Annotated in this window: 51 protein-coding genes and 1 riboswitch (2 of these 52 cut by a window edge); of the genes, 30 read left to right on the top strand and 21 right to left on the bottom strand. The window is 55.2% G+C overall.

Going from position 1 to position 57,671, the window contains the following annotated elements; translation table 11 throughout:
• The 3 genes in view from ACFFLD_RS13265 to ptsP are tightly spaced (each overlapping or abutting the next) and all read right to left on the bottom strand, a layout consistent with a single transcriptional unit that may run on beyond the window.
• Positions 1–53: the 5' portion of a PTS fructose-like transporter subunit IIB gene (locus ACFFLD_RS13265; protein ID WP_386041400.1), read on the bottom strand. Its footprint begins 1,681 nt before the window's first position; 53 of the gene's 1,734 nt are visible here — the first part of the coding sequence; it begins with the start codon at positions 51–53; its stop codon lies beyond the left edge, outside the window.
• The gene (gene pfkB / locus ACFFLD_RS13260; protein ID WP_386041398.1) at positions 50–1,033 is read right to left on the bottom strand and encodes a 1-phosphofructokinase; all 984 of its coding nucleotides are present in this window, start codon (positions 1,031–1,033) and stop codon (positions 50–52) included. Before pfkB ends, ACFFLD_RS13265 begins: the two co-directional genes overlap by 4 nt.
• On the bottom strand, positions 1,033–3,927 hold the full coding sequence (gene ptsP / locus ACFFLD_RS13255) for a phosphoenolpyruvate--protein phosphotransferase (protein ID WP_386041396.1): 2,895 nt from the start codon (positions 3,925–3,927) through the stop codon (positions 1,033–1,035). Before ptsP ends, pfkB begins: the two co-directional genes overlap by 1 nt.
• A 260-nt stretch (positions 3,928–4,187) precedes the next feature.
• Here ptsP and cra point away from each other — a divergent pair, with 260 nt between their 5' ends.
• Positions 4,188–5,174, top strand: coding sequence for a catabolite repressor/activator (cra, locus tag ACFFLD_RS13250; RefSeq protein WP_386041394.1), 987 nt, complete (start codon positions 4,188–4,190; stop codon positions 5,172–5,174).
• On the opposite strand, the gene ACFFLD_RS13245 is transcribed toward cra, so the two are convergent.
• On the bottom strand, positions 5,171–5,647 hold the full coding sequence (locus ACFFLD_RS13245; RefSeq protein WP_386041392.1) for a methylglyoxal synthase: 477 nt from the start codon (positions 5,645–5,647) through the stop codon (positions 5,171–5,173). The genes cra and ACFFLD_RS13245 overlap by 4 nt on opposite strands.
• A gap of 52 nt (positions 5,648–5,699) precedes the next feature.
• Positions 5,700–7,220, bottom strand: coding sequence for a pyruvate kinase (gene pyk / locus ACFFLD_RS13240; protein WP_386041390.1), 1,521 nt, complete (start codon positions 7,218–7,220; stop codon positions 5,700–5,702).
• 226 nt (positions 7,221–7,446) lie between these two features.
• On the opposite strand from pyk, the gene gap reads away from it, so the two are divergent.
• The 11 genes from gap to ACFFLD_RS13185 all read left to right on the top strand — a co-directional run bounded on the left by gap (position 7,447) and on the right by ACFFLD_RS13185 (position 20,969).
• Complete coding sequence (gene gap, locus ACFFLD_RS13235; RefSeq protein WP_386041388.1) at positions 7,447–8,451, top strand: type I glyceraldehyde-3-phosphate dehydrogenase; 1,005 nt, start codon at positions 7,447–7,449, stop codon at positions 8,449–8,451.
• A gap of 429 nt (positions 8,452–8,880) precedes the next feature.
• Positions 8,881–10,419, top strand: a complete 1,539-nt coding sequence (locus ACFFLD_RS13230) for a carbohydrate porin (RefSeq protein WP_386041386.1) — start codon at positions 8,881–8,883, stop codon at positions 10,417–10,419.
• A gap of 214 nt (positions 10,420–10,633) precedes the next feature.
• The gene (locus ACFFLD_RS13225) at positions 10,634–11,158 is read left to right on the top strand and encodes a DUF3455 domain-containing protein (protein WP_386041383.1); all 525 of its coding nucleotides are present in this window, start codon (positions 10,634–10,636) and stop codon (positions 11,156–11,158) included.
• A 98-nt stretch (positions 11,159–11,256) separates the two neighbouring features.
• Positions 11,257–11,820: a sigma-70 family RNA polymerase sigma factor gene (locus ACFFLD_RS13220; RefSeq protein WP_386041381.1), complete on the top strand. Its 564-nt coding sequence runs from the start codon at positions 11,257–11,259 to the stop codon at positions 11,818–11,820.
• Positions 11,817–12,557 (top strand): anti-sigma factor, encoded by a 741-nt coding sequence (locus ACFFLD_RS13215; protein WP_386041379.1) that lies wholly within the window; start codon positions 11,817–11,819, stop codon positions 12,555–12,557. Before ACFFLD_RS13220 ends, ACFFLD_RS13215 begins: the two co-directional genes overlap by 4 nt.
• A gap of 443 nt (positions 12,558–13,000) precedes the next feature.
• A complete protein-coding gene (kdpF, locus tag ACFFLD_RS13210) occupies positions 13,001–13,081 on the top strand; it encodes a K(+)-transporting ATPase subunit F (RefSeq protein ID WP_386041564.1) in 81 nt (26 codons plus the stop codon).
• A 9-nt stretch (positions 13,082–13,090) separates the two neighbouring features.
• A complete protein-coding gene (kdpA, locus tag ACFFLD_RS13205; RefSeq protein ID WP_386041377.1) occupies positions 13,091–14,782 on the top strand; it encodes a potassium-transporting ATPase subunit KdpA in 1,692 nt (563 codons plus the stop codon).
• 10 nt (positions 14,783–14,792) lie between these two features.
• Positions 14,793–16,829 carry a potassium-transporting ATPase subunit KdpB gene (gene kdpB, locus ACFFLD_RS13200; protein ID WP_386041375.1) on the top strand — a complete coding sequence of 679 codons (2,037 nt, stop codon included), beginning with the start codon at positions 14,793–14,795 and terminating at the stop codon, positions 16,827–16,829.
• A 10-nt stretch (positions 16,830–16,839) separates the two neighbouring features.
• A complete protein-coding gene (gene kdpC, locus ACFFLD_RS13195; protein ID WP_386041373.1) occupies positions 16,840–17,505 on the top strand; it encodes a potassium-transporting ATPase subunit KdpC in 666 nt (221 codons plus the stop codon).
• A gap of 4 nt (positions 17,506–17,509) precedes the next feature.
• A complete protein-coding gene (locus ACFFLD_RS13190) occupies positions 17,510–20,194 on the top strand; it encodes an ATP-binding protein (protein WP_386041371.1) in 2,685 nt (894 codons plus the stop codon).
• Positions 20,184–20,969 (top strand): response regulator, encoded by a 786-nt coding sequence (locus tag ACFFLD_RS13185; protein ID WP_386041369.1) that lies wholly within the window; start codon positions 20,184–20,186, stop codon positions 20,967–20,969. The genes ACFFLD_RS13190 and ACFFLD_RS13185 overlap by 11 nt, the downstream gene beginning before the upstream one ends.
• A gap of 54 nt (positions 20,970–21,023) precedes the next feature.
• Here ACFFLD_RS13185 and ACFFLD_RS13180 read toward each other — a convergent pair whose 3' ends face one another.
• From ACFFLD_RS13180 to ACFFLD_RS13170, 3 genes are all read right to left on the bottom strand, one after another.
• On the bottom strand, positions 21,024–22,511 hold the full coding sequence (locus ACFFLD_RS13180) for a TrkH family potassium uptake protein (RefSeq protein ID WP_386041367.1): 1,488 nt from the start codon (positions 22,509–22,511) through the stop codon (positions 21,024–21,026).
• A gap of 174 nt (positions 22,512–22,685) precedes the next feature.
• Positions 22,686–24,056: a TrkH family potassium uptake protein gene (locus tag ACFFLD_RS13175; protein ID WP_386041365.1), complete on the bottom strand. Its 1,371-nt coding sequence runs from the start codon at positions 24,054–24,056 to the stop codon at positions 22,686–22,688.
• The gene (locus ACFFLD_RS13170; protein WP_386041363.1) at positions 24,053–24,706 is read right to left on the bottom strand and encodes a potassium channel family protein; all 654 of its coding nucleotides are present in this window, start codon (positions 24,704–24,706) and stop codon (positions 24,053–24,055) included. Before ACFFLD_RS13170 ends, ACFFLD_RS13175 begins: the two co-directional genes overlap by 4 nt.
• Positions 24,707–24,899: 193 nt before the next feature.
• Here ACFFLD_RS13170 and ACFFLD_RS13165 point away from each other — a divergent pair, with 193 nt between their 5' ends.
• From ACFFLD_RS13165 to ACFFLD_RS13145, 5 genes are all read left to right on the top strand, one after another.
• Complete coding sequence (locus ACFFLD_RS13165; RefSeq protein ID WP_386041361.1) at positions 24,900–25,235, top strand: hypothetical protein; 336 nt, start codon at positions 24,900–24,902, stop codon at positions 25,233–25,235.
• A gap of 458 nt (positions 25,236–25,693) precedes the next feature.
• The gene (zwf, locus tag ACFFLD_RS13160; RefSeq protein ID WP_386041359.1) at positions 25,694–27,199 is read left to right on the top strand and encodes a glucose-6-phosphate dehydrogenase; all 1,506 of its coding nucleotides are present in this window, start codon (positions 25,694–25,696) and stop codon (positions 27,197–27,199) included.
• Between the two features lies 1 nt (position 27,200).
• Entirely contained in the window at positions 27,201–27,866 is a 666-nt protein-coding gene (gene pgl / locus ACFFLD_RS13155) for a 6-phosphogluconolactonase (RefSeq protein WP_386041357.1), read from the top strand.
• Between the two features lie 83 nt (positions 27,867–27,949).
• Complete coding sequence (locus tag ACFFLD_RS13150) at positions 27,950–28,612, top strand: bifunctional 4-hydroxy-2-oxoglutarate aldolase/2-dehydro-3-deoxy-phosphogluconate aldolase (RefSeq protein ID WP_386041355.1); 663 nt, start codon at positions 27,950–27,952, stop codon at positions 28,610–28,612.
• 247 nt (positions 28,613–28,859) lie between these two features.
• Positions 28,860–30,455 (top strand): solute:sodium symporter family transporter, encoded by a 1,596-nt coding sequence (locus ACFFLD_RS13145; RefSeq protein ID WP_386041353.1) that lies wholly within the window; start codon positions 28,860–28,862, stop codon positions 30,453–30,455.
• 144 nt (positions 30,456–30,599) lie between these two features.
• Here ACFFLD_RS13145 and ACFFLD_RS13140 read toward each other — a convergent pair whose 3' ends face one another.
• The 9 genes from ACFFLD_RS13140 to edd form a co-directional block, all read right to left on the bottom strand.
• Positions 30,600–31,496, bottom strand: a complete 897-nt coding sequence (locus ACFFLD_RS13140; RefSeq protein WP_386041351.1) for an SMP-30/gluconolactonase/LRE family protein — start codon at positions 31,494–31,496, stop codon at positions 30,600–30,602.
• A 14-nt stretch (positions 31,497–31,510) separates the two neighbouring features.
• Complete coding sequence (locus tag ACFFLD_RS13135) at positions 31,511–32,116, bottom strand: 2-dehydro-3-deoxy-6-phosphogalactonate aldolase (RefSeq protein WP_386041349.1); 606 nt, start codon at positions 32,114–32,116, stop codon at positions 31,511–31,513.
• Between the two features lie 46 nt (positions 32,117–32,162).
• Positions 32,163–33,131, bottom strand: coding sequence for a 2-dehydro-3-deoxygalactonokinase (locus tag ACFFLD_RS13130; protein ID WP_386041347.1), 969 nt, complete (start codon positions 33,129–33,131; stop codon positions 32,163–32,165).
• A 29-nt stretch (positions 33,132–33,160) separates the two neighbouring features.
• Positions 33,161–34,309, bottom strand: a complete 1,149-nt coding sequence (dgoD, locus tag ACFFLD_RS13125; protein WP_386041345.1) for a galactonate dehydratase — start codon at positions 34,307–34,309, stop codon at positions 33,161–33,163.
• 81 nt (positions 34,310–34,390) lie between these two features.
• Positions 34,391–35,110 carry a FadR/GntR family transcriptional regulator gene (locus ACFFLD_RS13120; RefSeq protein WP_386041343.1) on the bottom strand — a complete coding sequence of 240 codons (720 nt, stop codon included), beginning with the start codon at positions 35,108–35,110 and terminating at the stop codon, positions 34,391–34,393.
• Between the two features lie 206 nt (positions 35,111–35,316).
• Complete coding sequence (locus ACFFLD_RS13115) at positions 35,317–36,264, bottom strand: carbohydrate kinase family protein (RefSeq protein ID WP_386041341.1); 948 nt, start codon at positions 36,262–36,264, stop codon at positions 35,317–35,319.
• 193 nt (positions 36,265–36,457) lie between these two features.
• On the bottom strand, positions 36,458–37,327 hold the full coding sequence (locus ACFFLD_RS13110) for an aldo/keto reductase (protein ID WP_386041339.1): 870 nt from the start codon (positions 37,325–37,327) through the stop codon (positions 36,458–36,460).
• A 38-nt stretch (positions 37,328–37,365) separates the two neighbouring features.
• On the bottom strand, positions 37,366–38,334 hold the full coding sequence (glk, locus tag ACFFLD_RS13105; protein ID WP_386041337.1) for a glucokinase: 969 nt from the start codon (positions 38,332–38,334) through the stop codon (positions 37,366–37,368).
• On the bottom strand, positions 38,331–40,223 hold the full coding sequence (edd, locus tag ACFFLD_RS13100; protein ID WP_386041335.1) for a phosphogluconate dehydratase: 1,893 nt from the start codon (positions 40,221–40,223) through the stop codon (positions 38,331–38,333). The genes glk and edd overlap by 4 nt, the downstream gene beginning before the upstream one ends.
• Before the next feature lie 308 nt (positions 40,224–40,531).
• On the opposite strand from edd, the gene cobT reads away from it, so the two are divergent.
• From cobT to ACFFLD_RS13040, 12 genes are all read left to right on the top strand, one after another.
• Positions 40,532–41,584 (top strand): nicotinate-nucleotide--dimethylbenzimidazole phosphoribosyltransferase, encoded by a 1,053-nt coding sequence (cobT, locus tag ACFFLD_RS13095; RefSeq protein ID WP_386041333.1) that lies wholly within the window; start codon positions 40,532–40,534, stop codon positions 41,582–41,584.
• Complete coding sequence (gene cbiB / locus ACFFLD_RS13090; protein ID WP_386041331.1) at positions 41,577–42,593, top strand: adenosylcobinamide-phosphate synthase CbiB; 1,017 nt, start codon at positions 41,577–41,579, stop codon at positions 42,591–42,593. The genes cobT and cbiB overlap by 8 nt, the downstream gene beginning before the upstream one ends.
• The gene (gene cobD / locus ACFFLD_RS13085) at positions 42,590–43,684 is read left to right on the top strand and encodes a threonine-phosphate decarboxylase CobD (protein ID WP_386041329.1); all 1,095 of its coding nucleotides are present in this window, start codon (positions 42,590–42,592) and stop codon (positions 43,682–43,684) included. Before cbiB ends, cobD begins: the two co-directional genes overlap by 4 nt.
• Positions 43,668–44,219 carry a bifunctional adenosylcobinamide kinase/adenosylcobinamide-phosphate guanylyltransferase gene (locus tag ACFFLD_RS13080; protein ID WP_386041327.1) on the top strand — a complete coding sequence of 184 codons (552 nt, stop codon included), beginning with the start codon at positions 43,668–43,670 and terminating at the stop codon, positions 44,217–44,219. The genes cobD and ACFFLD_RS13080 overlap by 17 nt, the downstream gene beginning before the upstream one ends.
• Positions 44,220–44,277: 58 nt before the next feature.
• The gene (gene cobS, locus ACFFLD_RS13075; RefSeq protein ID WP_386041325.1) at positions 44,278–45,054 is read left to right on the top strand and encodes an adenosylcobinamide-GDP ribazoletransferase; all 777 of its coding nucleotides are present in this window, start codon (positions 44,278–44,280) and stop codon (positions 45,052–45,054) included.
• Positions 44,991–45,644, top strand: coding sequence for a histidine phosphatase family protein (locus ACFFLD_RS13070; protein ID WP_386041323.1), 654 nt, complete (start codon positions 44,991–44,993; stop codon positions 45,642–45,644). Before cobS ends, ACFFLD_RS13070 begins: the two co-directional genes overlap by 64 nt.
• The gene (locus ACFFLD_RS13065) at positions 45,596–46,021 is read left to right on the top strand and encodes a bifunctional adenosylcobinamide kinase/adenosylcobinamide-phosphate guanylyltransferase (RefSeq protein WP_386041321.1); all 426 of its coding nucleotides are present in this window, start codon (positions 45,596–45,598) and stop codon (positions 46,019–46,021) included. The genes ACFFLD_RS13070 and ACFFLD_RS13065 overlap by 49 nt, the downstream gene beginning before the upstream one ends.
• 164 nt (positions 46,022–46,185) lie before the next feature.
• Positions 46,186–46,415: riboswitch (cobalamin riboswitch) on the top strand.
• A gap of 143 nt (positions 46,416–46,558) precedes the next feature.
• The gene (locus ACFFLD_RS13060) at positions 46,559–48,385 is read left to right on the top strand and encodes a TonB-dependent receptor domain-containing protein (RefSeq protein ID WP_386041319.1); all 1,827 of its coding nucleotides are present in this window, start codon (positions 46,559–46,561) and stop codon (positions 48,383–48,385) included.
• Positions 48,386–48,395: 10 nt separating this feature from the next.
• A complete protein-coding gene (locus tag ACFFLD_RS13055) occupies positions 48,396–49,289 on the top strand; it encodes a cobalamin-binding protein (protein ID WP_386041317.1) in 894 nt (297 codons plus the stop codon).
• Positions 49,290–50,276: a FecCD family ABC transporter permease gene (locus ACFFLD_RS13050; protein WP_386041314.1), complete on the top strand. Its 987-nt coding sequence runs from the start codon at positions 49,290–49,292 to the stop codon at positions 50,274–50,276. It begins immediately after the preceding gene.
• Positions 50,276–51,049, top strand: coding sequence for an ABC transporter ATP-binding protein (locus ACFFLD_RS13045; RefSeq protein ID WP_386041312.1), 774 nt, complete (start codon positions 50,276–50,278; stop codon positions 51,047–51,049). Before ACFFLD_RS13050 ends, ACFFLD_RS13045 begins: the two co-directional genes overlap by 1 nt.
• 173 nt (positions 51,050–51,222) lie before the next feature.
• Positions 51,223–51,834 (top strand): Yip1 family protein, encoded by a 612-nt coding sequence (locus tag ACFFLD_RS13040; protein WP_386041310.1) that lies wholly within the window; start codon positions 51,223–51,225, stop codon positions 51,832–51,834.
• A 101-nt stretch (positions 51,835–51,935) separates the two neighbouring features.
• On the opposite strand, the gene ACFFLD_RS13035 is transcribed toward ACFFLD_RS13040, so the two are convergent.
• From ACFFLD_RS13035 to ACFFLD_RS13020, 4 genes are read right to left on the bottom strand one after another with little or no spacing between them, the layout of a single operon-like run.
• A complete protein-coding gene (locus ACFFLD_RS13035) occupies positions 51,936–52,820 on the bottom strand; it encodes an NAD-dependent epimerase/dehydratase family protein (RefSeq protein ID WP_386041307.1) in 885 nt (294 codons plus the stop codon).
• 32 nt (positions 52,821–52,852) lie between these two features.
• Positions 52,853–53,668, bottom strand: coding sequence for an ABC transporter ATP-binding protein (locus ACFFLD_RS13030; RefSeq protein WP_386041305.1), 816 nt, complete (start codon positions 53,666–53,668; stop codon positions 52,853–52,855).
• On the bottom strand, positions 53,668–54,732 hold the full coding sequence (locus ACFFLD_RS13025) for a FecCD family ABC transporter permease (RefSeq protein WP_386041303.1): 1,065 nt from the start codon (positions 54,730–54,732) through the stop codon (positions 53,668–53,670). Before ACFFLD_RS13025 ends, ACFFLD_RS13030 begins: the two co-directional genes overlap by 1 nt.
• A 12-nt stretch (positions 54,733–54,744) precedes the next feature.
• Positions 54,745–55,704 carry an ABC transporter substrate-binding protein gene (locus tag ACFFLD_RS13020; protein WP_386041562.1) on the bottom strand — a complete coding sequence of 320 codons (960 nt, stop codon included), beginning with the start codon at positions 55,702–55,704 and terminating at the stop codon, positions 54,745–54,747.
• Between the two features lie 432 nt (positions 55,705–56,136).
• On the opposite strand from ACFFLD_RS13020, the gene ACFFLD_RS13015 reads away from it, so the two are divergent.
• Positions 56,137–57,671 carry the 5' portion of an AAA family ATPase gene (locus tag ACFFLD_RS13015; RefSeq protein WP_386041560.1) on the top strand. The gene runs 193 nt beyond the window's last position, so only the first 1,535 of its 1,728 coding nucleotides appear in the window; it begins with the start codon at positions 56,137–56,139; its stop codon lies off the right edge, out of view.

Below are 57,671 nucleotides of genomic sequence, written 5' to 3'. Positions count from 1 at the left end.
AGGAAGGAAGTAGCCATGCCGCTGGGGCAGGCCGTGATCAATATAACGTTCATCGTGTGGCTCCCTCGGTAATGGAGTCGTCAAGACGCCGTATCCGGGTATGTTGTAAGAGTGAGTCGAAATCCGTTGCATGAGGATTACCGACACCGACATGGCGCACAGCCTCTGCCGAGAGCGCGGTGGCAAAGCGTAGCGTTTGTTCAGCGTCCTGCTGGCCGTTCTGATGAGTCAGCAAGCCGTGAAGCATGCCAGCGACAAACGTGTCCCCGGCGCAGACAGTATTGGAAGCGGTCACCTTGGGCGGCGTGGCGTGCCAGGCACCTTGGGCATTAACCCACAGCACGCCGTCGGCACCGGCTGAAATCAGTGCATTAGCGATGCCACTGTGATGTAGCCGCTTGGCAGCGGCCAACTGGGCTTGTGTCGAGTCGAGGGGGCTTCCTGCCCATTCGGCAAGCTCGTTTTCATTAGGCTTGATGCCCGTAGGGCATGTTTTGATCGCGGCGTTAAGGGCCGGGCCGCTGGTATCCACCCATAGCGGAACGCCGCTGGCCTTTAAATGCGTCAGCAGTGTGCTAAATGCGTCCAATGACAGCCCAGGTGGCAGGCTGCCCGCAACGACCACCGCCTCGGGGGGCGTTGCGCTTGCCAACGCGGTATCCAGCGTGGCAATTAGCGCCTGACAATGCTCGGCCTCAATCGGCATGCCAGGGCCGTTGATGTCGGTGACGCGGCCACTTTGCTCGGCAAGCTTGGCATTGATGCGGGTGCTGCCGGGGACACGCACAAAGGCATCAGCGAGCCCCCACTGCTTGAAAGCACGTGCGAAGGGAGCATCGTTTTCGTTGCCTAAAAAGCCACTGACGGTTACCTCATGACCAAGACCTGCCAACACGCGGGCCACGTTGACGCCTTTGCCCGCTGCGTCCAGCTGGGCGCTGGTAGGGCGGTTGACGCTGCCAAGCGCCAGTGCTTCAAGGTTAAACGCCAAATCCAGCGCCGGGTTCAGGGTGATACAGAGCACACGTGCCATCAGCGCGCCTCCAGCGCGTCGCGCACGTCGTCACTGGTGGCTTTTGAAAGCGCCAGATGAGCGCTCGCCTGAGCCTCGGCGCGGTCAAATTCACGCAGGCGGGCTTTGACTAACGGAATCTGCCGGGCACTGACAGAAAGCTCGTCGACGCCCAGACCCACTAATACCGGAATGGCCACCGCATCCGAGGCCAGCTCGCCACACACGCCAACCCATTTGCCGTGGCTGTGCGCTGCCGCGACGGTCATTTGAATCAAGCGCAGCACGGCCGGGTGCAAGCCATCCGCTTGGGCGGAAAGCTCAGGGTGACCACGGTCAATCGCCAGCGTGTACTGGGTCAGGTCGTTGGTGCCGATGGAGAAGAAATCCACTTCGGCGGCCAGGCTAGAGGCTAACAGCGCGCTTGAAGGTACTTCTATCATCACGCCAAGCTGCACATCGCTCGCCCGTTGGGAGGAGGGGATTTCTTGCAGCAGACGGTCATAGATGACCTTGACGGCACGGAACTCGGCAATGTCCTTGACCATTGGCAGCATGATACGCAGCGGTTTTGGCTTGTTTTCCGACCCCGCTTCAGGCGCTGCTGCCATGAGTAGCGCACGCAGCTGCGTTTCCAGTACGTCGGGTTGGGTGAGCGCCAGGCGTATTCCTCGCAGACCCAAAAAGGGATTATCTTCCTGAGGAACGGGCCAATAGGGCAGCGGTTTGTCGCCACCCACATCCAGCGTGCGCGCGACCAGCGGACGACCGTCGAGCGCTTCAACCGCCTGGCGATACTCGCCAATCTGGGTGGCTAGATCCGGTGCGCTGGCGTGGGCCATAAACAGAAATTCGGTGCGCAGCAGGCCAACACCTTCGGCACCGCGCTCAACGGCATCGGCGGCGTGGGCGGTATTGCCAAGATTGGCAGCCACTTCGACCCGGTGACCATCACGGGTTTGGGCAACCTCAAAGCGGCTTTCCCACGCGTCGGCTTCGCGCTGCTGGTGGTTGAGTAGCTGCTGCTCGGCGCGCTGCAAGCGCTCTTCAGATGGCTGCGACGTCACCCGACCACGCTCGCCGTCTAAAATCATCATGCTGGCGTTGTTAAGTGCTATCACTGCCTGCCCGGCACCTACCACCGCAGGAATGCCGAGGGCGCGAGCCAGAATGGCGCTATGTGCCGTGGCGCCACCGCGCACGGTGAGCAGGCCGCGTACGCGGGAGGTGTCCAGGCGGGCCACATCCGAGGGGCCGATATCATCCATCACCAGAATGTAAGGATGATCGGGCGGTTCAGGCAGCGTGACATCACACAGTACGCCAAGCACCCGACGACCTACATCGCGTAGGTCGGCAGCGCGCTCTGCGAGTAGCCGGTCAGCGAGCATTTCCTGGGCGTGGGCGGCCGTTTCAATGGCTTCCCACCAGCCGGCTTCTGCTGAACGTCCTTCACTGATAGCGTCGCTGGCCGCGTGATAAAGCTCCGGGTCATCCAGCATCTCTTCGTGCATGGAAAGAATGTCGGCTACTTCGCCACCCGATGCATTGTGCACCAGAGTTCGCAGTTGAGCCGCTCCTTCCTGAATAGCCTGGCTTAGACGTGTGAGCTGCTGTTCGGTGTCTTCAGCATGCTGAGGATAATCAAACTGCAGTGAGCGGACGACAAACACCGGCGCAATCGCCAGGCCGGGGGAGGCGGCGATCCCTGAGTGAGGCGTATCTGGGGTGATCGGAGCTACGGTGTGCGCTGTCGTGGTGGCGGCTGACAGTGTGTCCCGGCCACCTTCAAACGGCGTGACTTTTTCACCCAGACCCGCTTCAATCGTTTCGGCCACGCGCTCAAGCGCTTGCTGCGCATCGTCGCCTTCGGCTGACAACACCAGCCACTGCCCGCGTCGGGCGCCCAGGCCAATTACTTTGGTCAGGCTTGCCGCCGATACTGGCGTGGCGCTGCCTTCTTCAAGACGCACCTTGATGGCCATCGGCTGGTCGCGCGCGACCTGCACCAACTGCTTCGCCGGGCGGGCGTGCAAACCATGCGGGTTAAGCACTCGTACGCGACGGGTTTGCGTGCTGGCAGTTTCTCCCGCCAGCAGGGCTAACAGTTGATCACTGCTGCGAGTGAGCAGCGTGTCGCTGGCATTGCTGTCAAGCAGTGCGACGAGCTGTTCCAGCAAGGGGCGATGGGCGTCGCCATGCGCCGCCAGGCAGAACAGCGCATGCACAGGATGGCCCGCGTGTTCCAGAGAGTGGTCTGCGGGCGTGGCAACGCCAAGGGCGGGTTGATTAACGCCCTGTGCGCTGCTGGAAAGCCATAACCCCTTGCCTAGCCAGGTTGGCTGAGCATCGGCAATAGCGCTGATGAAGTGATTATCGACGCTGCCGCTCTGGCGTAAGCGAGCGGCCGCCGCCAGAGCCAGCTCGTGCGGGTCCTGGGCGGGAAAGTTGACGCATAGCGTGTCGGCATCCAGGCGCGGTTCCAGGGTAGGTTTGGAAAGCAGGCGCGCCACCTCGACTGCGGAGGTGGCATTGGCTAATTGCTCGGCCACGCCGTCGCGATCCAATACGTGAGTAAGCTGGCGCAGGATATCCAGGTGCTCATCGTTTTGGGCGGCAATGGCAACCAGAACATGCACCTGCTGGCCATCGTGCCAGGTAACGCCCTGGGGAAATTGCAACACGCGAACGCCCGTGCGTTTAACATGCTGGCGGCTTTCGGGCGTACCGTGAGGGATCGCGATGGCGTTGCCTAAAAACGTTGATGACTGAGCTTCGCGGGCGTGCAGGCCGTCACGGTACCCGGCCTCAACGAATCCAGCATCGGCTAGGGCGTCAGCAGCACTGTCCAGCGCGGTTTGCCAGCGGTCAGCGTGGCGGCCTAGCAATATGTCATCGGGGCCGAGTGTCAGCATAGTGATCTCCTGTAAACGCGCTCTGTCGCATGGGTACTTCAGACGACGACTGCCATAACGGGCAGAGGCGAGTACATAACGTGTTCGTTTTAGCGATATTTCAAGGCGTTAGATGAATCGTGTCACTGCTGTCGTTTCATCTAGGGTTGGTGCTATGCTGAATCGATTCACTTACTGGCACAAGGCTTGTTATTTTAGACTTTGGTCTTATAGGTGCTAATCGGCTGATAGACTGACACTCCCCATCAAGAGGAACCCGCATGACACTCGCCGATATTGCCCGGCTAGCCGGCGTCTCGCGCACCACCGCCAGCTACGTCATTAATGGTCAGGCTGAACAGCGGCGTATCAGTGCGGCTACGATTGAAAAAGTGATGGCGGTGGTACGCCAGCACCGTTATCACATCGATCCTCAAGCGGCGGCGCTGCGCCGAGGAGCCAGCCGTTTGCTGGGGCTTATCGTGCCGGACCTTGAGAACATCAGTTACGCTCGCCTGGCCAAGCGTCTTGAGCGGGGTGCCCGAGAGCAGGGGTATCAGCTGTTGATCGTGAGTTCGGACGACTGCGCAGAGAGCGAGCGCACGCTGGCATTGGCATTACGCGCGCAACGCTGTGAGGTGTTGATCACCGCGAGTTGCCTACCCGGTGACGACACGTTCTACGCCGACCTGGTAGACGAAGGCTGGTCTATTGTGGGCGTCGACCGTGGGCTGAATCCGGCGCTGTTTGCGAGTGTGGTCAGTAACGACCGGGAGGCGGCCAGTAGCTTGACTCGATCCGTCATCGGTGATGCAACCAAGCGTGTCGCCTGGTTGGAAGCGATGCCGGACTTGTCGATTAGTCGCGAGCGGCGGGCGGGCTTTCTAGCAGCACTCAAGGGCACTCCGGTTGAGCCACTCATTTTAAGCGGCACACGCTATGAGCGCGGCGAAGGGGCGCGTTTAGTGAAGCAGTTGCTGGATGAGGAGGGAGTTGATGCGCTGGTAACTGCGTCGTATACCTTGCTTGAAGGCGTGTTTGATGTGTTTTTGGAGCGTAGCGGTTTGCCTACCCATCTTCGCTTGGCTACGTTTGGCGACCACCGGCTACTGGATTTTCTGCCTCAGGCGGTTAACTCGGCAAGCCAGGATTATGACCGTATTGCCGAGTTAACGCTTAACTGCGCATTAGCCGCGATGAGCGGCCACTACGAGTGCGGATTACAGGTAGTGGCCCGTCATCTGCGTACCCGCGAGGCCAGTGGCTAGACCGATCTTGCCTGCGCCCATGCCTCGGCATCGGGAATCGCCATCTCGTAGCTCTCGCTCAGGTAGGGCGATGAAAGCACGAAGTCTGCGCTGGCGGCGTTGCACGCCACCGGCACATTCCATAAGGCCGCCAAGCGGAGCAGCGCCTTGACATCGGGGTCGTGAGGCTGAGGCGAGAAGGGATCCCAAAAGAAAATCAGCACGTCAAGCTGCTGCTCGGCAATGCGAGCACCAATCTGTTGGTCGCCGCCTAATGGGCCGCTCATTAGCCTTTCAACGCTAAGTCCCAAGGCTGTTTTTAAACGTTCTGCGGTGGTGCCCGTGCCAATAAGATCGTGTTGGCTGAGGGTATCCTGCCAATGGGTCGCCCATTGAAGCATTTCACTCTTCTTGCCATCGTGGGCAATCAACGCAATTCGCTTACGCGCTGGTAAGGTGCGGATAGCTTGGCGGGGTGGTGGCGCGTCACTCATGGCATCACTTTCCTTATCATTTTTCTTTTAATAGCTACTTATGTTGAGACGTTTATTCGCTCTCCAGGGCGAGGATCTTCATGGTGTTGGTGCCGCCATGGGCATTCATATGGTCGCCCCGGGTGAGAATGACATGCTCGCCAGGGTATGCCAAGTCGTGGCGCTGTAAGCAATTCAAGGCTTCCTGATCAAGATCGGCTGGCGCCATGTCCGTGGTATCAAACGGCAGCGAGACAACCCCGCGATACAGCGCCATGCGACGTTGAGCAATAGGGCTGTGGGCGAGCCCTACAATGGGCAGCGCGGAACGAATACGCGACGCAATTAGCGGTGTATAGCCAGTAGAGGTCATGCAGGCAATGGCGCTGACGCCGGATAAATGGTTGGCGGCATACATGGCCGATAGCGCGATGGTCTCATCAATACGCTCGAACCCTTCGTGAATCCGGTGGCCTGACTCTTGCGCTTCGCGCTCTCGTTCAGCGCCTAGGCAAACGCGGTTCATGGCTTCAATGGTTTCCACCGGATAATCACCCGCGGCGGTTTCTGCCGACAGCATTACGGCGTCGGTCGCATCAAGCACCGCATTGGCCACATCAAAGACTTCGGCGCGGGTGGGCAGTGGTGACGTGATCATCGACTCCATCATCTGGGTAGCGGTAATGACCGCGCGATTTAGTGTGCGCGCATGCTTGATGATGCGTTTTTGGGTGCCAATCAAGGCGGCGTCACCAATTTCCACACCCAGGTCGCCGCGTGCCACCATCACGGCTTCCGAGGCCATGATAATGCCGTCCAGCGTCACGTCATCCGCCACCGCTTCGGCGCGCTCAAGTTTGGCCACCAAACCGATCTCTTTACCCGCTTCGCCGAGCAATTCACGCGCTTCTTGCATATCGGCGGCATGGCGTGGGAAGGAGACCGCTAAATAGTCGACCCCGATCTCAATGGCCGTTTTTAAATCGCTTTTATCTTTATCGGTGAGCGCGGGTGCCGATAGGCCACCGCCCTGTTTGTTGATGCCTTTATTATTGGAGAGCTTGCCTCCCACGTGAACCCGGGTGTGAACCTGCTGGCCTTCCACGCTTGTCACATCAAGCACTAAGCGACCATCGTCGAGCAACAGGCGGTCGCCCTCGGTGACGTCGTCGGCCAAGGTCTTGTAATCGCACCCCACCTTTTCGGCGGTACCGCTATTGGCATCGAGTGCCATGTCCAGAATGAAGGATTGGCCGACCTTGAGGTTAACCGCGCCTTCAACAAAGCGGGCAATACGAATTTTAGGCCCTTGCAAGTCGCCTAGTGCGGCAACGCTGCGGCCCAGACGATCGGCGATTTCACGAACTTCAAGCAACCGACGGCGATGATCGTCTGCCGAGCCGTGTGAAAAGTTGAGTCGCACCACATCGACCCCCGCTTCAAGCATTGCTTCCAGCACGCCGGGGCGATCACTGGCTGGCCCCAGCGTAGCCACAATTTTGGTGCGTCGTAGGGGGCTATGCGAGGCAAGGGGGAGATCACAAAGAGAGGGAGTGGACGGCTTGGGGGCGGTGTTGGACGTTGCGCTCGTCATGGGTGCGCTCTCCTTAATAGGGGCGTGGTTGGTGATTAAATTGTGGGTAATTAAATATTGGACTACGATAGCGTTTATATAGTAATTTTACTACATATTGGATTTTTACTAGCCTTTTGGGGCGTTTGTAACGAAATTTATCTGCCTCATGACGCTTAAATACGTATTTTTAGTAATTTTTTTACAAAATGCGCCACTTGCTTTAACTGGTGAATGAGGAGCTATCATGACAATCAAAGTTGCGATTAATGGATTTGGCCGTATTGGCCGCAATGTACTGCGCGCGCTATACGAAAACAGCTATCGTGACCGCATACAGGTTGTCGCCATCAATGATCTGGGTGACCCTGCCTTGAATTCCCATCTGCTGCGTCACGATACCGTGCATGGCCACTTTCCCTTTAAGGTAGAGCACGATGAGCAGAGCATCACGGTAGACGGCGATCGTATTGCGATTTCCTCGGAGCGTGACCCGGCTCAGCTTCCCTGGGCAACGCTGGATGTTGATCTGGTGATGGAATGCACCGGGTTATTTACCAAGCGTGAGGCGGCCGCCAAGCACATTTCTGCTGGCGCCAAGCGAGTACTGATTTCAGCCCCCAGCCCTGATGCAGATGCGACGATTGTGTATGGGGTCAACGATCACATACTTACCGCTGAGCATACCGTGGTCTCCAACGCTTCCTGTACCACCAATTGTTTGGCCCCTGTGGCAAAAGCGTTAAATGATGGGGTAGGCATCGAAAATGGCCTGATGACCACGGTGCACGCTTATACCAATGATCAGAATCTATCCGATGTTTATCATTCTGACCCTTACCGGGCGCGTAGCGCCACGCACTCCATGATCCCGACCAAAACCGGCGCAGCGGCGGCTGTCGGGTTGGTCTTGCCGGAGCTTGCGGGCAAGTTTGATGGTCTGGCCGTTCGCGTACCGGTCATCAACGTATCGTTAGTTGATCTGACCTTTACCGCCAGCCGCGAGACGAGCAAGGAAGAGATTAACGCTATCGTTGAGAAAGCGGCCGCCAATTCACCGGTACTGGCCGTCAACGCTGAGCCATTGGTGTCCATCGACTTTAACCATGATGCCAACTCATCGACGTTTGATGCTAACCACACGCGTGTGAATGGCCGTCTGGTCAAGATCATGGCGTGGTACGACAACGAGTGGGGATTCTCCAACCGCATGTTGGACACCGCACTTGTAATGCAGGCAACGGCTAAATAGTCACTTCTTTTTTACAGTACCTTTGCACACTCTCCGTTGCACCGTGGTCAATCACGGTGCAACGGCTCCCCTCCGTTAGCTCCCTCATAGCTCGACATGCATGAAAGTATAAGTACGCTTTTTCGAGCCCTTTCACAGCCCATCGACTAGCCAGAATAAGCCTGTCAATGCGCTGCTTGTTATCAAGCATGGCAGTTAATCCGGTTGCTGCTACATAAGGCAAAACAGAATATTTCCCTCTCTGGTACATACTAAAACGCAACATCTTCTATATTTTTATAGAGCAACTGTTTGTACCAACGTCATGTTCAATTGAGGTGTCATGAAAGCCTGTCATCTATGGACAGCTAACCCGTATTCGCTGCTAGCAAAAGCTTTATAACGACAATGTTTAATAGCAGCTGTGAGCCAAAGAGGGGGCCACTAGTAATGACTAAAATAACTTACAAGGTGCCGTTAGTGAGTGCTATTGCTGTCGCCAGTCTGGGAGCAAATGGTTATGCCACGGCCCAGATGACGATCGAGCAACGCTTTGCCGAGCTGGAAGCACGTATTGAAGCAGCAGAACAACGTGCTGTCGCCGCCGAGCGTCGTGCCGAGTTGGCTGAGCAAGCCCAGGCTAAGGCGGAGGCTCAGACTCAAACTCAGACCACTTCCGTTACTTCGGAGAGTAATGCGGATATTGAAGAGCGATTGGCTAGAGTTGAGCGTTACACCGAGGGTGAAGAGGGCTTTTCATTCGGCGCCTATGCTCGTTCAGGTTTGCTTATCGGCGAAGATGGTAAAAGCGAGCATGCTGGCCCCTATTTAACGCCCGCGGGTGGCGAGGGAGGGGCGGTGGGGCGCTTGGGTAATGAGCCAGACACCTACGTTGAAACAATTTTGGACTATCGTATGCAATTTGATAATGGCGCCAAAGCGCTTTATCGCACCATGATTGCTGACGGCACCACCTCGAGTAATGACTGGACCGGTGGTGAGTCTGATATTAATGTCCGCCAGGTATTCGCCGAATTTAGCGACTTGCCAAGCTTCACTGGGGTATTCGAAAACGCTTCTATCTGGGCCGGTAAACGTTTTGACCGCGACAATTTCGATATTCATTGGCTTGATAGTGATGTGATTTTTCTCGCCGGTACAGGGGGCGGTGTCTATGACATGCAGCTAACCGACAGCTGGAAGTCCAACCTTTCAATATATGGCCGGAGCTTTTCCGATTATGCCATTGTCAGTGATGAGAACCCCGGTCTTGAGGGGTCTACCGATAATTTAATTCTAACCTCCAACAATTACGTTGGTAATTGGCAGTGGATGGTTAATGGTATGTCCGCTGCTGATAACGATGAACGTGATATCGAAGAGGGACAAACGGCTGCCGATACCGGTTTCCATACCATGATTGCTTACCATGGCGATAGTTTCTTTGGGGTGAGCGAGGGTACTTTTAAAGCAGCCGTATTGCATGGTCAGGGGTTAGGCGCTGAAACTAAAAATATCGGCGCGAGAGGTGAGCTTACCGACAACGCCCAGGCTACTCGCCTAGCGCTCTATGGCACCACCTATTTTGCTCCCCAGTGGCGTGTTGCTCCTTCAATCCTGGCTGAAACGAGTGAAGATCGTTACGCCCACGGCGATACGTATAACTGGGCAGGTATCAACATACGCTTAGCGAATGAACTAACGCAAAATTTCGAGATGCAGTATGAGGCCAGCTATCAGTGGATGGACCTGGACCCGCAAGGGTATGCCGGTCGCAACGCAGTGGAGGGTAGTTACGGTAAGTTTACCATTGCGCCTACCTTCAAACCCGAAGTGGGCGGCTTTTGGCAACGCCCAGAAATTCGACTATTCACTACCTTCAGCGATTGGGATGACGAGCTTAATAACTATGGCGATAGTTCTTTAGGCAACGATGGTTTTACTGGCGGCCAATGGACGTTCGGCGTTCAGTCGGAAGTGTGGTTCTAGCCGAGGATTGAAGTTGCCCTAAGCTATTGATGTTATTGAAAATAAGGCCGCATTCAAGCTTACGTTGTTGGTACAGCAAGAAAGCCCTGGATCATCTCCAGGGCTTTTTTTTAAATTTTTTTTAAACAGACTGCATCCAAAAGTGCTTCTCGCGGGTATTCCCTATACAGCCGCTATTAAAGGCGGCTGATAATAACCCTTTAGGAGACTGAGAATGACACTTAATCATCTAACGCGCGCTACCATGGCCGCCACATTGATCGCATCCTTCAGTCAGGTTGCTCTAGCGGATATGACGCCAGAGGATGTCCAGGTACCGGACGGTAATAAGATTGCACTTGAAACGGTGGGTGTTGGCGCTATTACCTACATGTGTGAAACCAAAGACGATGGCAATATGGGCTGGGTATTTAAAGGCCCGCACGCAGCGCTAAATGATAGCGACGGCAGCCAGGTAGGCAGCTACTACGGCCCCCCAGCCACCTGGGAAGCGCTGGATGGCTCTAAAATTACCGGCACCCAACTAGCCACGGCCGCTAACGGTGATGGCAATATTCCCCTACAGCTGGTCGAAGCCAACCCCGCTGAAGGCGAAGGCGCCATGGCCGGCGTGAGCTATATTCAACGCCTTAACACTCAGGGCGGCGTTGCCCCCGATGTAACGTGTGATATGGATCACGACGGTGCGACCGCCGTAGTAACTTATCAAGCAGATTACATTTTCTGGACTGCTGAGTAAGTTTACTTATGCAGGGGGCTCGTTTGTCGAGCTCCCTGCGGCTATGCTGTCTGTGGGTAACACGACTGGCGAAGGCGCCGTCACCAGGGAGCTAGGATTTGACCGACGTTTCTTCAGAATTTGATCATGCTGCTGTACTGGCTCAATGTGCTCGCGGCGAGCATGACGCCTTGCATCAACTCTATCTTCATGAAGGTGCCAGGTTGTTAGGGGTTGTCATAAGAATCGTCAAGGATCGAGGTATGGCGGAAGATATCGTTCATGACGCCTGTCTCAATATTTGGCAACGGGCCGATAGTTTTGACCCCAATAAAGGGTCCGCACGAACATGGATCTTTAGTGTTGCGCGTCACTTGGCGTTAAACGCAATACGTTATCGTGATCGCGAAGTCACCTTCGATAGTGATATTCCCTCCGAATCAGACCATGACGAACATTATCAGCACGCCTTCGTTGCCGAAGAAGCTTTTGATTGGCAAACCGGTCAACGAATGGATAGCTGTTTGGAACAACTTGAGCCGGAACGGCGTAACTGCGTACTCCATGCTTATGTTGATGGTCTCAGTCATGCGGAAATTTCCGCGCATACTGGGGCCCCCCTCGGTACCGTTAAAGCCTGGATAAAACGCAGCCTGTTGCGCTTGCGGGAGTGTATGGCATGACTCAGCCCAGTCAACATGAGCATAACCACGAAGACGATCATGCCTTGGCAGGTGAATACGTACTGGGCACGCTACCGCTAGCGCAACGCAAAGTACTGGAAGCTCGGCTACCCAACGAGCCCGAGCTTCAAAAAGCCGTGATGGCATGGGAAGAACGTTTTTTTCCCTACACCGCAATTACCACACCGGTCACGCCTTCAGATTATTTATGGCCACGTATTGAGCGCAGTTTAAAGACAAGAGAATTGCCAGCTAAGCGTGCTGGAACGGCTGAACCGCCGCCAAGATCCCGTCGTTTGCGCCACAGTTTGCCGCTGTGGCGTGGCGCGGCCGGGTTTGGCTTGGCGGCTGCGCTGCTGATGGGCGTGATGTTAGCAAATGAAGTCACCGAGCCGACGACGCCAGAGTACATGGTGGTGCTATTGGCCCCACAAACGCAGTCGGCTGGCTGGGTAGTACAGGCCTCGTCACGCCAGGAAATTGAGCTAATCCCACTGGGTACGTTTAACGTACCTGAAGGAAAAGCGCTGCAGTTCTGGACCAAAGCAGATGATTGGCAGGCGCCTGTATCGCTTGGCTTGGTAGAGCCTGGTGAGCCGATCCGTCTGCGCTTGGATCAGCTGCCTCCCCTTGAGGATAACCAGCTATTTGAGCTGACGCTTGAAGACGACACCGGCTCACCCACTGGATTGCCCACCGGTCCCATTGAGTTTATTGGCCGCGCGGTCGAGATTTAGCGAAACGTTTTAACGAACCGTTTTTATGAACCGTTTTTATGAACCAAGTAGCCGAGCGCCCTGTTATTGGCGCCTCGGCTATCGCCGCTTGGCGTCAATACTGCTCCATCCGACGAAAGCTACGCTCATTATCCCCGTATCTCACGCATGGCGGCGAGGAAGAACCTCGTCGCTGGCTTCTATCTGCACCACTAGTTTCCCCATCCCACCGCAAACCCATCACCTAAAGCGTGGCAGTTACCCATCAGAGTTCTCATTCATTTGCTCACGGGTCGGTGAGCACCTTCTCAAGGTGACATGGGTGAGGGCCAGGGAATCTCTTCACTAGCTGCCGCCCGCCGAACGCTTTTTTTACGTCTTTTTGACGGTTAACGCCTCAAACGCTCTCGAATTTTTACGCGTGCAATCTCTAAGCTCAAGGTGCCAATAAAGGAGGCACTTCCATGAATATTGCATTGTTAATTATCGCCATCGGCACAGCAGCGTATCTATTTTATGCGCTCATCTGCCCCGAGCGTTTTTAGGAGATCGTCATGAACGATATGATCGCCATTTACGCCTTGGTGGCGTTGCTTAGTGTGCCCTTGGGTATCTATATCGCCTATGCGTTAAGCACCGAGTCAAACCGCCTCGACACGCTTTTTGGCGTGATCGAAAAGCCTATTTATCGGTTGGCGGGCGTTAACAGTCAACACACCATGACCTGGCAAGTGTACGCGTTAGCTATTTTCAAGCTGCATGTGGGTTTGATACTACTGGCTTGGCTCGTGTTCATGGGTCAGGGCTTGCTGCCGTTGAATCCCGATGGCATACCCGGCATGCCGTGGGATACGGCGCTGCATACGGCAGTATCGTTTGCAACCAACACTAACCAGCAGCACTACTCTGGCCAAGCGCAGCTTTCGCATTTAAGCCAAACCTTCGCCATTGTCACACTACAGTTCTTGACCCCCGCCACGGGGCTCGCAGTATTGGTCGCAATTGTCCGTACCTTGTTAGTTGCTAAACCTGCCAAGGTGTTAAAAGGCGTTGGTAACTACTACCACGATCTTACCCGCTCGGTGATTCGTGTACTGCTCCCGCTAGCTGCCGTCGTGGCATTGCTACTTACATGGCAGGGTGTGCCCGCCAGCTATCAGGCCGCTCATCAGGTAGACATGCTGGATCCCCAGGTGGAAGAAACGCAGTCGATTCCGCTAGGCCCGGTGGCCTCCATGGTGGCGATCAAGCAACTGGGGACCAATGGCGGTGGCTGGTATGGGCCCAACTCCAGCGTGCCGCTTGAGAACCCCACGCCACTAGCGAACGTGATCGAAACCGCTTCACTCACGCTTATTCCAGTGGCATTGCTTATTGCGATTGCGCTAATCAGCGGTCGGCGCCGATTAATGATGGGCATTGGCGCAGTGATGATCGCGTTTTCACTGATCTCTACTTCCGTGGTGATCTATTCCGAACGCATGCCCAATGCAGCTCTGGTCGAGCTATCCCAGCCGGGGGCCAATTTGGAGGGCAAAGAGCTGCGTTTTGGCACTGACCTTTCCGCGCTATGGGGTAGTTGGACAACGCAAACCTCCAACGGCTCGGTCAATGCCATGCACGACAGCTTCAACCCCATGGGCGGCATGATGCTGATGATGGATATGTTTGTGAACGTGACCTTTGGCGGTATCGGCGTAGGTCTTATTGGTTTCTTCCTCTACCTGATGTTAGCGGCCTTTGTTGGCTCGTTGATGGTGGGCAGGGCACCTGAACTTTTCGGAAAGCCATTAGAAACCCGCGAGATGCGCTGGATTTCGTTAGCGATCCTGGCTCAGCCGCTGGTCATTCTCGGCTTGAGTGCGCTGACAGTGGCGATGCCCGGCACGGCAGCCAACTCCAACCCAGGGTTTCACGGTTTATCTCAAGTGCTTTACGAATTTACCTCCGCATTTGCCAATAACGGTTCCGGTTTTGAAGGGTTGGGCGATGCTACGCCGTGGTGGAATCTCGCTTGCGTGGTCGCCCTGTTGATTGGCCGTTTCTTACCCATGCTGGTGCCTTTAGCAGTGGCCGGCTGGCTGGCCGCTAAACGCACTGCGCCAGCGGGGCGTGGCACCCTACCCATGGATAGCCCCGCCTTTATGGGCTTAACCGCCGGGGTGATTGTGATCGTCAACCTGCTCGGCTTTTTACCGGCGTTAGTGCTTGGTCCGATTGCAGAATCCGTCGTGCAAGGCTTCTAGGAGAAAAGAGATGTCACATACAGAGCTTGCTAAACAGCCACATCGATCGTTGCCCACTGGACAAATTTTTATTGGCGCGGTCAAGGGGCTTGCGCCTCATCTGCTGGCACGCAATCCAGTAATGGCGGTGGTCGCGATTGGTACCGTGGTGTGTTTCGGACTAACGCCTATTGCTTTCGCACAGGGCGAGAACGGCGGCTTTGCACTCACCATTGCGTTACTGCTGCTAGCCACCGTCCTGTTTGCGACGGGGGCGGAGTCGCTGGCGGAGTCACGCGGTAAGGCGCATGCGGGGGCGCTGCGCAAAACCAAAGGTGAACTCAGGGCGGCCAAGCTAAACGCCGATGGAACGATCAGCAATGTCACCGCCGACTCACTGCGTAAAGGCGACCGGGTGAAAGTAGTCGCAGGTGAGCTGATTCCGGCAGATGGCGATATTGTAAAAGGTGCCGCGTCGATAAATGAATCGGCAGTGACAGGCGAGTCCGCACCGGTACTGCGTGAAGCAGGCACCGATAACAGCGGCGTCAGCGCCGGTACCAAGGTGCTGTCCGATTACGTGATTATCGCCGTCAGTGCCAATCCTGGTGAATCACTGCTGGATCGCATGATTGCATTGGTAGAGGGTGCCAATCGCCAAAAAACACCTTCTGAACTAGCGCTTTCGGTATTGTTGGCCATGTTAACGCTGGTGTTTTTAATTGTGGTAGTGACGTTGGTGCCTATGGCTGCTTTCGTAGGCGTAGAGACCTCGGCGGTAATGCTGGTAGCACTACTGGTGTGTTTGATTCCCACCACCATTGGGGGTCTTTTGCCCGCCATCGGCATTGCCGGAATGGAGCGTGCCCTACGCGCTAATCTGGTGGCTAAGTCGGGTAAAGCCGTCGAAATTGCCGGTAGCATTGACACGCTGTTGCTGGATAAAACCGGCACCATCACTCTGGGGGATCGCCGCGCGACCGAGTTCGCCCCTTGCCAGCAGGTGCCGCGTCAGCGGCTACGCGATGTGGCCTATCTGACCTCCCTGGAAGATCCCACCCCGGAAGGTAAATCGATTGTGACGCTCGCCACCGAGCTGGGTGTGGATGCGCGCCTTAGCGAGGAAGCCGATGGCGCTACCTTTGAAGCATTCAGCGCTGAAACCCGGCTTTCAGGGGTTGACCTAACCAGCGGTAGAAAACTGCGAAAAGGTGCCCCCAACGCTATTGCCGAGTGGGTGAAGAACCAGGGTGGTGAGGTGCCCAGCGACTATAACCAGGTCATTGAACGTATATCCCGGGATGGCGCCACCCCCATTGCAGTGGCTGAAGGTAAGCAGATTCTCGGCGTGGTGGCGCTGTCTGACGTGATTAAAAGCGGTATCGCAGAGAAGTTTGCCGAGCTACGAGCCATGGGCATCAAGACCGTGATGATCACTGGCGATAATCCCATCACCGCCTCGGCAATAGCTGCCACGGCAGGGGTTGATGATTACATTGCCGAAGCCACTCCAGAGCGTAAGCTGGCGCTGATTCGTGAAGAGCAGGCCAGCGGCCGCCTGGTGGCCATGGTGGGGGACGGCACCAACGATGCCCCGGCGCTGGCTCAAGCCGACCTTGGTCTGGCCATGAATTCAGGCACCCAGGCTGCGCGAGAGGCGGCCAATATGGTGGATCTGGACTCCGACCCCGGCAAGCTGATCAGCGCAGTGGAAATTGGTAAGCAGCTTCTCATTACCCGAGGCGCACTGACCACGTTCTCGCTCGCCAACGATGTGGCCAAGTATTTTGTAATTCTGCCAGCCCTGTTCGCCGCCAGTTTTCCGGCACTAGGCGTGCTTGATGTGATGAACCTGCATTCGCCCACCAGCGCCGTGCTGGCCGCTGTGCTGTTCAACGCCTTGATTATCCCTGCTTTGATTCCTTTCGCTTTACGTGGTGTGTCGGTGAAAGCCGCATCGGCAACGGAGCTGCTGCGCCGTAATTTGCTGATCTACGGTCTCGGTGGGCTGCTGCTACCGTTCCCTGCCATCAAGCTTTTAGACATGCTGATTGCACTGTTTATCTAGGAGGAATGTGATGAATACAAGTATCCAAGAGCCTGTGCTGGGGAATGAAGAAGAACAGCATGTTCAAGTGTTTCAGGCAAAAGCCACGTGGGGTAGTGCGCTGCGCTTTATGGGGGTGATGGCCGTTCTGCTGGGTTTGGTGTATCCGTTAGCCACTACAGCGGTTGGCGGCTGGTTGTTTCCTGAACAGGCGCAAGGCAGCTTGGTCCGCGATGCCGATGGACGCGTGGTGGGGTCGAGCCTGGTATCGCAAGCCTTTGTCAGCGATGTATATTTCATTGGTCGGCCATCAGCGGCGGGTAATGATGCAGGCTCAGCCTCCGGGTCCAATCTGGCACCCAGCAATGTAGCGCTGCGCGAGCGCGCTCAGGCCGATGCTCAAACTATTGCTCAGCGCGAAGGTGTCAGCGTCGATCAGATTCCAGTTGATCTGATCACCGCTTCGGGCTCAGGGGTAGACCCGCATATCTCGTTGTCAGCTGCTGAAATACAGGTCGCAAGAGTAGCGCAGGCGCGTGAAATCGACGAAGCTAGCGTCACTGAACTGGTAGGTCAAGCACTTGAAAATACAGGCTGGCTGGGATCGCCAGTGGTCAATGTACTGCGTTTGAATGTAAGCTTGGATCAACGTTTTCCAGCAGCCACAACCACGTCGTCCGTCATACCTTTGGAGTAGCTAAATGTATTCAGAGGATCACCGGCCTGATCCCAATGCATTGCTTAAAGCCGCGCGTCGAGAGGCGCGCGGCTGTTTGCGTGTATTTTTGGGAGCTGCCCCCGGCGTCGGCAAAACCTACACCATGCTTCGCACTGCCCAGGAAAGGGCAGAAGAGGGCGATGATATTGTGATTGGCGTGGTGGAGTCACACGGGCGTGCCGATACCGAAGCGCTCTGCGAGGGGCTTTCGCGTATTCCATTGATCCCTTTACAGCACCATGACCGAACGTTTTACGAATTTGATATCGATGCGGCCCTAGCGCGGAAACCCACCATTTTGCTGGTAGACGAGTTGGCCCATCGTAATATTCCCGGCAGCCGGCATCCTCGGCGTTATCAGGATATTGAAGAGTTATTGGATGCGGGAATTGATGTGTGGACAACGGTAAACGTCCAGCATCTGGAAAGCCTTAACGACGATGTGGCCAGGATTACCGGTATTCGCATGCGCGAGACCGTTCCTGATGCGCTGTTAGAGCGCGCCCGAAATGTGTCATTGGTGGATTTAACCCCTGAGGAACTGCTCGAACGCTTAAGGCGCGGCAAGGTATATATCCCTGAGCAGGCGCGCGCTGCCATGGAAGGCTACTTTAAAGAATCGAACCTCAATGCGCTGCGCGAGCTTGCTATACAAACCATGGCCGAGCGGGTCGATGCCGATGTAAAAGTGGCGATGGATGCTGGCGGCAGGGAAGGTCCGTGGCCGGTCAGACCCCGCCTTTTGGTCGTCATTAGCGGCAGTGAAGAGGATGTCTCACTGGTACGTTCCGCCCAGCGTATGGCCGAAAAACGACTGGCCGTGTGGCGAGCGGTCTATGTCGATAAAGGCGTGGCTTCAGCCGAACAGCAATTAGCGGTCGAACAAACCTTAAACCTGGTTACCCGGTTGGGTGGTGACTCATTGCGTTTACAGGGGCCTAGCCAGCTGAGTGAAGTGCTGAACTACGCCCGCTCGATTAATGCCACCACCATTGTGGTAAGCCGCGACGCAAAACGGCGTTGGTGGCCGTGGTCTCGACCGCTGGCGCAGCGGTTGATGGCTCACGGCGAAGCGTTTGATATCGTGGTGGTGGCTCAGGGGGCCGTAAAGCAGCGCTTAAGGCAATGGAAACCGTATTGGAGAGCGCGTCCACCTCAGTTTCTTGCCACCACTCTGGCAGTCATCGTGTCCCTTGGCGTAGCTCATTTGTTAGAACCCTGGTTGGAGCTTGCCAACCTGTCTCTGGTGTTTTTAGTAGCTGTATTGTTCAGCGCCGTATGGGCAGGTACCGCCATGGCCATGTTTAGTGCCGTGGCGGGGTTTTTAGCCTTTAACTTTTTTTTTACTGAGCCACGCCTGACGTTTGCCATGGTGGAAAGAGGGCAACTGCTGACGGTTGTATTTTTCTTTCTGGTGGCGCTAGTGGTAGGGCAATTGGCTGGGCGTGGTCGTCAGCGCTTAATCGCTCTACGTGCTAGCCGCGACCAGACCCAGCTACTGCTTCGATACGCCGAACAACTGTCGACGGCGACTGACAGCAGTAGTGTCGCTAAAGTGGGAATTGATACATTAGTACAGTGTTTTGCGGTGCCTGCACTGTTTATTGAAACCGCCGAAACTGCCAGTGAGGTGCGCATTACTTACGCACTACCGGATTCCGGGCATCTGGATATGGCTGCCAAGCAGGCAGCGGTATGGAGCTGGCAGCATCAGAAACCCAGCGGTCAAGGCACTCAAACGTTGAGCCAGCAGGCTTGGCGTTTAATACCACTAGCAGTGCAGAAAGAAAAAGTAGGGATGCTGGCGCTCAAGCTGTCGGAAAGTCCAAAGGCACTCACCCATGAGGGTGAGGCGTTAATCGATACTTTGGTGCGACAGCTGAGTATGGCGTTAGAACGTACTCGCTTAGTGGCTGAATTGAACACGACACGGGTCTCAGAAGAGAACGAGCGACTACGCGCTGCATTACTATCGTCGGTTTCTCATGACTTGCGCACACCTCTATCATCTATTATTGGTGCCACCAGTTCATTGATCGAGTTAAAGCCCCAGCTAAGCGATATCGATCAGCGTGAACTACTTGACGGCATCTTATCCGAAAGCGAACGGCTCAATCGTTACATACAAAACCTGCTGGATATGACCCGGTTAGGACACGGAAAGCTGAAAATCGAGCGTGACTGGGTGTCGTTTGACGACGTGATCAACTCAGCCCTAAAGCGCTTGGGTCAATCGTTAAAGCATGTCGTGGTACGTAAACAATGGCCTGCTACGCTGCCTCTGTTGTACGTTCATCCTGCGCTGGTGGAACAGGCATTGGTTAACGTATTGGATAACGCCCAGCGCTTTTCGCCGCCGGGCGGTGAGCTACTTATCAAGGCCCATCTTATTGAAGGTGAGCCAGCGACGCTGGTGATCACCATAGAAGACCAGGGCCCCGGGATTTCCTCCGAGCTACGCGAACAGGTATTCGATATGTTCTACAGCGGTGGCGACGGCGACCGTAGCGCCCATGGCAGTGGCTTGGGGCTGGCCATTTGTCGGGGCATGATCGGCGCCCATGGCGGCACGATCAATGCTGACACCGGCGAAAGCGGGCGCGGCACGGGCATTATCATTACGCTGCCGCTATTGGGCGCAGACATCAGGAGGGGCGATGAAGAATGAAGGTAACGGGCGCATTTTAATTGTGGATGACGAGCAACAGATTCGCCGTTTTCTTCGCATCAGCTTAGCCTCCCAAGGCTACGGCGTACTGGAGGCAGAGAACGGCGAGCAGGCACTGGCCGCTGTCTACACCCAAGCCCCGGATGTAGTACTGCTCGATCTTGGCCTACCGGATATGGATGGTCAGGAGGTGCTACAGGGCATACGGCATCACAGCGCTGTACCAGTGATCGTGGTGTCCGTGCGGGATCGAGAAGAGGAGAAAGTCCTGGCGTTGGATAATGGTGCCAATGACTATGTCACTAAACCCTTTGGCATCCAGGAACTGCTTGCCCGCATCAGGGCCGTTCAGCGTCAGGCGCAGCAGGCGAGGGGAGAAGTGGCCGCTAGCTACTTTGTTAAACAAGGTCTGGTTAATCAAGGTCTGGTTAATCAGGGGCTGGTTAGTCAGGGGATGGTTAGCCAAGAACTAGTGATCGATCTTGAGTTAAGACAGGTTTCTCTGGGCCAGGAGCGTGTGCATTTAACCCGCAAAGAGTTCGCCGTACTTGCCCGGCTTTGCCGCTATGCCGGACGCGTTGTCACCCAGACCCAGTTACTAAAAGAAGTATGGGGGCCGACCCATGTGGATGACACCCATTACCTGCGCATAGTGGTTAGTCGCTTGCGTCAAAAACTTGGCGATGATCCCCAAACTCCGGTTTTGTTACAGACAGAAGCCGGGGTCGGGTATCGGCTATTGATAGAGCCAGCGCCGAGGCCTGCAATATCTTAGGCTTTGCATGAAAGCTGCCTGCGCTCGCCGATATTTTTAAAACCTTCTTCACCATTAGCGGCGCCAGAACATCGGCGTCATGAGCACCACCACCGTCAAAATCTCCAGGCGGCCCATTAACATACCAATACACAGCAGCCACTTCGCCGCATCCGGTAGTGAGGTAAAGTTGCCAGCTGGGCCAATGGTATCGCCTAGGCCCGGGCCAACGTTCGCCACCGCGGTGGCTGCCCCAGTCAAGGCGGTGACTAAATCTAGCCCGAGGGCTGAAAGGCCAAGCGCCAGCGCCGCAATGGTGATAAAGAAGAAGAATGAAAAGGCCACCACGCTTCTTGAAATATCACTGGTCACCGGCTGGTGATTGTAGCGAGTAGTGAATACGCCATTGGCATGAATTAAATAGCGCAGCTGGTTGCGTAGCATCAGCATGGCGATCTGAAATCTGAAAATCTTCATGCCGCCGCTAGTGGAGCCGCTACAGCCTCCCACAAATGTAAGGTAGAAAAACGCAACGACGGGCAGCGACCCCCACAGTGTATAGTCGTCCGAGGCGTAGCCGGTGGTGGTCACTACGGAAATCACGTTAAAGGTGACGTGGGTAAGCGAAACAAACCAATCATCGCCTTGCAATACACGCCACCCGGTAAGCACCACAATCGCGGCCAGTAGCAGTTTTAAAAGTCCAAGTACCTGCTGATCTTTCCACATCGCACTGCGGGACGTGCGAATAAAACGGATATATAAAACAAATGGCAACGCCCCGCATAGCATAAAAAAGCTGCCTAACCACAACAACCAAGGCTGTTCGGCATAAGCACCAAAGGAGGCATCTGAGTTAGCAAAACCGCCGGTAGCCAGGGATGTCATGCCGTGTACGACGGCATCGAGGGGGAGCATTCCCCCTGCCCAGTAACTCACCATGGCCGCCAATGTCAGCACTACATAAATGCTCAGCGTCGCTTTGGCAATGCCGCCCGTGCGGGGCATTACTTTATCCGACCAGTCGGAAGACTCGGTATGAAAAAGCCGCATACCGCCTACCTTTAGAAACGGTAGGATAGCGATGCCCATCACAATAATGCCAATGCCCCCCATCCATTGCATTAAGCCGCGCCACAGCTTTAATCCGTCGGAGAGGTTTTCAATGCCGACCATCACTGTCGAGCCTGTGGTGGTGATGGCAGAAACGGATTCAAATACGGCATTGGTAATGCTGAGTTGTGGCGCCCCTAAAATGAGCGGCAGGCTCGCAAAACCGGTAATGCTTGCCCAACTGGCAGCGGTAAGCACAAACATCTGCCACGGCTTTAGTTCAAGCGATACCTTTCGGGTAAGTGCCCAAGTGGCAAGGGTCGCGCTGAGTATTATAAGGATGGAAACGCCAAAGGCTGGTGCGTCGGGGTCACTTTCTACCAGCAATACGGTCCACGGAACTGCCATGAAAATGGCAAGCACTAACCACAGTACTGCCATGATTTTAAAAATTTGCGCCCAGTGATGGTAGGCGTCTCGGTAGTAAAGCCTGCTGGGGAAGGGGGTCATATCTCCGCTCTTGAATTGCCTCAATGTTTAGCGTGCTATCTCACCATGGCAATTTCTAAAAGTCTGTAAAATTCTCCTAAAAATCGCTCAAACTCGAAGAAATCATATCTCCTCGTTCAGAGCTACGAGCCATCGTACCAATCGTGGTGATGAATGGTTAAAAAACGGGTAGCCTCACCCTACAGGGAATTCAGTTTTTACGAAGCGCACATGTGATTTATGACGTAGGGTCAGGGTGTAGCCTAATGTTAGGGGGCCTAGACGGCCTATAAGCATGACGGCCATAATGATTAATTGACCAGCAGTGCCAAGGTCTGCTGTTGCACCTCGTGATAATCCAACAGTGCCAAATGCAGAGACCACTTCGAAGGTAATACCCAAAAAGTCATCCTTTACCAAAGTGGTAAGAATAAAAATAGCAATAAAAATGGTCGCCATACCAATTGTCGCTGTCGCTAATGCTTTTAAAAGAGTCTCTCTGCTTAACGAGCGGCCAAAAAAGTTAACGTTCAAGTTCCCTTGTAAGAAAGATTTTGTAGCCGTAATTAGAATGAAAAAAGTGGAAATCTTAATTCCGCTAGCAGTGGAATTGGGCGCCCCGCCAATAAACATGAGTAACAACATCAATACGCTACTAGCGGCGGTTATTGAGCTAATATCTAAAGTGTTAAACCCTGCGGTTCTGGGAGTAACCCCTTGGAACCAGGCGGCGAGTAGCTTGTTCCAACCTCCCTCTAACATTCCGAGCGTATCCGGGTTGTTAAATTCCAAGGCTAAGAATGCTGAAGTAGAAATTATATTTAGGGCTAGCGTGGTTATTAAAATGATTTTTACGTATACCGAGAGACGCGCCCATGACCGCTTTTGCAGTAGCTCCATGACAACTATGTAACCTAGGCCACCGGTAATAAAAAGAAACGTTACGGAAAGCGTAATGCCGGGATGTGATACATAGCTGGATAAGCTATCAGCGGAGAGAGCGAAGCCAGCATTATTAAAAGCGGAAATGGTGTAAAAAAGAGCATTGTATAGTCCTTCAGTCCAACCAAGCTCAGGAATAAAAAAGTAGCCTAGTACAATAAGTCCAATCGCTTCGCTCGTAAGAGCAAATAAAGCGATAGAGCCTCCCGCTCTGCCAGCCGTTTGTAAAGAAACTTCATTGAATGCCTCTTGAGCAACAAGTTGTTGTTTTAAGCGAAATTTGAAACCAAGTGCCAAAGCGGTTAGTACAGCAAAGGTCATCAACCCTAGCCCGCCTAGCTGAATTAGACATAAAATGATCATTTGGCCGAATATCGTAAACTGACTGCCTGTATCAACAACCACCAATCCTGTGACGGTCACGGCTGAAGTTGCTGTAAACGCTGCTTCCATCCATGAAATAGGAGTGACGGTGGAAAACGGCATCATCAAAGTGCATGTGCCGATTAAAATCAATATTAAAAAAGACTGAAGCAATAACAAAGGGGGCTTAATCCGTCTGGTACGCTTCGGGCCTTTGTTTATGGCTATATGTAGGGAGTTATCGTTAAGGCTTGATTTCATAAGTTTCTGACAAGTTTTCTTAAATCCTCAATCCATCCGCCTAGTACAAGTCGATCACCACTGCGGATTTTCCAATTAACATCTGGCTGAGAATGAGCTTCTTGGTTTCGTTTGACTACTAACGCCTCGACCTTAACGTCATCAATAATGTCGCCAATAGTTTTACCAATCAAATCATCTGTAGTGTGGAATTCCACCACAAAATACTCGTCTCCAAGCCCAAGATAATCATGCACCATTGGATAATTTAATTCTTGAGCAAGACGAACACCCATTTCATATTCCGGTGCGATGATACGATTTGAACCGAGACGCTCAAGAATTCTGTGATGCTGAGTTGTTAATGCTTTTGTCCATACCTTGGGTACGCCAAGCTCTTGTAGCTGAAGGGTCGCTAACATAGTGGCTTCGACGTTTCTCCCTATCGCTACGACCGCTGCGTCATAGCTACCTGCATTTATCTCTATCAGTGTATTCTCATTCGTCACGTCGGCGATGACAGCATGGGTAATGTCCTCTGCTAGACGATTGACACGTTCCTCGTCGACATCAATTCCCAATACGTCATGCCCAAGCTGTGTTAACTCGCGAGCAATAGTTGCACCGAAAATGCCTAGTCCAATGATAATAAATTGCTGTTTTTCAATCATAATGAAGCCCGGCTCCACCGCTCTGAGTTATCTTAACTCATATTGTATAGTGGGCACTATTACACAAAAGATGCTTAAGGTTATGTTTAAGAACGTAAAAATAGCGTAAAAATTATAGCTAAATTGATTTTAGAGTTGCTATGTGTGATTAACTACTCCGCTAATAACTCTTTTAAGATAGGATCGTTTAGCGATGAGGCTGCCTAAAACGAATCATGATTTTATTTTCCATATGGTGGTTCTAGCCACTTGGTTGTGTGGGTTGGCAATAGTAAATCAGCAGTCATATGGGCCGATTGTCATTATATTCCCCTATCTTATCCCAGTTGTTTTGGTTACCTGGGGATATGGTATTAAATGGGGTTTTATAACTGCAGCATTCGCAACATTCTCATCTATGCCTTTCACCTATATAGGAGATTACAGTGAAGTAGATATGGTTTATGCCAGCATTGTCACATACGCAAAGTTAACAGGTGCTGCCATTGGCATCTCATTGTCGAGAAGAATTCACAACAATTACATGTAATTCCTTGTTTCCTTCAGTTGCTCCTTATTGACTTAAGCGCTGGATGATGATGGCCAAAGCTTGACAATCTGATGTGAAGCCTCTCTTCACGTCTCGCGCTTGTAAATTAAAACTCTCCTTTGTAATCCGCCAGCAAAGTATGATTCTTTGCCGTTGGCTTGGCCTCAGTCCGAACTCTCTTCGCTGTTCTTCTTATAAATCTTAATTATTACATGGCAAATGGTGTCTATTTCGTTCGTGTTTAGGTGTTCCATTTTTCCTTGGTGGACGTAGCAGCGGTACAGGCAAAGGGCGTAGAGTAATGAAGGTGAATGGCTGCGACATGGCTAAAATATAGAAAAGCCATCAATATGAATTTGTAGTAAAATTACATCCATTATTGCGTATAATGCGTAAAACACGGTAAATTTTAGGTAATCTAACCACTTTGGGTTGCCTAGTTATCAATAGGAGCAACGATGAGCCAGTCCAATGCTTCCCAAGGTGCAGTGCTTGGTGATCCGAATCACGCGATTGATTTGGCGTTATTTGGGGCGCTCGGTGATCTTGCCATGCGCAAGCTATTTCCCGCCTTGTACCATCTAGACCGTGAAGGCTTAATGCCTGAAAGTACCCGCATTATGGGACTGGCTCGCCAAGAACACGATGTGGCGTCATTTCGTCAGTTGGTTAACGAAGCGCTGCATAAACGGCTGAAAAGCAGCGAACAGGATAGTCAGAGCCTGGAGCGTTTTCTCGCTCGTTTGGATTACCTGCAGCTCGATTTCACCAGTGTAGAAGGCTACGACGCTATTCGTCAGTGGCGCCAAGGGTCGCCTCGGCCCATGGTGGTTTATCTTTCCGTGGGTGCGCGTATTTATGGCGATATTTGTCGACATTTAGGTGCGAGCGACAGTTTGGACGATGAAACACGCGTCGTGGTTGAAAAGCCGATTGGCTACGACTTGCACTCTTCCATTGAGATTAATGATGCCATTGGTGAGGTGTTCCCTGAATCGCGCGTTTACCGTATTGACCACTACTTAGGTAAAGAGACGGTCCAGAACCTGATTGCGCTGCGCTTTGCCAATCCCTTGTTTGGAACTCAGTGGAATCAGAACCATATTTCTCATGTGGAAATAACGGTTGCCGAAAAAGTAGGTATCGAAGGTCGCTGGGGCTATTTCGATGAAGCGGGCCAGCTGCGTGACATGGTGCAGAATCACTTGCTCCAGCTACTTTGTTTAATTGCCATGGATCCGCCCTCCAATCTGGACGCAGACGCCATTCGCGATGAGAAGGTCAAGGTGCTCAAAGCCCTGAAACCCTTCGTAGGTGAAGCGCTAGGGCGTGACGTGGTGCGTGGTCAATATATTGCAGGCACCAGTGATGGGCAGTCGGTTCCCGGCTATTTAGACGAGGAAGATGCCAATACCCAAAGCCAGACCGAAACATTTGTCGCCATGAAAACCGAGGTGTCGAACTGGCGTTGGGCAGGGGTGCCCTTCTATTTACGAACCGGCAAACGGATGCCCGAAAAGCTCTCGCAAATTGTGATCCATTTTCGTCAGCAGCCGCATTATATCTTTGATCCAGACCAACGTGGGCTTGCTGCCAATAAGTTGATTATCCGGCTACAGCCGGAAGAGGGCATTGCCCTTCAGGTATTGACCAAAGATAGCGGCCTGGATAAAGGCATGCGCCTGCGCCCCGGCCCGCTGCACCTGGACTTCAATAGCGCCTTTCCCAAATCGCGGATACCGGATGCTTACGAACGGTTGCTATTGGAAGTGATGAAGGGGCAGCAGTATCTGTTTGTGCGGCGCGATGAAATTGAACACGCGTGGCGCTGGTGCGATCAGCTGATCGACGGCTGGAAAAAGCGCGATACTCCGCCACGCCGTTACCCAGCGGGGTCATGGGGGCCCGTCGCTTCCATCGCGATGATTACTCAGGATGGGCGCAGTTGGTACGAGGATTACTAATATGAGCCAGGTACGTCAACAATTGGCCGAGCAGCTTGCCGAAGCAGTGTTTCAAGCGCTCGACGATGATTTGAACCATCAAGAGCGCGCTCTGTTAGTGGTCTCGGGTGGCTCAACGCCAGTGCCGTTTTTTAAAGCACTAGCGGCCAAGCCGCTGGCGTGGGAGCGCATTGATATCACGCTTGCCGATGAACGTTGGGTAGGCGAAGAGAGTAGCGACAGTAATGCCAAGCTGGTGCGAGAACATCTGCTTCAAGGCAGCGCATCAGCGGCCAACTTTATACCGTTAACTTGTGATGCCTCTACTCCTGAAGAGGGTGTCGAGGAAGTTACTCGGAACGCCGCGACACTGGCTTGGCCAGCCAGTGTGGTCATTCTGGGTATGGGAGGCGATGGTCACACCGCATCTCTGTTCCCTGATAGCCAGGAACTAGGGTTGGCGCTCGCCACAGATGAATTGCTCGTGGCGGTGCGCACGCCTAGTCAGCCCCAGCCGCGGATTACCTTTTCAGCTGACCGGCTGCATCAGGCTCGTCGCCATTTTCTGCATATTACCGGTGACGATAAACGCGCTGTATTGGCTAAGGCCCTAGCAGGAGACGATCTTCGTCAACTACCGATTCGTGCCTTTTTAACTTGTCCACTGGCCATTTATTGGGCCCCCTAAGTGCTTGCTAAGTACTTTTTGCTTACTTGCTAAGTACTTGGGGGAGTCGTTTAGCCAATAACAATTTGCTTGGAGATTCACTGATGAGTATTGAAAAACAGTTACCGTCTACGCGTACCGCAGAGCTTGATAGCATCTGCTTAAAAGCCGAAGTCATTCCGGTCATCACGATCGAGCGCCTGGAAGATGCGGTGCCGTTAGGTCGCGCATTGGTGGAGGGCGGCCTCACGGTGCTGGAAATTACCCTGCGCACCGATTGTGCCCTTGACGCCGTAAAACGCATGCGTGAAGCATTACCTGGCGCCAGCATCGGTGTGGGCACCGTGTTGACCCCCGCACAATACCGCCAAGCCGAACAAGTGGGTGCGGATTTTGTCGTCACGCCAGGGGCGACGGAGGCGCTGTATCGCTATGGCATCGAAAGCCCTGTGCCCATGCTGCCAGGTGTATCGACCATTTCTGAGCTAATGACGGGCTGGCAGTATGGTTACCGTCGCTTTAAGTTCTTCCCGGCGGAGTCCAGCGGCGGTGCTAAAGCGATCAAAGCGTTTGGCGCACCCATTCCAGGCGCTCGTTTTTGCCCCACCGGCGGTATTACCGTTGATAATGCCGACGACTATCTCTCGTTACCCAATGTGATGTGCGTTGGCGGCTCCTGGTTAACGCCCAAGGCAATGGTGGAGTCTGAGGATTGGGATGGTATTCGCGAGCTGGCCCGCCAGGCGTCAGAGCGTTTTCATCACTAAATAGCATGCATCTACATGCTTGAGTTGTGAGCTAAACAGGGCCCCAGCGGTGTTTAAAGACATCGTTGGGGTTTTTTTATAGAGCTACTTTTTTCTATTAACTATAATGAATGTTTATGTAAGACCAAAGGTGTATAACAGCCTATATTCAGCTCAACTAAAATAGCGCCACGATTTGTCTGACATTTCGAGATACACGCATTACATAACGTGCGTGCCATATTTAATGATGATGAGGTGAGTCAAAATGCACGCATTGACCCTGGCGTCCTTCCTGTTTTTTACAGGACTTGTCGCCTTTATCACTTGGCGAATCACACGCCGAGATGACCACTCCAGTACCAGCGGTTACTTTCTTGCGGGAAGAACGCTTACCTTCCCGTTGATTGCTGGCTCTTTGCTAATGACCAACCTTTCCACCGAGCAAATGGTGGGCCTGAACGGGGCCGCTTTTTCCGATGGTTTAAGCGTGATGGCCTGGGAGGTAGTTGCAGTGATTGCGCTGGTCGCCCTGGCGCTATTTTTCTTACCACGCTTTTTGAAAAGTGGTATTGCGACGCTGCCACAACTGCTTGAGATACGTTTCGATAAAGATACCCAGCTAATCACCAACGTTATCTTCCTGATCGCCTATGCGGTGATTTTACTGCCGATTATTCTTTATTCAGGTGCCATTGGTCTGCAGGGAATGCTCGATTTACAAGGGTTAACCGGCATCGAGTCTTCCTCCACGCTGCTTTGGTTAACGGTATGGATCGTCGGCATTATTGGCGCCGTGTATGCCTTGTTTGGTGGTCTACGCACGGTCGCAGTTTCCGATACGCTCAACGGGATTGGGTTGTTGATTGGTGGGTTCGTGATCGTCTACTTTGGCCTGCAGGCTGTGAGTGGCGACGCGGGAATTATGGAAGGCTGGAACATCCTTAAAGAAAGTGACCCTGACAAGCTTAATTCGATTGGCGGTGCTGAGCAGCAGGTACCTTTCTTTACGCTGTTTACCGGCGTTTTCCTGATCAACTTATTCTACTGGAGCACCAACCAGCAGATTATCCAGCGTACCTTTGCCGCTAAAAATCTGGCCGAAGGGCAGAAGGGTGTTCTATTGACGGGGCTGTTCAAGTTGCTGGGGCCGCTGTATCTGGTGCTGCCAGGCATCATTGCTTACCACCTTTATGCCGATCAGGGAGTACGTGCCGACGAGGCCTATGGTCACCTGGTCTTTAACGTACTCCCCCCTTATCTCACCGGGTTTTTCGCCGCGGTCATGGTGGGCGCGATCTTGTCGTCATTCAATTCGGCATTGAACAGCACCACCACGATTTTCAGCCTGGGTATCTATAAAGGCGTGCTGAACAAAGAGGCGACTGAAGCGCAGGTGGTCAAATCGGGCAAGGTGTTTGGCTGGATCATGGCCATCATTACCATGATCATCGCGCCGTTGCTGGCAGGCCAGGAAAGCCTGTTTGGTTACCTGCAGAAAATGAACGCGATCTACTTTATTCCGATTTTAGCGGTCGTGCTGGTCGGACTGCTGACCAAGCGCGTGCCCCCCATGGCGGCTAAAATTGCCCTGGTGGGTGGCTGTTTATTAATAGCTGCAGGCTACTTTGTGCCGCCGTTCACGTTACTGCCTCAGGTCATGCATGAGTTCCATTTTGTGGCGATGGTGTTTGTGCTGCTGGTCGTCTCAATGCTGATCATTGGCAAAGTGCGCCCCAGAGAGACCGACTGGATTCAGGAGCACAGTGGCGATGTCGATCTGACTCCGTGGAAGGGCGCAGTACCCGCCGGTATTGTCCTGGTCGTGCTGGTCATTGTGATGTATATCAGTTTTGCAGGTTAAGCTGATACCGTATGAGATAAGCCGTGTCGTTGTGCAAACTGCAGCGACGCGGCAATCTTTTCCTAGCGAGGCGGTGAATAATCCCAAGACTGCTTGCTATGCTCGCAATCATCGAGTGTTAGCCCGGGGAGGAGGGCATTAAGCCTACTTTAATCGCAGTAACGGATCGGCTAAGCCTTTAATTCCAGTCTCGACGACATAAAGCGACCCAGCAGTTGGCTCCTGGGCAAGCTGGTCAGCACTGAACCCCTCTTGCGCCGTCGTGATATAAAGCGTTTTTAGGTCAGGGCCTGCAAAAGCAGAGCAAGAGGGTTGGCTAACCGGCAGCGCGATACGTCCTATCACCTTTCCATCTTGATTAAGCTGTACTACCTGCCCAGCTCCCCACAGGGCGAGCCAGACATGGCCTTGTTCATCGACGACGGCGCCGTCGGGACTGCCTTCACCTTTAGAAAAATCCGCCCAAGGGGTGGGTTCGCCGATAGGGAAGCCTTCCTCGTCCAGCGCCCAGCGCATAACAACGCCCTGTTCGGTATCGGTGAAGTAGGCGACATCACCTTGGGGGGCGAAGCATATGGCATTGGGAATGGTCAGCCCAGTGCGCAGGGTATGGAGCTTGCCTTGATGCAGTCGGTACAGGCTGCCCGCGCCTTTTTCGGCATTTTTACCCATCGTAGAAAGCCATAAGCTGCCATGGCGATCCACCCGAGCATCATTGCTACGCGTGATTGGGTTATCGGTCTCAAAATCGCAAAAAGCCTCAACGTTACCGCTACTGGGATCAAAACGGCACAAGCGATCTTCACCGACTAACAGTAAGCCGCCTAGTTCAAGTGGCGTGGCCAGTGAAACCATATGATCTAACTGATAGTGGCCGCTTTCTCCGCTGGCCGGGGAGAGCCAGTGCAGTCGCTTTTCGATGATGTCGCACCAATATAGGCGCTTATTAATAGCATCCCATTGTGGACCTTCGCCAAGCGTGCAGCGGCTATCAACCGCTAACTCGGCCTGCCATGTTGAAATATTTGTTTCTGGCTTCATTGTTTTAGTTCTCCTTATTGCTCTCCTGCTAACCAAGCATCGACCAGGGCTTGCGCCTGTTTACCTACTTGAGAAGCGCTTTGGCCAGGCTTGTACAGCGCGCTGCCAAGCCCGGCACCGTCGACACCGGCAGCACGCCATTGGGCAAAGTTGCTGATCCCAACGCCGCCCACTGCATATAGCAAGGTGCCTGTTGGAAGCACTGCGCGAACGGCTTTCATGCCTTCTAACCCTACCTGTATTGCCGGAAAGAGTTTAAGCCCTGTAGCGCCAGCATCAAGTGCGTCGAAGGCCTCAGAAGGAGTAACAATGCCCGGCCAGCTCGCCATCCCAAGCCGGTGTGTTTCTTCAATGACCGCTGGCCGACAGTTAGGCGACACGATTAACTGCCCGCCGGCAGCATGCACGTCGCGTACTTGAGCAGGGGTCAACACCGTGCCAGCACCAATCACCGCACGATCACCAAACGCATCCACTAAACGCCGAATGCTCTCCAGCGGATCGGGTGAATTGAGCGGTACTTCAATCTGACTAATTCCTGAGGTCAGCACCGCGTCCGCAATCGCGACGACATCGTCAGGCGATACACCGCGCAAAATACCAATCAGTGGCAGCGTCATAGGTAAACTCTCCTCTTGTAGGGGGCGGCCAACAACCAGTGTCAGCTCAGGCTTTTAGCGCTCGATGAGCAAGGCAAAGACCCGCAAGCACCGCTGTGTCGCCGTCGATGTTACTGGTTTGATAGCCGATCGCATTAAGTGCCAACGTATAGCGCTGGCACAGTGCTTGGTTGCCAATCAGCGTGATGGACTGGTCGTCGGGTTGCTGACGGCAGGCGCTGGAAAGCTCTAGACCGATAGCAAGTCCTGACAGCCTAGCGGCAAGTACGGCGCCGCGTTTAGTTCCGGTCGGCAGGCTGCTATCGAGTAAATCCTGCGCGCGTAGCCCAAATAGACGGCTGCTAAAGGCATGCGGTGCTTTGTATACTTCTTGCACGGCGGCGATGAATATCTCCCTACACGCGACGTCATCTAGCGAATCAACGCTGACTGAGTGCTTGAGCACCGATTGGCTGACCAGCAATTGATAAAGCTCACCGGTGAGGTAGGTGGTAAAGCCGTTCACCGAGCCCGCTTCTAGAAACGCCCACTTGGCATGAGTACCCGGCAGGCAGACGAGCCCGGAAAAATTGTCTTGGTCAGACAACAGGCCGGCTAGCTGAGTCTCTTCGCCGCGCATCACATCAAAATGGCTGGCGCCACTGAGCGTTTGGCTCAAGCCTGGAAGGATATACACACTCAAGTGCTTACCATTCAAAGCAGGCTTTACGGCGCCTTGGCTGAGCTGGTCGAGCGGCGTTGGAACAGGTAGATAAGCAGCTTCCAGCCAGCCCTGGCGAGCGCCCGCCATGCCGCAGACAAGGACCGTTGTCTGGCTGCCGGTGGGTAACCAGTCGCCCACCAGTCGGAGTAGTTCGGCTTCATACTGGTCAGCGGTTAACGCCAACATACCCTTATCGCTACTGGCGTGGGCAATCACCTGGTCATGTTCATCCAGCCCCCAGGCGCGTAAATTGCTGGATCCCCAGTCGACGGCTATCCATGCCAAATGGGGCAGTAACGCTTGTGTACTCATGAGTTAGTTCTCTCGCTTGACCGCATGACTTACCACTCCGCTACTGAGCCATCTTCGTGGCTCCACACGGGGTTGCGCCAGCGATGACCCACCTTGGCGCGCTCTTCAACGAACGCTTCGTCGATCTCGACACCTAATCCAGGGCCTTGGGGAATAGCACAGAAGCCGTCTTCAATGGCCAGCGCCGATTTATCAACCAAGTAGTCGAGTACGTCGTTGCCCTGGTTATAATGAATCCCCATGCTCTGCTCTTGGATAAAGGCGTTATGGCTAACGGCGTCGAGCTGTAAAGAGGCAGCCAAGGTTAACGGTCCAAGTGGGCAGTGAGGCGCCAGGGCAACATCATATGCAGACGCCAAGGTGGCGATTTTAAGGCCTTCACTAATGCCGCCACAGTGGGAAATATCGGGCTGAATAACGTCGATCATGCCATCAGCAAGCAGGTCACGGAACTGAAAGCGCGTGTGCAGCCGCTCCCCGGTCGCCAATGGATAGCCCAGGCCGCCTGCAATATCCTTTAAGCAGGGGAGATGCTCAGGGGCAACCGGCTCCTCCACGAACATGGGATGAAACGGCTCCAGTTCGCGCAGCAGTGCTTTGGCCATCGGCCTATGCACGCGGCCATGAAAGTCGATGCCGATGCCGACATCGGGGCCGACGGCATTACGAGCTTCCGCCACGCGCGCGACGGCATCATCGATTTTGCGATGGGAATCGACGATTTGCATCTCGGGAGTGCCATTCATCTTGAAGGCGGTGAAGCCTTTTTCGACCAGCGCTTTGGCTCCTGCCCCTACTTCGCTGGGGCGATCGCCGCCGGTCCAGGCGTACATGCGCATCTTGTCGCGCACTGCACCGCCCAGCAGTTGGTGGACAGGCACACCCAGATCGCGACCTTTTAAATCCCATAACGCTTGATCAATGCCGGCAATCGCGCTCATAAGAATGGGGCCGCCGCGGTAAAAGCCAGCGCGATACATGATGTTCCAGAGGTGTTCGATACGGTGAGGATCCTGGCCGATTAAATAGTCAGAAAGCTCATGAACGGCGGCTTCAACAGTAGCCGCGCGGCCTTCAATGACTGGCTCACCCCAACCATAGCAGCCCTCATCTGTTTCGATTTTGAGAAACAGCCAGCGTGGGGGTACTTGCCAGGTCTTGAGACGGGTGATTTTCATGTGCGGTCATCCTTTTACTGAGTCATGTAAGTCTGCTGAGATACGTAGGTCTAATGAGTTGCGTCGTTTTGAAATTCGCTATTAGGTGGCGATGCCCAGATCAATGGCAGTGCGACGCAGTACTTCTTTTGCCGCGGTCTCGGCGGCGCCAACATCACGATTGCGTATGGCCTCAAGCACATGGCGATGGCGAGCGAGGCTGTCGTCAAGGGTATTGGTGCGGTGCTGCGAATGATGTATCAAGGCCATGATGGACGGGCGCAGCAAATGGCCCATTTGCCGCCACACTAAATTATGGCTGGCACGATAAGTGGCGTCGTGAAACGCGACGTCGTATTCAGCGTGCTCGTCACGAGACGTAACGTTATCGGCGCTGCTTTCCATTCCTGCAAAAGCGTTCTCTAAACGCTCAATATCTTCGGCCTGAGATGCCTGTGCCGCCAATCCAGCGACCACGGGTTCGGCCGAGTAACGAAACGCGTAAATCGCTTTTATGAGCTGAGGGTCAAGATTATCCAGACCGGTCATCCATCCGCTCATTAACGGGTCAAGCAGGTGCCACTCACCTATGTCGCGTACACGCGTTCCGCGACCTGCGGTTCGCTCCAATAGGCCTGCTGCAGTGAGGCTTGCTAGTGCGTTACGTACCTGGTTGCGGCTAACCGAAAAGTGGCTGCCTATATCCAGCTCGCGGGGAAACGTACTGCCCGGCTGCCAATGCCCTGCCAGCAAGGCCTGGGCGAGTAATCGCGCTAAGTTGTCAGCGCCACCCTGATGAGGGGGCAGGGCGTCCAGCGTCATAGTGGTACCCGTGAAAATTGGTATGCACACGAGTCTATTAAATGTCTGACATTTCCACAAGCAAGCTACTTTAGACATTAGTACAGGTTGAAATTGATGGTGAGGTAGTCAGCCAGGAGGTGAGACATGGCCAGCCGCTACACAAACAAAAAATGGCGCCCTGAATGAGGAGCGCCATGTTGATCCTGCTACGGAATCGCTAGCGTTCAGATAATATCGTCACGGGTAGGCAATGCGGCGTAGGCGCCGGGGCGTGTGACCGCGTGGGCGCCGCAGCGACAGGCCATACTGACAGCGCGATTAAGAAAATCGATATTGGTTTGCCAGTTTTCATTAATGCCGTGGGACGAGAGTTCGGACAGTAACCCACCAATAAAGGCATCTCCTCCGGCGGTGGTATCTACCGCTTCCACCGCCGGTGGGGTAATTCGCAGGTCGATCCCCACGCCCTTGAGCACGACATCATGGGGGCCGTCGGTGATTAGAATGATCTTGACCCCTGCTGCCAGCCGCTCGGCGAGCCAGGCGTCGGCAGGGTGATCGGCGCGTAAGTAGTCGAGCTCCTCCAGTGAAAGCTTGAGCAGCTCGGCGGTGTCCAGCAGTTGCGTCACCAAGGCGGCATCGGCCTCTTTTTCAAGCCACAGATTGTGCCGAAGGTTGGCGTCGACACTTACCAGGCAGCCTGCGCGCTTGGCCATCGCCGCCATCGCTAACGTCACGTCGGCGATTTCTGGGTCGGTTAAGCTATTGCTGCATAGGTGCAAAATGGCGGGGTTTTCAAATACGGCGTGGGGTAGATGCTCAAGCCGATAAAGTAAATCAGCGGCGGGCGGGCGATAAAAATCAAAGGTACGCTCGCCAAGCGCGTCCCGGGAAACAAATGCCAGTGCCGTGCGCGATTGTTGGGTGAAAACGACGCCGCTGGTATCCACGCCATGGCTGTTGAGTTCGCGCACTAGAAAATGCCCAAACGTATCGTCGCCTACCATGCCCAAAAACCGGCTAGGTACCCCCAGGCGGGCACAGGCTACCGCCACATTCGCAGGCGCGCCGCCAGCATAGGGAGTAAAGGTTTCCTGGGTGTCGGTGGTGTCTCCCAAACGACTGGAAAGCATGTCGACCAGGGCTTCCCCAAACGCGATGACGGGTATCATAACGGGTTCCTTATTGTGATTAGGCTCTGTCTGAAAACTGGCTGTGCTCGATCATACGGCGTTAAAAGTCGACTCAAAGTACTCATTTACAACCTGTAAACTCCGTCTTTTCGCCGATTTTGCCTTGTCTGGTCTTCGCTCGCCGACTTTTCGGAAAAAGCCTAGAATTATGGTTGTTTTATACCGTACCGGGTTAGGCCACGCAGTGACCACGGGCCACTTCCAGCAATTCATACCACGCTTCTCTGGATAGCGACGTGGGGCCATTGAGCATGTCGCTGATCCGCTCAGGTTTTACGCTGCCGATAACGGGGACCGGCGAGCGAGGCAGGGTGCGCAGCCATGCCAGCGCGATAGCACTGGGTGAGCCGTTAACGTCAGCCGCCTGTTTTTCCAGGCAGCGACCAACGGCGCCTTGCATTACCTGGCCCCCTGCCAACGGCGACCATGCCAGCGGGGTCTGCCCATCGCTGCATAGCTCATCGAAGCTGCCGTCAAAAAGAGGGCTGGTGTGAGTAATGGAAAGTTCAATTTGATTAGCTCCCAGGCGTTGATGCATGGCGCTTTGTAAACGGCGCCACTGGCTGGGCAAGTGATTGGATACCCCGGCGGTGCCAATTTTGCCGGCTTCAATAGCATCATCCAGCGCGCGGCCGGTCGCTTCGACATCCATCAACAGGTCGGGGCGATGAATCAATAGATGGTCCAGACGTTCGACGTGCAGGCGCGAAAGGGCGCTATCTATCGCGTTGTTTAAATACTCGGGACTGACATTGTAATGCTTGACGGAGCCCGACCCGGGGGCAGGATTATCGTTAGCAATGCTCGCTTTGGTAACGATATTCACCCGCGGGATTAGACTGGGGCGCGCTTTCAGTGCCTTACCAAACAGTGTCTCGCCCTGGCCGTTGCCATAGACATCGGCATGATCAAACCAGTTAAGGCCTTGTTCCAAACGTGCTTCTATCCAATTGGCCAGCTTTTCAGGATCATGCAGGGCGGGGGCTTCGTGCAGGCGCATCATGCCAAGCAGAAAAGGCACATCAAAGGTCGCGGCGGGCATGGCAGGTTCCGTGTTGAGTCTATTGAGGACATTTATTATCAGTAAACTTCTTCGTTATGTAACGCTTCGGCGGCCCCCAGTAGACCCGTCCAGGGAGCGGTGACAACCCAGATGGGGATGTCGGCGTTATAGATATTCATACGGCCTTTATTCGTGAATGCGCTACACAATTCACTGTTCGGCAGCCAATCCAATAGGCGCGGTACGATGCCACCACATAGATAAACGCCCCCGCGGGCGCCCATGGTCAAGGTGGCGTCGCCACATACATCGCCTAATATTTTTAAAAAACGTAGCAGAGCAGCAATGGCTAGTTCATCGCCTTGCTTGGCTGCGTCGGTGACATCAGCCGGGTGGTTCAGTTGGGGAGCTATCCCCGCTAACCTGCAGTGAGCTTGATATAGCTCTAATAGCCCCTGACCACATAAGACCCGCTCGACACTGACCCGCGCGTGGTGCTGCTTGAAAATGTCCACAATGGCGCGCTCGGTATCATCCGTAGGGGCAAAGGTAACGTGGCCACCTTCGGTAGGTAGCGGAATCCAGGCGTGTTGGCCGGGGAATACGCCCGCCACACCCAGGCCGGTGCCAGGTCCAATGATCAGGCGCGTCGCGTGCGCCTGTGATGTGCCTGGCTGTACCTCAACCAGATCTTTTGCCGCTACATGGGGAACACCCAGCGCCTGAGCAGTGAAGTCATTGATGACCTTAAAAAGCGACAGATTTAACGCTTGCTGAACGTCGCTTTTCAAAAAGTCCCAGTGATTGTTGGTCATTTTAACCCGCTCGGCGTGAACGGGGCAGGCAAATGCCAAACATGCCTCTTGAGGGGCGTTTTGCCCAACGGCACCCACACGGTTCAAATAGTCTTGAACCGCTTCCACTACGCCGGGGTAATCGGCACAGGGCAGGTTAATAATATCGTGTGGGGTGACTTCACCTGGGTAAACCAACGCTAATCGAGCGTTGGTTCCACCGATATCGCCAATGAGGGCCGGTAGGCTCATTGATCCTCCTGCTCAATTTTTTCAAGTTCCCGCGCCAGTACGTCCGCCTCAAAACCACCGAATACGCCGGCACCCTCTTCAGCCTTGGCAGCCAAGTGACGGAAGCCACCAAACAGTTCGCGGCCCATACCGAAGTGATTGTGCTCAAGGTTGACCTGGGCGAACGGGCGAGCATCAAGGGTAGCGGCATCCACTAACACGTTAAGTTCGCCGCTATCGGCATCAAGACGCACAATATCGCCATCCTGAAGTTTGGATAACGGACCACGATCCACCGCCTCGGGCGTGACGTGAATGGCTGCCGGCACTTTGCCTGACGCGCCCGACATGCGCCCGTCGGTCACCAGCGCAACTTTAAAACCGCGATCCTGCAGCACGCCCAGGAACGGGGTGAGTTTGTGCAGTTCGGGCATGCCGTTGGCCTTAGGGCCCTGGAAGCGCACCACGACGATGACATCACGATCTAACTGTCCCGATTCAAAGGCGGCTTTAACCTGGTTCTGGTCATCAAACAGCTTAACCGGCGCTTCAATAACACGATGCGCTTGTTTCACAGCCGAGATCTTGATGACGCCGCGGCCAAGGTTGCCATCCAGCACAGTGAGGCCGCCGGTCGGCGAGAAGGGATTGCTAACCGGGCGGAGTACCTCTGAATCATGGCTTTCGGTAGGCCCTTCGCGCCAAACTAGTTTGCCGTCCTCCAGGAAGGGTTCCTGGGTGTAGGCCATCATGTCGGTGCCAAACACAGTGGCAATATCAGCATGAATAAGCCCGGCTTCCAGCAGTTCGCGGATCAAGAGGCTCATGCCGCCAGCTGCCTGGAAGTGGTTTACATCCGCCTGCCCATTGGGGTAGATGCGGGTCATGCTGGGTATTACCGCGGAAAGTTCTGTAAAATCATCCCAGTTAATGGTGATCCCCGCGGCAGCTGCCATGGCGACCAAGTGCAAGGTATGATTAGTAGAACCACCAGAAGCCAGTAGGCCTACCATGGCGTTAACGATGGCCCGCTCATCAATTTGCTTGTAGAACGGACGATAGTTGCCGCTTTGGTCGGTATTGCGGACTGCTTGCTCGGTGGCGTAGCGCGTCAGCGCCTCACGCAGGGGAGTGCCTGGGTTAACAAAGGAAGCGCCGGGTAGATGCAACCCCATCATTTCCATCATCAACTGGTTAGAGTTGGCGGTGCCATAGAAAGTGCAGGTGCCGGGGCTGTGATAAGACTGTGACTCAGCTTCAAGAAGCTCGTCACGACCAGCTTTACCTTCGGCATAAAGCTGACGAACGCGAGCTTTTTCATCATTGGGCAGGCCGGTCGTCATCGGGCCACCGGGAATAAACATTGCCGGTAGGTGACCAAAGCGCGCTGCACCAATGAACAGTCCTGGCACGATTTTATCGCAAATACCGAGATATAACGCCGCATCAAACATGTTATGTGACAGTGCCACCGCGGTCGCCATGGCGATAACATCCCGCGAGAATAGCGAAAGTTCCATGCCCGGCTGGCCCTGGGTAACGCCGTCACACATGGCGGGAACACCACCGGCAAACTGGGCGGTTGACCCCATGCCGCGTGCTGCCTCTTTAATGATAGCGGGGTAGTCTTCAAAAGGACGATGAGCCGACAACATATCGTTATAGGACGATATAATGCCCAGGTTGGCGCTATTGGTTAGCTTGAGCCGGCCTTTATCCGTGGGTACATCGCAACCTGCAAAACCATGCGCCAGGTTACCGCAGGAGAGTTCGCCGCGGTGCACACCTTGTTTATGCTGGTCAGCCATGTGGTCTTCATAAAGCGCACGACGATGCTTGGAGCGCTCACGAATGCGTTGAGTAACCTTGGCTACGGTGGAGTTTAGGGTAGCAGGTGTTGGGCTCGGCATAGGGACCTCTGCTTGATAGAAACGGTGTGGTTGTATTGTAGTTATTTTACATTTTTTAGCGTCGAATTAAGAGACTTTACGGTAATAAAACAACATTTGTAGTTTTATTACCCTTATGGGGCAGTGTTTATCGACGCCTATGAAGGCAGCGATAAATTCATAACACACGCATAGGGTGTTAGCGTTGCCAAGTAAATAGCAAGTATAGCACTCACGCTTTTGCTACCATTTTTCGCGCGAATTTTTCACGTTAGCGTTTTGTTTTAGCTTTTTATTATTAAATACACGAGCCATTAAGCGGAGTCCGCATGCACACCCTTGTAGACCATATTAAGCCCGTTGATCTTCACATGGGTGACGCGGCGCGCCGCTATTTAGATACATTGACCAAGCCGCCGGGCAGCTTGGGAACCCTTGAAACACTGGCTATTCAATTGAGTGCCATTACTGGCGAGCTCAAACCCTGTGTTACGCCACCCGCGGCCATTGTTTTCGCCGCCGATCACGGCGTGGCCGCTGAGGGCGTCTCAGCGTTTCCGCAAGCCGTCACTGCGCAGATGGTGACCAATTTTGCCCAGGGTGGCGCCGCGATTAACGTCTTCGCCCGCCAGATCGGCGCGCAGGTAGAGGTAGTCGATGTGGGTGTCGCAAACACCTATGCGGCAGCCAATGTGATCAATGCCAAGGTGCGCAATGGCACGGCCAATATGCTTACTCAAGACGCCATGTCGATGAGTGACGTGCTTGCGGCAATGGAGGCGGGTATTGCCGCTGTTAACCGTGCTCACGAGGCAGGCTGCCGTTGTATCCTGGTCGGTGAAATGGGGATTGCTAACACGACCGCAAGTAGCGCTATGCTGGCCGTTTTCACTGGCGAATCCGTGGCAAGTCTCGTGGGGTCTGGCACCGGTATCAACTCACAGCAGCTGACTCATAAAGTAACGGTGATTGAGCGTGCTATTGCCGCGCGAAGCGCTGATCCGCGCATGCCGTTGGAGGTCTTGGCCAAGCTGGGAGGGCTGGAAGTGGCCGCCATGACCGGGGCGTATTTAGCCGCTGCCTCGCAGCGCTTGCCCGCCATCGTCGACGGCTTTATCGCCACGGTGGCCGCGTTAACCGCTTGTCGGCTATGTTCTGCGGTGCACGGCTACCTTATTTTTGGACATCGGTCTCAAGAGCCGGGTCATGACGTGGCGCTAAAGGCGCTGAACGCTACCCCTCTACTGGATATGCACATGCGGTTAGGCGAAGGCAGCGGTGCCGCCCTTGCTTACCCATTGCTACAAGCGGCTGCCGCCATGATCGCCGAAATGGCCACGTTTGAATCAGCAGGCGTCAGTGACAAGGCCGGGCATGAATGAGGTGATAAGTAATAGTGCCACGCTGTCGCTAACAGCGATGGTTGCCCTTGCCATTGGTATTGACCTGATCATCGGTGATCCGCGCTGGCTGCCTCATCCGGTGGTATTGATGGGACGCTTTATCAGCGCTTTTGAGCGGCTGTGGAATCGCGGTACACCACAGCAGCGCAGGATAAGCGGTGCGGTACTCACCGTTACCGTGGTTGGCGGCGTCTATGTTATTAGCTGGCTGTTGCTGGTGCTGTTGGCAGCGCTGCATCCAGGTCTTGCATTAATAGCAGAGCTTTGGCTGCTTTCCACCACACTGGCCATTAAAGGGTTGGGCGATGCTGCACGCGCCGTTGCCGAGCCGCTCGCGAAAGGCGATTTTGCCGCCGCGCGTCAAGCGCTGGGAATGATTGTCGGGCGCGATACCCATGATTTGGATGAAGCCAACATCACCCGAGGTACGGTGGAGACCGTGGCTGAAAATACTGTGGATGGTATTACTGCGCCGCTATTGTTTGCCCTGCTAGGCGGGGCGCCGTTAGCGCTGGCCTATAAAGCCATTAACACGCTGGATTCGATGGTGGGTTACCGTAATCAACGCTACGCCGATTTTGGCTTTGTTTCCGCCAAGCTGGACGATGTGGCCAATTGGCTGCCTGCGCGCTTAACGGTCTTATGTTTATGGTTCGTGGGCTTGCTAATGAGTATTTTTGGTAATGTTAAGCTGCGCTGGCGGGGTGCTCTGCGCGGCACCTGCCAGGATGCCCCGCGTCACCCAAGCCCTAATGCTGGCTGGCCGGAGGCCATGGTGGCTCGGTTGCTGGGCGTTCAGTTAGGCGGCTTAAACCGCTACCAAGGCGTGGCCTCACACCGTGCCACACTCGGGGAACCGTATGAGCGGTTGAGGCTTGAACATATCACCACCGCGGTGCGTTTGATGCATGGGGCATGGCTACTGTTCTTTCTTTTATACGTGGTGTTGATGAGCATGGTCACGAGCCTTTTTCAGGTGGCGCCATGAGTGTGCCTGCATGGCCTAGCCATGGCGGTCAGTCCGCGTCGCTTCTAGCGCATTTTGATCTGCCGATGGATCATCCTCTGGAGGACTTTAGCGCCAACCTCAATCCATTCGGGCCACCTGTCTGGGTTAACGCCAGGGTAATGGAGGAATTGGCAGGCCTTCAGCGCTACCCTGTACCGGATTATGCCGCCGCCCGTCGCGCTATCGCCGACCACCACCAGCTGACGCCCGACCAGGTGCTGCTCACGAACGGCGGCGCCGAGGCGATTTTTCTCGCCGCTGCGCTACATGCAGGGCAGCGAGCGGCCGTCATCACCCCGAGTTTTGGCGAATATGCTCGTGCCTGCCGCGCTCATCGGCTCTCAGTTAATGAGATCCCGCTAGCGGCGCCAGATTTCAGGCTGAGATTGGACGCGCTATTGTCATCGCTTGATGATATTGAAGTGCTGTTTCTATGTCGGCCCAATAACCCTACGGCCACGCTGATTGACCGCGACGCGATGCAGGTGCTGCTTGAGCGAACAGCAACACAGGGTTGTTGTGTCGTGGTCGACGAGGCGTTCATTGATATGGCGGGCGATACACCAGCAGAGGTGTCACTAACAGCGTACCTGGGGCGCTATCCGCACCTGATCTTACTGCACTCCCTGACCAAGTTTTTTACCTTGCCCGGTCTGCGGCTGGGCTACCTGTTGGCGGATAGGGCTACTATTAATGCCGCGGCGGCTCATCAACCGCCGTGGAGTGTCAATCATATCGCGGCCCAATTGGTGACGCCGCTACTGGCCGATAAAGCCTTTGCCGAGCGCACCCGACAGTGGATCACCCTCGAGCGGCCGCGCATGGCAGTGGCGCTTGCTCAACTAGGGCTGGAGGTAGTGCCCAGCCAGGCATGTTTCTTTTTAATCCGACCTGGCGCTGGTCATACGATCAATAGCGACGAACTCTTTGAGCGCTTGCTGCGCCGTGGGGTGTTGGTGCGTCATACCCACAATTTTGCTGGGCTTGACGGCGAGTGGCTACGGCTGGCGCTGCGCGACGCGCCAGTTAATCAACGACTCCTAAAGGCACTACATGATTGTCTTCGTTAGCGGGGGAGCCCGCTCGGGTAAAAGTACCCTTGCTGAACAGCTGACAGTTGATGCGGCGGCGGGCTCTCGCTGCTATTACATCGCGACCGCTGACGTTTATGACCACGAGATGGCCGAGCGGGTCGCCCGCCATCGCCACGCCAGGAGCGAGCAGTGGCAAGCCAGTGAGTGGAAAACAGTCGAGGCGCCACTGGCCATTGACCAGGCGCTTGCTGAGGCGCCCAAGGGGAGTGCTGCGCTATTGGACTGCTTGACCCTCTGGGCTAGCCAAGTGCTGTTTGCCAGTGCACTTAGCGAAGACGAGGGCTTGGCACTGCTTGAAAGGGCACTTTCTGATGCGCGCGCACGCAGCGTACATTTGGTGGTGGTCTCCAATGACATCAATGAAGCGCTGCCGCCTGCAGATGCTGACACATGGCGCTATCTGGCGTTTCTTCAACGCGTCCACCGCTGGCTGGCGGCCGAGGCTGATTCCGTGGTCGAAGTAGTGGCAGGGCGCGCCATCGAGTGGAAAGAAGGGGAGTTACTTAAGTGAGTTATTGCAAAGCGCTGATAGTGCGCAAAGAGCTAGCAGTACAAAAAGAGCTAACCGTTTGAAAAGCGCCCTGTTTGGCGGCCTGTTGGCGCTGCAGTTTCTGACACGCCTGCCTATCCCGGTGCAGTGCCCATGGACCCGTGCCACCCGCCGCTGGGCGGTGAGGGCCTACCCGCTGGTAGGGTTGCTATTGGGGGGTGTACTGCTGTTGGCGGCGCAGTGGCTAACGTGGCTGGAAACGCCACTGCCCCTTATAGCGCTGGTGCTGCTGAGTCTTTGGGTCGCGTTCTCGGGCGGACTGCATCTGGACGGGGTAATGGATCTAGCCGACGCGCTGGGCAGTAATCAGCCGTTGGCGCGCCGCTGGGAGATCATGAAAGACCCGCAGATCGGCAGTTTCGGCATATTGGCACTGCTGTTTTTACTGGCCTGGAAAGGTATTTTAATCTGGGCGCTATTGCGTTACCAGGCGCCACTCTGGTGGCTGCTGGTGGTGCCCTCGCTAGGACGCTGGGCGGGAGTGGCGTTGCTGGTGCTGACGCCTTGTGCCCAGCAGAAGGGCCTGGCATGGAGTTGGCAGCAATCGCTGGGGGGCCAAGAGGTGGTGTTGGCGCTATTGCCGCTTGCGTTAATCGCGCTAGTGGCCCCCTCGCTTGTGCTGATGGGAGTGGCGGTCGCTATTTTTGTAGTGCTAATGCGTATGGCAATGCTGCGGCTGTTTAACGGCATCAACGGCGATATGGTAGGCGCCACCATTGAAGGAGGAGAGCTTTGGCTATTGATCTTACTGTGGAGCTGGTGGCAGTTCGCCACGGCATCACCGCCTGGAATCTAGCGCGTCGCTATCAGGGCCAGCGCGATATACCGCTGCTGTTTCCCGATGCCGAAGCGGGATTGCTGGCATTACGCGAAGCGTTAGCCCAGGAGCAGTTCGATGCCATCTACACAAGCGATCTGCACCGCTGCCAACAAACTTTGGAGTGGATTGAGGCAGCCAGGGCCGGTATCCCGCTTGCACTTGAGCCGCGCCTGCGTGAACTCAACTTCGGGGATTATGAAGGCAAGGTTTACGATGAGCTTAAAGATCTGCCGCACTACCGCGCCTGGGTGGATAGTGTCGGTGAGCTATCGACGCCCAATGGCGAGTCGGCCGCTCAACTGCGCAAGCGACTCGATGCCTGGCTGCATGAGGTAGCGGCAAACGCGCAGTCCGGCGGCCATAAAAAAGTCTTGGCGGTGACCCACGGCGGCGTAATACGTGAACTACGTCGGCGTTTTGAGACGTTGAATTTCTGGGAAGGAACGGTAGTGCAAGCGCAAGGCAGGCGTTGGCAGCTTAGTTACCAACACGCAGCCAATGGCATAGGAGAATGGCAATGCAGCTCTTCATCGGCGGTTCCTGCGCTGGAAAACGTAACGCCGTAGCGACACGCTTTCCCAGCGCGACCTGGTGGCGGCTGGATGCTGCTCAAACCCTTGGCGATAGCCAGCACGCGTTGAAGGCCGACACCCCGTTGGTCATTCATGGGGTGCTTGATTGGTTGAATGATATTTCTGACGGTAGCGACAACGATACTCTGCGCCAGCAGTGGCAGGAAGCTATGACGCTACTTTGCCAGCTTGCCGACGCGCAGAATGCCCCGTTAATCATCATCGCTACCGAGGTCGGCCGCGGTATCGTGCCCATGCAGCCCGCACAGCGGCGCCTGCGTGATCTTAATGGCTGGTTTGCTCAAGACGCCGCCGCTCAGGCTGACAATGTGTGGTACGTGCGGCATGGTTTGGTGATGGCGATCAAATAAGGCGCTGCTTTGTTTAGCAGGGCCCAGTTGAACACTATGTTGACCGCTATCTCGCACGGTATGGCGTACTTCATTTGTTTCCCCTCCATTGTCCTTCTGTATTGTTCCTCTCAATTGTCCTCTCAATTGCCCCCCGTCAATTGACCTCGTTAGGGCAAGTTGCTAGCTTACGTCCACCCTCAGGTGCTGGTGGTGAAAACACCGCCAGTGAAACGGGAAGTTGGTGAACGCCTCACGTGAATCCAACGCTGCCCCCGCAACGGTGATCGAGATAACAACGGCCAAGACGCCACTGTGCTAACGCATGGGAAGGTGGTCGTTGAGAAAGATAGGCGCTTTCTAGAGCTACCTTTCGCTCGTCAGCCCGGAGACCGGCCCGAGAGTAACGGTTCATTAGAACCACCACATGCCGAGACGCGGTGGGCGCTCTTCGGGGCTGTTAACGGTGGCGCAAGGCGACCGTAACTCCTTGTATCCCCCTGTGCTCGGTCTAAAAATGATGTTGTGCGGGTGAGCACAACGAGCAAGGGTTCCTCCATGAATAAACGTTTCCACACCACCGCCAAACGGGCGGCGTTTCGTATGGCTGCTTTACCGCTGGCCTGCTATCTTCCCGCCCAGGCTCACGCCCAAGCCGCTGCAGCATCAACCGAATTAGCATCGCTTGACCCCGTCGTTATTACCGCTGCACTGGCGCCGCGTACCGCCAATGAAAGCCTGTCTTCCGTTACCGTGCTGGACGAAGAGACCTTTCGTCGCCAAGACCCCGTCAGCCTGACCGATCTTCTTCGTGGTCAGCCAGGCGTGGATGTCGCCAGTAACGGCAGTTTTGGTAAGAACAGCAGCGTTTATTTGCGTGGTGCGCCTAGCGATGCCTCCGTACTGATGATTGATGGCATTCGTCTAAGATCTGCCACCGCGGGCGGTGCCGCGTTTCAGTATTTAGACCCGCGCATGTTTGACCGTGCCGAAATCGTTCGCGGCCCGCGCGGTAGTCTTTACGGCGCGGATGCGGTCGGCGGCGTGATCCAGCTCTTTACCCCTGACGCTGATAAACAAGGCCCGCAACCAAGAATATCGGTGGGCGGTGGCTCTTTTAACACCCAGCGACTAAGCGCAGGTGTTGCTGGGCGCGAAGGAGGCACGCGCTACAGCTTTGCCGCCAGCCATTTCAATACCGATGGGCAGCCTATTCGCCGAGGCGGTGAAGACAAAGGCTACGACAACACCTCTGCACTCGCTCGGGTGTCGCACACGTTTAAGGATGGTAGTGAAGTGGGAGTGCTCGCGCTGCGCGCCCGCGGTAATAACGAATACGATGGCGGCGAGAATGACTTCGTCCAACAGGTGGCAGGCATTTACGCCGAGATGCCGGTGACCGACACCTGGCAGAGTCGCCTGACGCTTAGCGAAGCGCGTGATGAGCTGGATACGATAGATAGTTTTGGGGACTCGATCATTGATACTCGTACCCAAACCGCCCGCTGGCAGAACAACGTTCAGTTGGGTGGCCATGAGTTGATCGCTGGCGCTGAAATTAGTGAAGACCGCGTTTCAAGCACCAATGATTTTGCTGTCACCCGTCGTGATAACAAGGCAGTGTTTACGCAGGGACTACTGGACTTTTCGCCGTTCGCTATTCAGGCAAGCCTGCGTTACGACGATAACGAAGCCTACGGAGATGAAGTCACCGGTAGTCTGGCGCTGGGCTATGATCTGGATAATGTCCACACGCTGCGCGCCAGTGTCGGCACTGCTTTTAAAGCGCCGAGCTTCAATGACCTTTACTGGCCGGAATCCGGCAACCCTGATCTCAACCCTGAAAACTCTGAGAGCGTGGAAGTAGGCATTCGTGGTCAATACCAGCAATGGTTCTGGGATTTGGCCGCTTTTCAAAATGACTACGACAACCTGATCGCCTGGGCACCGACATCGAGTGGTTTATGGGTGCCACAGAATGTGAATAATGCGCGTATACGGGGCGTCGAGTTTTCAAGCGGTGTCGACGTCAATGAGTGGACACTCCAAGCAGCCGTTACCTACCTGGATCCGGAAGACAAGGAGACTGGCAATCGATTAGCCCGCCGTGCTACCCAAAGTGTGCGCCTGGATGCGGATCGTGAGCTTGGCGATTGGTCGCTCGGCGGTTCACTCATCGCGCAGAATCACCGTTACGATAATGCTGCCAATACCCAGCGTTTAGGAGGCTATGGCCTGGTCAATCTGCGTGCAGGATGGCAGTTTGCGCCACTCTGGAGCGCTCGTGTTACGCTGGAAAACGCCTTTGATAAAGAGTATGCAACGACTCGTGACTACCTTAACGCTGGCCGAGCAGGGTTCTTGAGTGTTCACTTTGGCGAATAAACCACATGCTATGACGCGCGTCACCTTGGGACTCGCGCTGTTGCTGACGACGGCCGCGTCCCATGCCCATAATCCATCACGTTGTGCAGTCGACGACCGGGACCGTGAAGTCTGCCTTCACCATGCTGCCCAGCGCATCGCGACGCTTTCCCCGGGGGCTACCGAACTGACCTATGCGGCAGGCGCTGGGGATCAAGTGGTGGCCGTCGTTTCTTATAGCGACTACCCGCCTGAGGCCAAGAGTGTGGCGTCGGTGGGTAGCCACACTCGCATCGATTTAGAAGCGCTGGTAGGCCTTGCTCCCGATTTGGTGATTGGCTGGGTGACCGGTAACCCCGCTGAGCAGCTTGAAACGCTCGAATCATTGGGCATGCCGGTGTTTTATATTGAACCTCGCGATGTGGAAGGGGTGAGCAGCGCCATCGAGCGATTGGCGAAACTGGCGGATACCCAAGCCGCTGGGCAGGCCGTGGCCGACCAGTTCCGAGCAACCATGGCGGCGCTTGAAGCGCGTTATAGTGACCGCGACCCGGTGCCCGTATTTTATCAAGTATGGGACGAGCCACTCATGAGCGTTAATGACCAACATCTGATTGGTCAGGTGATTAAGCTATGTGGCGGTGACAATGTGTTTGGCGAACAGGCGCGCCTGGTGCCTCGTATCGACGATGAGGCGGTACTGGCAGCAAACCCGCAAGCCATTGTTGCCGGCGGCATGGGCGAAGAGAACCGCCACTGGCTGACCCACTGGGAGCAGTACCCTAACGTGACGGCGGTGGCTGAAGACAACCTTTACTTTGTGCCTCCTTCGTTAATACAGCGCCCTACGCCACGCCTGGCAGAAGGCACTCAACTGCTGTGTGAAAAACTCGAACTTGCCCGCCAAAAACGCAGGGGGGCATAAATGTTGGCGCGCCTGGGGCTTCCGTTAGGCCTGCTTTTATTGGCGGCTTGCGCGTCGATCATTATTGCCCTGGGCGTCGGCAGTGCTTCGATTACCCCCGCGCAAATCTGGGGGCTTGTATTTACCGATATCCCCTCCGAACAGGGCAGTGCGCTGGCGCGCACCATGGTTATGGAGCTGCGTTTACCGAGAGCGCTCTCGGCGTTTGCTGTCGGCGGTTTGTTGGCGGTAGCCGGGGCGTTAATGCAGGTGCTGCTGCGTAATCCACTGGCGGACCCTTACGTGCTGGGGTTATCCGGCGGGGCGTCGATTGGCGCTTTGGCCGCTATGCTGGGGGGGCTTGGCGGGGTGGCAATGTCGGGCTCGGCATTTGGCGGTGCATTGCTATCAACCCTGTTGGTGTTTGGACTGGCCCACGGTCGCGGTGGCTGGACCCCGTCTCGGCTGCTGCTGACAGGCGTGGTGGTCGCGGCGGGGTGGGGCGCGGTGATTACCTTAATGCTGTCGTTGAGCCCCGCCGAGCGTCTGCCGGGAATGCTCTACTGGCTGATGGGCGATCTCTCCTATGCACGAACGCCATGGCCGCCGCTACTGCTGTTGCTGGCCACCTGCGTTGTGGTGCTACCGCTTGGGCGTAGCCTGAATGTATTGGCCCGCGGGCCGCAGCAGGCCGCCGCGTTGGGCGTTGCCGTTAGACCGCTTGAGTGGTCTATCTACGTTGGCGCTAGTTTTCTGACCGCCGCGGCAGTTACTACCGCAGGCAGCATTGGGTTTGTCGGTTTAGTGGTGCCGCACCTGTTGCGCTTGCTGTTAGGCAACGACCAGCGGCTGATACTGCCCGCCAGCGCATTGGCAGGTGGCACGTTGTTAGTATTGGCTGATACGCTGGCGCGCACCATGATCGCTCCCGAGCAGTTGCCTGTCGGGGTTATCACTGCGCTGTTGGGGGTGCCCACCTTCCTGTTCTTGCTCTACCGGAGCCGCTGATGAGCGACCTTTCCGCTCACGACCTCGTTATTGATGTGCCCGGCCGCCAGAGCGGTACGCCCCTTAATATCACCATTGAGCCTGGGCAACGCTGGGGAGTGTTAGGGCCTAATGGCGTCGGCAAAACGACCTTGCTGCATACACTGGCGGGTCTCAACGTGCCGCGTGCGGGCGCTGTGCGGCTAGAGGGCCAACCCATTGAACAGCTGCGCCGTCGCCACATAGCCCAACGTCTGGGTCTGGTGTTTCAAGATCGCCAGGATGGATTTCCCGCCACGGTGCTGGAAACAGCGCTGATTGGTCGCCATCCGTATTTATCCCCCTGGCAGATGGAAGGCGCTGACGATATCTCCCGGGCACAAGCCGCGCTTGAGCGTCTAGAGGTAGCGCACCTGACTGATCGATTGGTAAGCACGCTTTCCGGGGGTGAGCGTCAGCGCGTTGCCATTGCCACGGTGCTGACCCAGGCCCCGGCGGTATGGCTGGCGGATGAACCGACTAACCATTTGGACCTGCATCACCAGAGTACGGTGATGGCATTAATGGCAGAGCAGGCCAAGAGAGGGCAAGCGGTCATGATGTGTCTACACGATCTCAATCTTGCCGCCCGTTGGTGCGATCATATTCTACTGCTTTATCCCAATGGTGAGGCGTGCTGGGGGACGCGTGAACAAATGCTGGTGCCCAGCGCATTAGAAACCCTTTATCGCCAGCGACTAGCGGTGGTCGAGGTAGACGGCGCGCCGGTGTTCGTGCCCATTAACCGTGCTTGAAAGAGCGATTAAATAGGTTACTTTTTGCTGCGTTGATTTCCCGTGACTGGTAAAGCCTGTTCTTTAAAGCTCCTAAATAACGTTTGTGCTCTACACTGAAAGTGCTTCGGGTCGTTGTCGATTCGGACGATCATCGTCTTACCCTAACAATAAAGCATAAGCGGGAGGTCGTTATGATCCATCATGTTTGGGGGCTCCTCCACCATCCTGACAGAGAGTGGCATAAAATCAGTGATGAGCACGAGACGGTTAGCCATCTGTATGCCCATCATGTCCTTATACTCGCTGCTATTCCTGTGGTCAGCGCACTGATCGGCACCACCCAGATCGGCTGGACCTATGGAGGGACTGCAACGTATCGAGTCACTATCGCCAATGGCCTTGCGCTGGGCGTGGCTTTTTATGCGTTGATATTAATGGCAGTCGGGGTGGTGGGCAGCGTGATTTATTGGATGGCGCGTTTTATTGATAATCGGCCCAGTCGGCGAGACTGTATTATCTTCGCAGGTTACATCGCCACCCCGATGTTTCTTTGTGGTGTTTTCGCGCTATATCCGGCTTTCTGGTTTTGTATGTTGGGTATGGTGATCGGCGTGCTTTACAGTGCTTACCTGCTTTACCAGGGGACCCCGAGTTTCTTGGGTATCAGTCATAAGCGAGGCTTTATCCTGTCAACTACCACGCTAGGAATCGGGGTCCTGGTACTCGAAGTACTGCTCATGGTCATTGTGCTGCTATGGAGCATGGGGACGGATCACAGCGTGGTATGGCACTTTTTTCGATAGCTGAACGTTAGCGTTACCACTGACCAGGCACCTTCCTGTCAACAGGAGGTGCCCACAAGCCAAACGATGACGGCGCTGATTTGACTGCGTCAGCGTCTTTGCTATAGCTCGTCACGCCACGTGTGGCGTGGCTCAAAACCCACCAGGCGGCGTGCCTTTTCAATGCTGTAAAAGGTCTCGTATTCGCCCATCTCACGTGTGACGGGTACCTCAGGGTAGAAGCGCTCCCTTACCTCTGCATTGGTAATACCCACCGACAGGTCACTGTTGGCGACATTGAATACCTGGTAACCCAGTCCATCCGTTTTTAAACAACAGTCGACCATCTGGCCCAGATCCCGGGCATCAATATAGGCGAAGATATTGCGACGACGCTTGCCAGGATTGTCGAGAAAGGCCGGAAACAGCTCGCGATACTCATGGGGCTCAATAACGTTATTGATACGCAAACCGTAGATATCGATGCCTGTACGAGCCTGGAACGAACGCGCGGTCACTTCGTTGACTACCTTGCTCATGGCGTAGCTATCTTCAGGAATAGTCGCGTGCTCTTCATCTACTGGCAGATAGTCCGGTTTACGTTCGCCGTCGGCAAAGCAAATGCCATAGGTCGTCTCGCTTGAGGCGAAAATAACCTTGGGAATCCCCAGTTTGGTCGCCGCGTCCAGCACGTTATAGGTGCCCAGCGTGTTAATCCGGTAGGTCTCGTTGTCGGGCCGGTGCAGGATTGCCGGTATGGCCGCAAAGTGAACAATGGCGTCATAGCGAGGAACCCCGGTCCCTGGTTCCAGCTCGTCCATACCGGCATAGGCCTGGCATGCATTGAATACCTGGCCCGCATCGGTCAGGTCGATCTTTAACGTAGTGATGCCGGGCACATCGGAGTCTACCCAGTCCAGGTTGGTGACCCGGTGACCCTGATCGCGTAAATAAGCGGTAGCGTGACGACCAGCCTTACCGCTGCCACCAGTGAAGAGAAGGCGCATGTAGGTTCCTTGAGTTAATTAAATGAACCATCTCACCTTAGCAAAGAAAGGGTTAACTCGCTGTGACGGCTTGGTTTGCTGATTGCGCCAACGCTGCTAAAGCGCATGATCTGTTTGCCATCAATAGGATCGTCGATCAGGTGGGCATGGACGCCAAAGGTCTGTTTTAGCCGGTCAGCGGTGAGCACCTCGTAAGGTAAACCGCTGGCGATCAGGTGACCGTTATCCATGACGCCGATACGGTCGCACTCCATGGCCTGATTAAGATCATGCAGCGAGATAATCACCGTGATGGGTAGCTGCCTGACCAGTTCAAGAATCGACAGCTGATGGCGAATATCCAGGTGGTTGGTGGGCTCGTCCAGGAGCAGAATTTTGGGCTGCTGGGCCAGCGCCCGGGCAATATGCACGCGCTGGCGCTCGCCGCCAGAGAGCGTGTGCCAGAGGCGGTCCGCCATGTGCGCCATATCCACATCCTCAAGCGCCTGGGCGACGATATCGTCATCTCCGGCAGACCAGGGGTGAAGCGCGGAAAGAAACGGTGTGCGGCCCAGCGCTACCACCTGGCGTGCCGTGATGCGGTCGGTGGTGTCGGCCTGTTGCTCCACCATTGCAATAGACTGGGCAATGGCGCGTTGCCTGAGCGTATGCATCGGCTGATTGTCTATCAATACGCGGCCTGCCTTGGGCTTGTTCAGCCCCCCCAATAATCGCAGCAGGGACGTTTTACCCGAGCCGTTGGGTCCCACCAGACCAAAGGTCTGGCCAGGCTCGACGACAAGGTTCACATCGATGAGAAGTGGCGTGCCGTGTACCGATAAAGAGAGCTGTTCAGCCGTTAATCGCATTAAGACCTCTTGCCGCGAACCAGGATAAGCGCAAAGGCGGGGGCGCCAATCAGCGAGGTAATGACCCCGATAGGTAGCACTTGGCCGGAAACCAGCACCCTGGAAAGGATATCCGAGCCAATTAAAAAGACCGCACCCGCCAACGCGGTTGCCGGTATCAGGCGGGTATGGCGACTGCCGACGATAAAGCGCATGGCATGGGGAATCACCAGGCCGACAAAGCCAATTGCACCGACCATCGAGACCATGACGGCCGTGACCAGGGCCATGACGATGATCAGCAGTCCTCGAACAGGGCGTACCGCAATGCCCATGGAGGCGGCGCTGTCGGCCCCGAACGTGAACGCATCGAGCGAGCGGCGGTGCCACAAGCAAACCAGCAAGCCGAGTAGCGTAGCAGGCACCGCCAGCGTGACATCGGCCCAGCGTACCCCGGAAAGATTGCCCATCAGCCAGAACATGATGCCCCGCGCCTGCTCGGCGCTTGCTGATTTGGTAATGATAAACGCGGTGAGCGCGTTGAACAGCTGCGAACCGGCAATGCCCGCCAGAATAATCGAGCCTGCCGCCTGGACGCCGCGCCCGCCACCAACGCCACTATTGGCCGCATGGGCGAGCATGATCACGATACCAAACGCGAGCAGCGCCCCGGCGAAGGCGCCTAGGGAAAGCGATAGTGCTCCCGCGCCAATTCCCGCTACTGCCACCGCAACAGCGCCCGTCGAGGCACCGGCAGAAATGCCCATCAAATAAGGGTCGGCCAACGGGTTACGCAGCAGGGCCTGAAGCACGACCCCCGCCAGTGCCAAACTGGTGCCACAGCAGGCAGCGACGATGGCTCGGCTGAGCCGATAGTTCCAGATAATACCCGCATCGATCCGGTCAACCGCGTAGTCAGCGCCCAGCAGATGATTGGCGAGCACTTTAACAATGGTCTCAACGGGAATCGGCGTTTCGCCAATCGCCGTGCCCGCCATCAGCGCCACGCTTAATACCAGTGGCGTTAACCATACCCAGCGCCACCAGGAACGCGCTGTATAGGACCTCGTTAGTGCTATCCACATCAGGTAAGCGGCCTATTGGTTAAACGTCATCGTTGATAGCGCATCGGCGAGAGTTTCAAGGCCATATATACTGCGCATCGTGGCGCTCATGGCATGGGCGTCCATGACCACGATGCGGTTGTTTTTAACGGCGGTCATCTCCCGGGCCACCGGGTCGCTATTAAGAAAAGCGCGCTTTGCGTCGATATCATCGGCCGGGAAGCGGCGGCGGTCCATGCTGGCAATCACGATTACATCGGGGTTAGCCCTGGCGATGCTTTCCCAGCCAATCGTCGGCCACTCTTCTGCCGACTCAATCACGTTACGGATGCCAAGTTTATCCATCATATAGCCTGGGGCGCCCAGTTGGCCGGCGACGAAGGGGTTAACCCCTAACTCCGTCGATGAAAACCAGAATACCGCCGACAGATCATTTGGTAAGTCTAAACTACCCGCCAGCTCAATCGCGCTCTTTTCGCGGGCGTTCAGGTCGGCTACCAACGCCTCCCCAGCATCTTGAACATTGTAAATGTCGGCTAGCTCGGTGATGCCTTTATAAATGGCATTGGTAGAGAAAGCGGCCGTCCGTGTACCGTCACCGCCGGTCGAGTTATCTTTAGTATCGCAATCGGCGGGCATGATGTAAGTGTTGATGCCCAACTCATGGAACTGATCCCGGCTGGCCACGCTACCGGTAGGACCCACGTGCCACTCGTACTGCACCGCCACCAGATCAGGCCGCTTATTGACCACCGCTTCAAAGCTAGGGTCGTCGTCCGCGATCCGATCAATCTCCTCATTAATCTCTGTAAACGGCAGCAATACCGGATTAAACCAGACGGAAGTGCCATTCACCCGGTCAGCGAGTCCCAGCGAGTAGAGGATCTCCGTGGCTGACTGACCGACCGTTACCGTTCGCTCCGGGGCTGATTCGACCGTTAGCTCAACGCCGCAATTGGTTAATGTCACCGGGTAATCGGTGGCATCGGCCATTGCGTTAGCGGCAGTCAGCAGCGTTGAGGCTGTCAGTAAGGACGGGACGATCTTCATGGCTGGCTTCCATAAGCGGTGCGAGATGATGGATAAGGTGACTAATTGCTATGTTATAACATATTATATAAGCGTAATGTCAATTATTTACACTATGTTAACGTAAACTTAGTCGCGCTGCAGATAGCGCGCTTGGCGCGATAAACTGGCCTCTACTTAGCGCCTCCTCTATACTGAAAATCATTGTAAATACTTTGTTTACCAATGGCTTTATCGAAATTTTCTTGATGGGCATGAAATAATTTCAAGCCTGTTCTGGTGTTCGCAGGCCGGCGAATCGAGTAGTTTTACCTGCTCTAAAGCAAGGTTCCATTCGGCCAAGCCGTTTTATGATGTCACTGCCCACTCAAGCCAAACTCATTTTTACTCATGGTGATGCCTGTGGTTGAGTTTCCCTTTACCGCCGTCATCGGCCAGCACGCGCTTAAAACGGCACTATTGCTCAACGCCGTCAATCCGCGCATCGGTGGAGTGTTGATCAGCGGCCCCCGTGGCAGCGCAAAATCCACGCTGGCCCGGGCGCTGGCGGCCATTCTTCCTGAATCGAGCCGAGGGCCATCACCGTTTGTCACGCTGCCGCTGGGTGCTTCTGAGGAGCGCCTGACCGGCAGTCTGGATCTTCACAAAGTACTTGCCGAGCGGGAGGCCATCTTTAACGAGGGGTTGCTGGCCAAGGCTCACGGCGGCGTGCTTTACGTCGATGAGGTCAACCTGCTGCCTGATACCCTGGTCGACTTGCTGCTTGATGTAGCGGCCAGCGGCACCAATATCGTCGAGCGCGACGGTATCAGCCACTCCCACTCAGCGCGTTTTAGCCTGATCGGTACCATGAACCCCGATGAGGGCGAGCTGCGCCCGCAGTTGCTCGACCGCTTCGGCCTTTGCCTTGAGCAGCCAACCTCGATCAAGGTGGAAGAGCGCATCGCCATCGTGCGCCAGCGCGAAGCGTTTGATCGTGCCCCTGATGCCTTTGTAGAACAGCATGCCGACGAGCAGCAGGCGCTGACCCAGCGCATCGAGCGCGCCCGCGAACAGCTTGAAGCGGTGACGGCGCCCACTTGGGTATACGAACAGATCGCCAAGCGCTGTGAAGCGGCGGGCGTAGAAGGTTTACGCGCCGATGTGACCTGGCATCGCGCTGCCCAGGCCCACGCCGCCTGGCGTGGCGGCGACGTCATTGATCAAACCGATATCGATACCGTCGCTCCCTGGGTGCTGTCGCACCGGCGCACGCAGGAAGAGACGCCGCCCAGCTCGAACAATCCGCCACCTGCTCCGCCATCTGAACAGAGCGGCGGCGGCTCGCCGCCAGCTGGCAGCAAAGGCAAACCAGAAAGCGGCGCAGGGCAGCCGGGCGATGCGGGGCAGTGGGGCGCGATGCCTCCCGTTAACCAAACCCTGCAGACTGAAGCGGCGGCCATACCTGAAGCCCAAATGCTGCCGGGTATTCAACGCGGCGCTGCTGAAGGCGGCGCCCGCAAGGGCCACCAGTTGGGGCAAGGGGCTTATAAACGCACGCTGCCTCCCGCGCCGCGCCTGGATACGTTTGCAACGCTTGTCGCCAACCGCGGCGCGTGGCCCTGGCAAACACTCCGCTACCGCCCAGCGCGGGCTGGTCAGCCAAAGGTACACCTGGTGCTACTGGATACCTCTGGCTCAACGTTGGGCCAGCGTCTGCTGGGCCGTGCCAAGGGCTGGGTTGAGTCACTTGCCCGCCAAGCGTACCTGGGGCGTGAGCAGATGGCGGTGTTTGGCTTCGGCAACGACGCTATAACGCCGCTGCTGGCCCGCCAACGGGCCCCCAAAACGCTGGCCGCCAGGCTCAATCAAGCCGGCGGCGGGGGCGGCACGCCGCTGCGCCGGATGATCCTGCAGGCAGGCCAACTGGTGCGCCAGTGGCAACGCCACGA

The sequence above is a fragment of the Vreelandella sulfidaeris genome, from assembly GCF_042429665.1.
GTDB lineage: Bacteria > Pseudomonadota > Gammaproteobacteria > Pseudomonadales > Halomonadaceae > Vreelandella.
Note: the sequence above shows the minus strand (reverse complement) of the source record. Positions and strands in the feature narration are given on the sequence as shown.

Coding starts and splice junctions, on each gene's coding strand:
- ACFFLD_RS13115 (WP_386041341.1), bottom strand. CDS start 36,264: ATGATACCCGTCATCGCGTTTGGGGAAGCCCTGGTCGACATGCTTTCC.
- ACFFLD_RS13055 (WP_386041317.1), top strand. CDS start 48,396: ATGACGCGCGTCACCTTGGGACTCGCGCTGTTGCTGACGACGGCCGCG.
- ACFFLD_RS13185 (WP_386041369.1), top strand. CDS start 20,184: ATGAAGAATGAAGGTAACGGGCGCATTTTAATTGTGGATGACGAGCAA.
- ACFFLD_RS13035 (WP_386041307.1), bottom strand. CDS start 52,820: ATGCGCCTTCTCTTCACTGGTGGCAGCGGTAAGGCTGGTCGTCACGCT.
- ACFFLD_RS13025 (WP_386041303.1), bottom strand. CDS start 54,732: ATGTGGATAGCACTAACGAGGTCCTATACAGCGCGTTCCTGGTGGCGC.
- edd (WP_386041335.1), bottom strand. CDS start 40,223: ATGCCGAGCCCAACACCTGCTACCCTAAACTCCACCGTAGCCAAGGTT.
- pgl (WP_386041357.1), top strand. CDS start 27,201: ATGAGCCAGGTACGTCAACAATTGGCCGAGCAGCTTGCCGAAGCAGTG.
- ACFFLD_RS13040 (WP_386041310.1), top strand. CDS start 51,223: ATGATCCATCATGTTTGGGGGCTCCTCCACCATCCTGACAGAGAGTGG.
- ACFFLD_RS13165 (WP_386041361.1), top strand. CDS start 24,900: ATGAGGCTGCCTAAAACGAATCATGATTTTATTTTCCATATGGTGGTT.
- zwf (WP_386041359.1), top strand. CDS start 25,694: ATGAGCCAGTCCAATGCTTCCCAAGGTGCAGTGCTTGGTGATCCGAAT.
- ACFFLD_RS13135 (WP_386041349.1), bottom strand. CDS start 32,116: ATGACGCTGCCACTGATTGGTATTTTGCGCGGTGTATCGCCTGACGAT.
- dgoD (WP_386041345.1), bottom strand. CDS start 34,309: ATGAAAATCACCCGTCTCAAGACCTGGCAAGTACCCCCACGCTGGCTG.
- ACFFLD_RS13080 (WP_386041327.1), top strand. CDS start 43,668: ATGATTGTCTTCGTTAGCGGGGGAGCCCGCTCGGGTAAAAGTACCCTT.
- ACFFLD_RS13065 (WP_386041321.1), top strand. CDS start 45,596: ATGCAGCTCTTCATCGGCGGTTCCTGCGCTGGAAAACGTAACGCCGTA.
- ACFFLD_RS13230 (WP_386041386.1), top strand. CDS start 8,881: ATGACTAAAATAACTTACAAGGTGCCGTTAGTGAGTGCTATTGCTGTC.
- ACFFLD_RS13140 (WP_386041351.1), bottom strand. CDS start 31,496: ATGAAGCCAGAAACAAATATTTCAACATGGCAGGCCGAGTTAGCGGTT.
- ACFFLD_RS13120 (WP_386041343.1), bottom strand. CDS start 35,110: ATGACGCTGGACGCCCTGCCCCCTCATCAGGGTGGCGCTGACAACTTA.
- cobT (WP_386041333.1), top strand. CDS start 40,532: ATGCACACCCTTGTAGACCATATTAAGCCCGTTGATCTTCACATGGGT.
- ACFFLD_RS13060 (WP_386041319.1), top strand. CDS start 46,559: ATGAATAAACGTTTCCACACCACCGCCAAACGGGCGGCGTTTCGTATG.
- ACFFLD_RS13150 (WP_386041355.1), top strand. CDS start 27,950: ATGAGTATTGAAAAACAGTTACCGTCTACGCGTACCGCAGAGCTTGAT.
- kdpB (WP_386041375.1), top strand. CDS start 14,793: ATGTCACATACAGAGCTTGCTAAACAGCCACATCGATCGTTGCCCACT.
- ACFFLD_RS13215 (WP_386041379.1), top strand. CDS start 11,817: ATGACTCAGCCCAGTCAACATGAGCATAACCACGAAGACGATCATGCC.
- ACFFLD_RS13050 (WP_386041314.1), top strand. CDS start 49,290: ATGTTGGCGCGCCTGGGGCTTCCGTTAGGCCTGCTTTTATTGGCGGCT.
- ACFFLD_RS13225 (WP_386041383.1), top strand. CDS start 10,634: ATGACACTTAATCATCTAACGCGCGCTACCATGGCCGCCACATTGATC.
- ACFFLD_RS13130 (WP_386041347.1), bottom strand. CDS start 33,131: ATGAGTACACAAGCGTTACTGCCCCATTTGGCATGGATAGCCGTCGAC.
- kdpF (WP_386041564.1), top strand. CDS start 13,001: ATGAATATTGCATTGTTAATTATCGCCATCGGCACAGCAGCGTATCTA.
- gap (WP_386041388.1), top strand. CDS start 7,447: ATGACAATCAAAGTTGCGATTAATGGATTTGGCCGTATTGGCCGCAAT.
- ptsP (WP_386041396.1), bottom strand. CDS start 3,927: ATGCTGACACTCGGCCCCGATGACATATTGCTAGGCCGCCACGCTGAC.
- glk (WP_386041337.1), bottom strand. CDS start 38,334: ATGAGCCTACCGGCCCTCATTGGCGATATCGGTGGAACCAACGCTCGA.
- pfkB (WP_386041398.1), bottom strand. CDS start 1,033: ATGGCACGTGTGCTCTGTATCACCCTGAACCCGGCGCTGGATTTGGCG.
- ACFFLD_RS13045 (WP_386041312.1), top strand. CDS start 50,276: ATGAGCGACCTTTCCGCTCACGACCTCGTTATTGATGTGCCCGGCCGC.
- ACFFLD_RS13030 (WP_386041305.1), bottom strand. CDS start 53,668: ATGCGATTAACGGCTGAACAGCTCTCTTTATCGGTACACGGCACGCCA.
- ACFFLD_RS13020 (WP_386041562.1), bottom strand. CDS start 55,704: ATGGCCGATGCCACCGATTACCCGGTGACATTAACCAATTGCGGCGTT.
- ACFFLD_RS13180 (WP_386041367.1), bottom strand. CDS start 22,511: ATGACCCCCTTCCCCAGCAGGCTTTACTACCGAGACGCCTACCATCAC.
- cobD (WP_386041329.1), top strand. CDS start 42,590: ATGAGTGTGCCTGCATGGCCTAGCCATGGCGGTCAGTCCGCGTCGCTT.
- ACFFLD_RS13245 (WP_386041392.1), bottom strand. CDS start 5,647: ATGAGTGACGCGCCACCACCCCGCCAAGCTATCCGCACCTTACCAGCG.
- pyk (WP_386041390.1), bottom strand. CDS start 7,220: ATGACGAGCGCAACGTCCAACACCGCCCCCAAGCCGTCCACTCCCTCT.
- ACFFLD_RS13170 (WP_386041363.1), bottom strand. CDS start 24,706: ATGATTGAAAAACAGCAATTTATTATCATTGGACTAGGCATTTTCGGT.
- cra (WP_386041394.1), top strand. CDS start 4,188: ATGACACTCGCCGATATTGCCCGGCTAGCCGGCGTCTCGCGCACCACC.
- kdpC (WP_386041373.1), top strand. CDS start 16,840: ATGAATACAAGTATCCAAGAGCCTGTGCTGGGGAATGAAGAAGAACAG.
- ACFFLD_RS13190 (WP_386041371.1), top strand. CDS start 17,510: ATGTATTCAGAGGATCACCGGCCTGATCCCAATGCATTGCTTAAAGCC.
- cbiB (WP_386041331.1), top strand. CDS start 41,577: ATGAATGAGGTGATAAGTAATAGTGCCACGCTGTCGCTAACAGCGATG.
- kdpA (WP_386041377.1), top strand. CDS start 13,091: ATGAACGATATGATCGCCATTTACGCCTTGGTGGCGTTGCTTAGTGTG.
- ACFFLD_RS13110 (WP_386041339.1), bottom strand. CDS start 37,327: ATGCCCGCCGCGACCTTTGATGTGCCTTTTCTGCTTGGCATGATGCGC.
- ACFFLD_RS13145 (WP_386041353.1), top strand. CDS start 28,860: ATGCACGCATTGACCCTGGCGTCCTTCCTGTTTTTTACAGGACTTGTC.
- ACFFLD_RS13175 (WP_386041365.1), bottom strand. CDS start 24,056: ATGAAATCAAGCCTTAACGATAACTCCCTACATATAGCCATAAACAAA.